The sequence below is a fragment of the Mycetohabitans sp. B8 genome, assembly GCF_021991875.1.
Classification (GTDB): domain Bacteria; phylum Pseudomonadota; class Gammaproteobacteria; order Burkholderiales; family Burkholderiaceae; genus Mycetohabitans.
In genome coordinates, this window is record NZ_JAHLKR010000024.1 from 1 (window position 1) to 56,674 (window position 56,674).

A 56,674-nucleotide genomic window follows, 5' to 3' on the forward strand; every position below is an offset into this window, starting at 1 on the left:
CTGGATGTGGACTTACAATCACGATCGCCCGAACATGGCCTTGGGCGGATTGACGCCAAAACAGCGGCTGGCCATGGCCGCATAGTTTCTACTTCTGAACCCCATGGAAAACGGGGAGATTACCCATTGGTCTCAGTGCTTGAGCTTCGGCTTAGGCAACACAGCCCCGAGAGCGCCGAAGGCGTAGAGCGAGGGGTTCCCTGCAAGGGAGCCGTTGAGCGCTGCGAAATGCTGGGTGGCGCGGATGAGGTGCTGGCGCCTACATTAATGGAAGAAAGAGGTATCCGGTGATCCATGATGAATCCTAGGGTGGTGGTTCACCACTTGAAGGTAGACGGTGAACTGGCATCGCCCTGTCAGATCCGCGAAGGATCTCCCGGATAAACGAAGTATGTTGGTTCAGCCGCAGGTTAACGTGGCACACTTCTGAACCAAGGCACACTGTCCTGAATTCGCACCCGGGCCGGTTCGGAGAACTGGTTGGCCTCCATAAAGTGGGTGATTTCACCCCTCGCTATATTCCATTGACGATCGTCTAAGTTACGTATCGAACCCTGCGCTCGAAGTCTGCTAAGCACATCGCATAAGGCAGCTTCGCCCGCGCCATTCAATAGACTCAAACCCTGCTGCCACACCCACTTTATCAATGCATCGTCCAGTTTGTAGGTACACGTTAGTAGGCCCACTGCGACCTGCGCGCGCTGCGCTGGCAGTACGCGCAGCAATGCTGGCACCAGTAACTGGAATTCGTGTGCGTGATGCTCGCGCGGTAAATCCGTCAACCCCTCTGGAAGATAGCGTAGCGCAACGCCCAACTGCTCGTCAGGCAGCGACAGCGCCACATCACGCAGCTGCGTGTACTGTGCGAGCTGCTCCGCTTGCGGCAAAACCCATATGAAACTTGCTAACATGCCAACTGATGCGCCTTGAACAGAAAGCGGTAACTGCAGCGCTTGTCCGAGTAACACCGCATACAGCTCAGGGCGACGGTCGTCGTTTCCACCAAAGTGAATCATTCGCAGACACAATACCGGGATCAGCTCCGCTTGCTCGGACACCCTCAAGGATGCAAGCCGAGCCACGAGCGCCTGATAACGCTCGACAAACTCAGCTGAGCCAAACAACAAGAATCCCAAACTGTCAGCGAGTTCCGTCCAGACATTCTCCTCCTCGGGCGCACGCCGCTGCGCCATCGCGTAAGCGAAGTCGAATAATTCATCGCGATGGCTCCAATGAAAATCGGGCAATGTGTGCAACAACATCGCTTTTTGTATCTGCACGCCATCCTTCGGAATACGCTGCGCCGCCGCGTACATGCGCTTGAAGGCTTCGCCTTGCTCGCGATACGGCAACGCTTCCAACCGCTGGCGCAGCGCCTCAATCGGCTCAACGTGCTGCGCCGGATCGGCGAGCGTGCCCTCCATCTCATTGAGCAGCTGGTTGACTGACGCGAGACTTACGACTTGGTTGGCTTGTTGCCAGTAGCGGTAGACTAAACGCCGACTGTGCATCGCATGATACGTACGACGATCGACTGCTGAAAAACTTCCCACGTCTTGAACAGGCACGTAGTCACCGATCTGCTGAATCAGTTCGGGCGGCAGGTCATGATATGTCGTGGGCCGGCTGGCCAACGGGTTCGCCAGCCCACCGCTTGCTGGTTTCAATGTCGGCGGGGGGGCCGACGCAGCAGCTTGCGGGCACGACTCCAACGCACGCATGTAGGCTTGGTAGTCGTTCAAAGCGGCATTCAGATCAAAGTCCATCGGTAAGCTCGGCAATCGATAACAAGAAACGGCGCGATACGAAGCGAAGCCGCACGGCAGGTTAGCTAAAAGCGGGAAGCTGAGCACAGCGATGGGCTGTAAACGCCATGTTCTTGGCGGATAGCGCGATGCCCATATGCGGCAGCTATTACATCGTCTGTTGGTAACGCACACTGCTGAAGAAGCTCGTGTGAAGCTGGCAATGGTAAGCAGCACGCAGCCGAAACAACGTGCGGATCGAATAAGTGATGGTGCAGGTTTAGTTACATTCCACCATCCCGGGCCGCACCGTACACACGTAGCTTGGAGCGCGCGAAGCTTGTCCATTTCGCACGGCTCGTCGGCAAAGATAGAGAAATTTATTACACAATCTTTACATAAAGGCCGAATGAAAGCGGGTGCCCGTGGACACACCTGTGCACGTAGCAAGCCCTTTCCAATAGATCGCGTTGCGATATCGTTAGTAAAATAAAAAAGATAAAGGAAATCGTTCCGCTTTAGATCCCAGATGAAAAGGCTTACAAAGTTATGCTTCTCTGCGATGCCGCGGACCGTGAGTAGAGAAGTCGGCTTGGCAGGGTTGCTTCAAACTCGCATACCTTCGCCTTCTCAAAGATGATTGGCTGTTGTGATGTTATCCACGAGGCAGTTGCCTTTGCGCGACATGCTTTGCATGACGGAATGCTTTTGGAGCGCCTTGCGATACACCGACATCTGGTACTGCCAACCTTGATCCGAGTGAAGTATCGGCTTGTCATGCGGTCCAAGGCGGCTAAACGCTATCTTCAGCATGGTTCCAACCATGTCGAACAGCGCTCGCCGTGCGATCTCGTAAGCGACGATCTCGCTGTTGTAAAGATCAAGAACCGGTGACAGATAGAGCTTCTCACCACCGACATTGAACTGCGTCACGTCCGTCACCCACCTGTCGTTCGGACGCGCTGCATCGAACCGTCGCGCGAGGACATTGGGGGCTACGTGGCCGACCTCGCCCTTGTATGCGCGATACTTTTTCACGCGGACGTACGATTTCAGCCGCAGCTCACCCATCAGGCGTTGAACAGTCTTGTCGTCTAATTCCTGTCAATAAGCTTCCTCTCTGTTGCAATGCTTCATAGAGGCCGTCTCGTTGTCGTCTACGTGGTCGCAGTGGTCGCAGTGCGCCACAACGTGCCGTTTGAAAGTCGCTACAGCGTTCCGATGTGATTGCCGCGGTGGGACCGCAAAGCGGGTGAAGGAATCGCTGCGGCGACGTAATCAGCCTGAATGAAGTATTCGGCTCTGGCAGTGCAAATAGTCAAATCGAATCCACTATCTGATCGCCTTGAAGTCTGTTTGCCCCTTCCACATAGAGAGCAGTACGGTCGCTCATTTGCGCGCGGTGGCGACTATCGCCTTGCGAGCGCCAATGCGAGAAATAAGCGTTAGTGCCCATCGTCTCAGATCGCAGTTCTGCCGGTACCGGCAGATCAGAGATGATGTCAACAGCAACTTAGAAGTGGCTCTTCCCCACTTTGTGTGAACCTGCAGGTGACAATAGTGGTCAAGCGCGATATCGCATCACTCGGATAATTGTCGTGAATTTTTCCTTCCTTCAGCGCCTGTTGCCCGCTTCCGGCATGCGCATTGTCGGGTGGGAGATGATCGGCCATCGGCTCATCATTGCACTGAAACATCAAGGGCTCGTTGCGCACTGCACGGCGTGTGGAGCGGCAAGCTCCCGGATACACGGAGGATACCGACGACGCGTTGAGGATCTACCGTGTAGCGGCCATCGCGTCACACTGAAAATCCATGTGCGGCGCTTTCGTTGCGATAACACAATGTGCCGCCGGCGAACATTCGCCCAATGCCCGGCGCAATTCGGCCCACGTCAGCAGCGTCGCACAGCCCGAGCACAGACGCTGCTGTGGCATGTGGGCTTGGCGCTCAGTGGCGCCGCAGGTGCGCGCTTGGCGCAGCGGCTGGGCATTTCGATCAGCGGCGAAACGATACTTCGTTTGCTCAAACGCAACGGCCAGAAGCATGTCGCGACGACATCGCCCTCTACCATTATTGGCGTCGATGACTGGGCATTCAAGCGCGGTCATCGCTATGGCACCCTACTGGTCGATCTCGAGCAACGGCGCCCATTGGATCTGTTGCCCAATCGTGATGCGACATCGGTGGCGAACTGGCTAACAGGAAACCGTGCAATCCGCATCGTGTCACGCGATCGCGCGGGAGTTTACGCCGAAGGCATCACCCGTGGCGCGCCGCAAGCCATACAAGTGGCCGACCGATGGCATCTATTGAAGAATCTTGGCGATGCTATTGAGCGCGTGCTGAGTCGCTGCCAGCGGCCTATCCGCGAAGTTGCACGCTCGCTCGATCACGCGCACGCTTGTGCCACATTGCCAGCGATCGAATCGAATGCGCCCGGCGTGGCAACCACGTCGCGCGCAAAGGAGCAGCAAGCGCAGCGGCGCGAAGCGCGGCTCGCACGCTATGAATCGGTCATGCACCATCATCGAAGCGGGATGGCAATCCGAGCGATGGCGCGCATCACGGCATTGGACCGGCGTACAGTGCGACATTGGATCAACGCCGGTGGGTTTCCTGAGCGGGCGCAACGGCCACCCGCAGCCAGCAAGTTGGAGCCCTATCGAGCGTATCTTGCCCAGCGCTGGCGTGAAGGCTGCCCAAACTCGGCGAGGTTGTATCGGGAAATCGTGGGCCAAGGGTTCAACGGCGGTTGCGGCATCGTACGCCAAGCCCTTCAGCCTTGGCGACAAGCCTGTGCAATCACGCAGCAGCTGCGTACTGCTGTATTGCGAGCGGTGCCTTCCACTCGTCGCGTAGGCTGCTGGTTAATGGGCCGGGGCACGGCCTCGCTCCCCAACGACAACAAGCGGCACATCGAGCACTTTGTTCAACGACTCGACGAGCGAAATCCACAGATTGTGGCGATCCGGCGGCTGTCGCGCGAGTTCACTGACATAGTCAAGCGCCGCGCCCATCAAGCGTTGGCAAGCTGGCTGCGCCAAGCTCAGGCCAGCGGTGTACCAGAAATGCAGCGGTTTGCAGCCAAGCATTGGCCACGACTACGATGCCGTACATGCTGCACTACTCACACCCTACAGCAACGGCATCGTCGAAGGCCATGTCAATCGGCTCAAGTTGCTCAAGCGCCAAATGTATGGCCGCGCCGGCTTCCAACTGCTTCGTACTCGCGTGTTGAATCGGTGCTGAATGGTGACGTGAAACTTCACACAAAGTGGGGAAAAGCCACTTCTAAGTTGCTGTTAACAGCGATATGCATCCGTGTTGTAAGGTAAGCCATGCAGCTTGCCGTGAGTGGCCGCCAGCGCCGCTCGATCATCACATTTGCGCCGAGGTGGAGGCTTCGTTGCTCGGTTGCTTGCCGGCTTCGCTGATTGGCCGATGGGTAACGACAAAAGCCTTGTAATACACATCTTTTTTATTATTAGGTTCGGCAAGTATAAAGTGACCATTTTGTTCAGTTAACCGGCTCAAATCAATCTCTTTACCCTTTGCCTCCGGGCTAGCGATAAAATAGCCTTTATGCCATTTCAGCTGGCTCAAATCAAGTTCTTCCCAGCCGCTAGGATTGCCAATTTCGAGGCATCCATTTTTATGTCCGGCGGCTTTATTGTCGCCCGTGGTAAGCATCACGTGGAAGGGCTTGGTTGCTATGCGAGGAGGCTCGGTTGATTTGGCCACTTCGGCTTCGAAGAAGCCGAGGGTATGTCCAGGTGGCACGTTTCTCAATTCATTGGCATTGTTTATCCGTCTATCGGACGATGCAACCAAATCTGTCTTAGCATCCACCGATTTATACCGATTTTTAGAGATGGCCCCTGCTTTAAACGCACAGTCCTTGACCGCATCCCAACATACGTTGCCTTTACTCGTCAAGGATTCGTTTTCTTTTTTATTTAATGGCTTACCATTCGAATCGCGTTCTGCGGAACGCCTGGCATAGTCCGCTGCCTGATTGCAGTAATACTCGCTGCGCTGTTCTGGTGTTAAGTTGGAGAGATTTGGCTCCAAATTGGGCAGGCAACTCGTTATACAACTGTGCACTCCAGAAAGCACTGACTGACCGATCGATTGTCCCTGGGTCTCTTCCGCTGAGACAGACCCATTGGTCTCAGTACTTGAGCTTCGGCTTAAGCAACACAGTCCCGAAAGTGCCGAGGAGGTCGATCGAGGGGCCCCCTGCAAGGGAGCCGTTGAGCGCTGCGAAATGCTGGGTGGCGCGGATGAGGTGCTGGCGCCTACATTAATGGAAGAGAGGGGTATCCGGTGGTCCATGGCCAATCCTACTTAGGATGACGGTTCACCACTCGAATGTAAGCGGTGAACTGGCATCGCCCTGTCCGACTCGCGAAAGCTCCCCCGAATAAACGAAGTATGCCGGTTCAGCCGCAGGTTAATGTAGTTAACTTCTGAGCCAAAGCAGACTGTCCTGGAATCGCGCTCGGGCCGGCTCGGAGAACTGGTTGGCTTCCATAAAGCGGGTGATCTCAACCACCGCCATATCCCATTGATGATCGTCTAAGTTACGTATCGCACCCTGCGCTCGAAGTCTGCTAAGCACATCGCATAAGACAGCTTCGCCTGCGCCATTCAATAGACTCAAGCCCTGCTGCCAGACCCACTTTGCCAATGCATCGTCCAATCTGTGGATATACGTTAGTAGGCCAAGTGCGACTTGCGCGCGCTGCGCTGGCAGTACGCGCAGCAATGCCGGCTCCAGTAACTGAAGTTCGTGTGCATGATGCTCGCTCGGTAACCTCGTCAACCCCTCTGGAAGAGAGCGTAGCGCAACGCCCAACTGTTCGTCAGGCAGCGACAGCGCCACATCACGCAGCTGCGTGTACTGTGCGAGCCGCTCCGCGTGCGGCAGAACCCATATGGCACTGGCTAACATGCCAACCGGTGCGCCTTGATGAGAGGGCGGCAGTTGCAACGCTTGTTCGCGTAACACCGCATACAGCCCAGGGAGGCGGTCGTTGCTTCCCCCAAAGTGAATCATTCGCAGACACAATACCGGAATCAGCTCTGCTTGCTCGGATACCCTCAAGGACGCAAGCCGAGCCACGAGCGTCTGATAACGCTCAACAAACTCAGCTGAGCCAAACAACAAGAATCTCAGACTGTCAGCCAGTTCCGTCCAAACATTCTCTTCTTCGGGCGCACGCCGCTGCGCCATCGCGTAAGCGAAGTCGAATAATTCATCGCGATGGCTCCAATGGAAATCGCACAATGAGTGCAACAACAGCGCTTTTTGTATCTGCACGCCATCCTTCGGAATACGCTGCGCCGCCGCGTACATGCGCTTGAAGGCTTCGCCTTGCTCGCGATAAGGCAACGCTTCCAAACGCTGGCGCAGCGCCTCAATCGGCTCAACGTGCTGCGCCGGATCGGCGAGCGTGCTGCCCATCTCACTGAGCAGTTGGTTGACTGACGCGAGACTGACGGCTTGGTTGGCTCGTTGCCAGTAACGGTAGACTAAGCGCCGACTTTGCATCGCATGATACGTGCGACGATCGACTGCTGAAAAATTTCCCACATCTTGAACGGGCACGTAGTCACCGATCCGTTCAATGAGTTCGCGCGGCAGGTCACGATAGGTCGTGGGCTGGCTGGCCGGCGGGTTCGCCAGCCCACCGCTTGCCGGTTTCAGTGTCGGCGGGAGCGCCGACGCAGCAGGCTGCGGGCACGACTCCAACGCACACATGTAGGCTTGGTAGTCGTTCAAAGCGGCATGCAGATCAAAGTCCATCTGTAAGCTCGGCAGTCGATAAAAAACGGCGCAATACGAAGTGAGGCCGCGAATCAGGCTAGCGGAAAATGGGAAACTGAGCACAGCGATGGACTGTGAACGCCATGTTCTTGGCGGATAGTGCAATGCCAATATGCGGAAGTTGTTACCTCGTTTGTTGGCAACTCACACTTTTGAAGAAAAATGAAGGCCACGACGAGTCGGCGCGAAGCGCTGGAAGTGCTGCCTCAGCGGGGGCTATCGCAACGCAAGGCATGTTGCTATTTGGGACTGAGTCGTCGGGTGGCAACCTATGCGCTTAAGCAACCGCAGAAGGATCGGAGCGTGGGCGAGCGACTGATTGCGGCCGCTCAGGAAGTGCCGCATTTGGGTTACCGGCGGATTTCAGCCTGGCTGGCGCTGGGCAAACCGCGCGTGCGGCGAATGTGGCGAGCGTTGCAGCTCAACATTGGGCAGCGTCGTCGTCGTTGTGGCTGTCCTATCATTCAAGGTCGGCCGGACTCAAGGAACGAGGGACAAACCATGTTTCCCCGGACCGTCTACGCCAGCAAGATTTCTTCATTGCCGACATTATCGATGCTGCGCCAAAGGATGACATGGCCAGTATGGAACATCCGCTGTTCGCGCTGAAGGCAGGGGATATGCGGGTGCGCACCTACGAGCGCAACGGCGCGATCGTCAAGGTAATGCCGGGCACCTACGGGTGCGCAACGATTCACGACAAAGATCTTTGGATCTACTGCGTTAGTCAGTGGTGCGAGGCGAAGAACCGTGGTCGCGAGATCACGCGCACCGTGCACTTCACCGCATACGACTTCCTGCGCGTGACAAGCCAGTGCACCAAAGGTCGCGCCAGTTATTTATCGGTTGGACGACGGCCGCGACGCTTTCATCGATCTCGGGCGACGCATTGACGTGCTCGCCAAAGGCAACCGCGACGACGTATCAATCACGACTGCGTTGCAATTGGCAGCGAAAAAGTACGGGGGCGCATTCGAACTCACGGGCAGCGAAAAATTCAAGCGACGCGCGATCGACATCATGGTCGAACATCGAATTGAGGTCCGGCTCCGAGACGCCAAGCAGGAAGCGCTGCGCGTGCCAAGGCAGCGGCCGCAGCGCAGCAGTTGTCCCGGCAAACGCGCTGCCGCCCCGGCAAGCCATGGATTGGCCAATGGGTCATCGCAAATATTGGGGCGACATGGACTCGCGTTGCGCTGAGGTCTATAGTAGTCTCAGGTAACACCTTTTGCTACGGAGGCCGTGTCATGGTTACGGCAACATCCATCAAGCTTGATGATGAACTGAAAGGGCGGGTTCAGCACTTGGCTGAGGCTCGTCGGTGAACTCCGCATTGGATCATGCGTGAAGCCATTGAGCAGTACGTCGAGCGCGAGGAAAAGCGTGAAGCATTGAACCAAGACACGCTCAAGGCATGGAATGAATTTCAGGCGACCGGCCTGCACGCGAGCGCCGAGGAAGTGGATAAGTGGCTCGCGAGCTGGGGAACTGAAAACGAACTGCCCTCGCCGGAATGCCACAAGTAATCTTTGCGCCGGCAGCTATCCGGGACATGCAACGATTGCGCGACTTCCTGCGGCCGAAGAATCCTGACGCCGCAAGGCGGGCTGGCGAAGCGATTAGACAAGGCGTGCAGGCTCTCGGTACTCACCCTTGAATGGGACGTCTCGTAGAAGATCTGCCCCAGCAGTATCGGGAGTGGCCGATCGATTTCAGGGATAGTGGTTACATAGCCCGGTACCGCCTCGACGGCGGTACCGTCACGATCTTGGCCGTCCGACACCACGCTGGCTGGCTTCAGGGGAAGATTGGTCTGTTTCAACCAATCGTCCCTCAGTTTGGCGATGTCCGCGCTTCGCACCGAAGCCATTGGTCTGGACGCAATGACCGTGCTCTTCCAAATTGCGCAGCAGAGACGCTTCCTGCACGTAGCCCTTCTTGGAGGCGGCGATTTCAGGATCGTATCGATCGAGCGCTTCCGCGAACGTGGTCGATTCCGCTTCGGCCCGGCTGACGAAGACGCCGCGATCGATCTCCGACTCGATCAATCGAGCCCAAGCCTCTGCTTCAGCTCGCGTGTTGAATGTCTTGATCTATACTGGGTAGCTTTTGCGCCGAACGCGGGCCTGCCACTGAAGATCGCCTCGACGGGTGATAGATGCCATTCACTGCTCCTCAAGTGTTGCGTCCAAGGCTTCGACAGCCCGAGTGGCGCAAAATTGGCCCAATAAATCGAATCTACCAAAGAAAAAGGGCTTAGCCATCAGCTAAGCCCTTGATTCTATTGGTGGAGCGGAGGAGGATCGAACTCCCGACCTTCGCATTGCGAACGCGACGCTCTCCCAGCTGAGCTACCGCCCCACGTGAAGCGGTAAGTATAGCAGAAATACACACTCCAAAAGCAAGACGTTTACCCGCTACTTCCGCGGCGCCCCCGCCAGCACCCAATCCACCAACACCCTCGCCTCAGCCTCACTCAACCGAGGATGTGACGGCATTGGAATCGGTCCCCATACGCCTGCTCCGCCTTGCACGACCTTCTTGACCAGCCGCGCGGGCGCCGTCCCGTCTGCCTTGTACCGTTGAGCGATTTGAGCAAAGCTAGGTCCGACAAGTTTGCGCTCGATGGCATGACAACCGAAGCACGCATTCTGCTTCGCCAGGGCCTGCGCGCGCTCGGCATCATACGCCTGCGCGCCGGTGGCCGCCCCCGCCAGCACAATGGCCGTGCCCCAACGCAACCGTCCCCACCGGGTCAACCCGAATCCGCCCTGCAACCCAACCCCGTGCCAACGCACCTGACTGACCTCACTCATCAATTCGGTGCCTTCGGGTTACCCGGCTTGATCGCCGAGTTGGACACGGGTGCGGGCGGCTGTTGATCCAGCGGTTGCTCAGTCACCCCTGCGGGCGGCACTTCGCCCACCGTTGCTCCCGTCGACTGCTCCACCGCGGGCTCGGAAGCCACGCTGGCGCCGGATGCCGGCATCGCCACCAGTGACTTCGCATCCTCGGGCTTCACGTACTGAAACAGTTTGACGACCTGCTTCACGCCGGTCACGCGACTGGCGACGTCGGCTCCTCGATTGCCTTCGTCAACCGTCACCAAGCCCATCAAGTAGACAATGCCGCGCTCCGTGGTCCATTTGTAATAGTTCGACGAAATATCCCTGTTGCCGACCAACGCGGCCTGCACCTTGCTACTGATATACGTATCGCTGGTGCGCGAAGAAAATGAACTCGCGGGCTGCACTGCCAGTTCATTGGCGATACTACTCACGTTGATAATGTCACGCACGATCGACTCGGCCTTTTGCTTCGCGGCCTCATCCGGCACCTCACCGGTCAACAGCACGCGACGGTTATAGACCGTCAGGTTGACGTGGGCGGTGTCCGGCAATGCATTGCCGATCCGTTTCAATGCCTTGATTTGGATCTCGCGGTCCTCCGTCTGGGCCCCGAGCGTGCGCCGATCAACGGCTATCAGCGTGCCGCCGGCCGCGCCGCCCAGCAGCAGTAGGCCGCAGCCTTGGAGCGATGAAGCAAGGCCCACGGCCAGCACGGCATGCATAAGCGTCTTACAGACGCGAGTGGCAGTCATCGACAACCTCTCCCTAATTTAGTTAGTCTTCTTCCCCGAGCAGCATTGCATCGATCCCGTCGCACAAGCAGTGAATCGTCAGCAGCTGCAACTCATGAACCCGCGCTTGACGCTGCGCGGGCACGCAAATATGGATGTCGGTATCGAGCAGTGCTTGGGACAGCGGTCCGCCGCCGGCCCCAGTCAACGCGACGACGATCATCTCCCGCTCATGCGCAGCATCGATGGCCGCAACCAACGCCGGCGCATCATCGTACCCGGCGATTGCAAGCAGTATGTCGTCGCCGTGCCCCAGCGAGCGCACCTGACGCGCGAAAACCGCATCGTGCGCCTGTGTGCCACCAGACGCTCTCATCCAATCATCATTGGCCAGGGCAAGCGCCGGCAGCCCCGGCCGGTCGCGCTCGAAACGACCAACGAGCGCTGCCGCGAAACGCTGCGCGTCCAACATGCACGCGCCATCCCCGCATGTCAGGATCTTGCCGCCGTTCGCCAGTGTCGCGAACATGGCATCGATCGCCGCGGCGATCGGCACTCCCAGCGCATCCAATGCAGTCAATGGCCACTGCGCACTCTCGCGGAACTGCCGCTGAATTCTCTCGATCGACATCAATTGTTCATGCTCGTTTCTCGCCCGCGAGTTTACCGCAGTCGCGGATCTTCGCTGAAGGCATCAACGACCCACGTCAGTCGGCCACCATCGAACGCGACGATGTCGAACCGGCAAGGCGGCACCGCCTTCAGGCGCCCACCCGCCAAACGCGTGGCCAGGAAAGCCCGGGCGGCGGCCATCAGGCGGTATTGCTTGCGCCTATCGACACTGGCGAGTGCCCCACCATAATCGGGGCAATTGCGGGCACGGACCTCGACAAATACGATTGTCCCATCGGTGGTCCGCATGACAAGGTCGATCTCCCCGCGCCGATAACGTACGTTGCGCGCTATGAGCACCAACCCGTGGCGGCTCAAATGGCGCAGCGCATGCGACTCGAAAACACGACCGACCTGCTTCGACATCGGCCGGCGCGAAAAGTTGTCCAATGACCCCTCAGCCCGCGTCGGTTGTGTCGGTTGTGTCGGTTGTGTCGGTTGTGTCGGTTGTGTCGGTTGTGTCGGCTGTGTCGGCTGTGTCGGCTGTGTCGGCTGTGTCGGTTGTGTCGGCTGTGTCGGCTGCATAGGCTGCATCGCCAGCCGGGTGGTACTAGTCGCCGTACCACGTCGTGGCACAATGGCGGGCGCTTCGTTGCTCATCGCTTCTCCCGAGGTATTCCTTGATCGATCCCCTCTCGCTCGCCGAGAACCAGCACTATCCGGCACCGGCGCTTTATGTGATGGCAACGCCGATCGGCAACTTCGCCGACATCACGCTCCGCGCGTTGCACGTGCTTGCGCTGGTGGACCGCATTGCGGCGGAAGATACGCGCAACACGGCTCACCTGCTCGCGCGTTACCGAATCACGCGCCCATTGCTGGCGGTTCACGAACACAACGAACGCGAAGCCGCACAACGCGTCGTTGAGCTTCTGCGCGCGGGCGAGCGTATCGCGTACGTGTCGGACGCGGGCACGCCTGGCATCTCGGATCCGGGCGCACGGCTGGTCGACGCGGTACGCAATGCAGGACTGGGCGTGGTGCCGATACCGGGCGCCAGCGCGGTAACCGCTGCGCTGAGTGTGACCGGCGATTGGGCGGGCACGTTTACCTTCGCCGGCTTCCTGCCGACCAAGCCGAAGCAGCGGACCGCCCGGCTCCAGGCACTGGCGTCGCGCGAGGAAGCGCTTGTTTTCTATGAGGCGCCGCACCGCGCGCTCGAGACCGTACGCGCGTTGGCCGAAACGCTTGGCCCGTCGCGTCGAATGTTGATCGCGCGAGAAATCACCAAGCTACACGAGAGCCTGCATCAGTGCATGCTGGCCGAAGGGCCAGCATGGCTCGCCGCCGATCCGAATCGGCTGCGTGGCGAGTTCGTCCTTGTGGTCGAAGGTGCTGGCGCACCCACGCACAGTGACGCGCACCAGCACGACGCGATACTGACGACATTGCTGGACGAAGTGCCGGTCAGCACCGCGGTCAAACTGGCAGTCGCGCTGACGGGCGCATCACGTGGCGTGCTCTATGCGCGTGCGCTGGAATTGAAAAAGGACGGATCGGGAAGATAAAAAAGCCGCGATTGAACCGCGGCCCGAGACAAAGCATACTGCACAAGCTCGCGGTGTCGATCATCTGGCCAACGCGAGTTGCTCGGTCATCGCCACGCGAGCCTCCTCGCGCGACAAGCCTTGCAGCCGAACTCTTGCGGTCCCGGCATGCTGCAGCCCAAGCGCATTCGCCGCCGCCTGCGACAGGTCAATGATCCGTGCGCTGTGATACGGCCCACGATCGTTAATCCGCACCACCACCGATTTCTTGTTCGCGACGTTGGTCACGCGCACAAACGACGACAGCGGCAAGCGCCGATGCGCAGCAGTCAACGCATACTTGTCGAAGCGCTCGCCGTTCGCGGTACGACGGCCATGGAAACGAGGGCCATACCAGGATGCGCGGCCCTCCTGCTTGAAATCCGACACGTCAGGCGCATCCGCGACCAGCGGCTCGGCATCGGCAAGCAACGGGGCATTACGCGCGGCCATGTCGGCCGGCGCATCGCCCCGCTTCCCGCGCGCGAGTGCATCCAGGGCTGACTTTGCACGGCTCGACACCGACTGGACGACCGCCGTACCGCTTGCCCTCGCGCTTCCCATCGTTGGGCTCACCGTCGTTGGCTCCTTACGATCCCCATCCATCGCGCAACCGGCCAGCAGAAGGAGGGCACAAACGATCCCATAACGTCGAGGCCATCGAGCTTTCATAGGTACGTCTTCACTATTATGAGCCGTCACCTATGGCCACGGCTCTGGGCGAACAAACGGATGCGCCATGGCACCGCGCAGGCAAGCTGCGCTCGGTGGGCGGCGCGACCGCGAAACGGCAAGCGCCGTGGTTCGCCAGGTTCAAGGCACGTCTGGCCGCCCTTTAAGGGACGTCATCCAGACCCGAATCACCGCTGACGACGTTACAATGTTGGCATGGCACTTGCTAGTTAAGCGTCATGCTGATCAGCGGTGAAGGCTCCGTACCAGTGCCGGGCTACGCCGGGAATCAGGCGCCCCGTGTCCAACCGGATGGAACGTGTCGCATCAACTTGTGATGCTGGATACCGCCGCGTGTCGTACGCGGCGTTATTACTGGACGGCGCCCTCTTCGACCGTGCGGTGCGAGGGCGTCCGACTTGACTGCACAATTAAGGTGCATGCTGGCCATTATACCCAATTGTGCAGATCATCATTTTTACGCAATACGCCGCTGCGGTCATGCGAACGCGCGGATGCGTGGATGCACAGATCGGGACATGACGACTACAATGTTGCCTTCACTTAGCCAGCCGTTCAGTGCGCTTCCGAACCCGATGCAAGTCAAGCTGATTCCCGTCACGACCTTCATGCAGAACTGCTCGCTGCTCGTATGCGAGCAGACCCAACGCGCCGCCATTGTCGATCCGGGAGGAGATCTGACGTTGATCGAAGCACAGGTGCAAAAGCACGGCGCGAGCGTGGAAAAGGTGTTGTTGACGCACGGACACGTCGACCATTGCGCAGGTGCCCGTGCATTGGCAAGCCACTACGGCGTGCCGATCGAGGGACCGCATCCGGATGAGCAATTTTGGCTGGCATTGCTGCCGCAGCAGAGCACGCGTTTTGGCTTGCCGGCGGCGCAAGCGTTCGAGCCGGACCGCTGGCTGCACGATGGCGATACCGTGCGGTTCGGCAATGAGATATTGGAGGTCCTTCACTGCCCGGGACATACGCCGGGACACGTGGTTTTTTTCAGCCGCGAACATCGACTTGCGCTGGTCGGCGACGTACTATTCGCGGGATCGATCGGACGGACGGATTTTCCGCGCGGCAATCATGCGGATCTCATCGCGTCGATCCGCAAGAAGCTGTGGCCGCTCGGTGACGACGTCCGCTTCGTTCCCGGACACGGTCCGATGTCGACCTTCGGCGAGGAGCGGCGCACGAATCCGTACGTGGCGGACCACGTTACTGCCAGTTGATCGGATACTCAATGGAAGAAATTTACGTCAGCACCGATATCGAGGCGGACGGCCCGATTCCCGGCCCGCATTCAATGCTGAGCTTCGCATCCGCGGCCTATACCGGAGACAAACAGCTGATCGCAACATTCTCCGCTAACTTGGACACGCTGCCCGGCGCATCCCCCCATCCGGTTCAGGACGCGTGGTGGAAAACGCAACCCGACGCTTGGGCGGCATGCCGTACAGATACGCGTGCGCCCGAAGAAGCACTGCCCGCCTATGTCGACTGGGTTGAGGCTTTACCCGGCAAGCCCGTCTTCGTGGCCTATCCGGCCGGCTTCGACTTCACGTTCATGTTCTGGTACATGATGCGCTTTGCTGGCCGCTGCCCGTTCTCCTGGTCGGCGCTGGACATCAAGACGCTGGCGTTTGCGATGACCGGGCTGCCTTACCGGAAGACGATCAAGCCAAGGTTGCCGAAGCACTGGTTCGACACCCATCCGCACACACATGTCGCGCTCGATGATGCGATCGAACAGGGGGCGTTGTTTTGCAACATGCTTTCGGAGTTGCGCGTGCGCCAGGCGGCGCATGCCGAATGGCTGGCGGGGGCAACGCACGACGAACTCGCGCAAGCGACGCCTCTCGACCCGACGGCAGGCCCCGCGGAGTCAGAAACGGAACCCGGACAACAGGGCGGCGGCCGTTGAGCCGCCCTGCCGTCACGCTTTCGGCATGTCGGCGATCCTCAATCCAATCCGCCGCATCGCCGCTAGATAGCGCTCAATGACGATCCGTTCGTCATAGCGCTGCTCAACCATTCGTCGCCCCCGAGCGCCCATGGTCGCGCGCGCGTCCGGCCCCATTTCGATGATGTGCTGAAGCTTGCGCGCCAGGTCGGCAGCATCCCTGGGCGCGCACAACAACCCGGTTTCGCCGTCGACCACGACTTCCCGGCACCCGATCGCTTCCGTCGCCACCAGCGGCTTGGCCATCGCCGCCCCCTCCAACAACGTGCGAGGCACGCCTTCACGATAGGACGGTAGCACGAGGCAGTCAGCGCGCGCGATGATATCGCGCACGTCTTGTGTCGTGCCGAGGTACTCGACCACGCCTTCGGCGACCCACGTACGCATCTGCTCGGCACTGATCGCGCTTGGATTGGCAACGTCGGTCGCGCCGAGCAATTGGAACACCGCCTGCGGATACACGGCGCGGACAAGACGGGCAGCCTCGACGTATTCGCCCACCCCCTTATCCCACAGCATGCGGGCAATCAGCAGAAAGCGCACTTTGCCGTCGGACATGCCCGCTGCACGCGGCGCGAAATGAGCAAGATCAATGCCCTCGCCGGGCAACACCTGCGTCTTGACCGGATCGACCAGTCGCTGCGCGACGAAGTCCTGTTGGTCGTCGCCGTTAAGGAACCACACCTCGCGCGGGAAACGAAAAGCGAAGCGGTACAGCGCCTTGGCCACGCGCGCGACGAAATTGGTATTGACGAACGCGTAACCAAGTCCCGTGGTCACGGCGATACATGGCACACCAGCCAGCTTGGCCGCGATCGAGCCATAGACGTTCGGCTTGATAGTGTAGTGGAACACCAGGTCAGGTTTCAGCGCACGGTAGCGCATCACGAGCGTGCTCACCAACCCGATATCGTGCAGCGGGTTCGTACCTTTCGCGGACAACTCCAGCGGGATGACTCGCACGTTCAACTCGCGTGCGCGCGACAACGTATCGTCAATGGGCGCCATCACGACGACGTCAACCCCCATTCCGACCAGCGTGCGCAGCAGTCCTGGGCGAAAGATAACAATGGACCACAGCGTATTGGCCACCAGCACGATGCGCATGATGAAAAGGTTTTTGGTTGCGAGCGCGCGCAGTCTAATGGAGTGGCCCGACTCGCACAATTGCCAATCGCAAAAATGCCGGCCTGCTTGCCGACGTGGCGGATAGGAACGTTATGAGTGAAAGTATCGCATAAGCATGCTAGATAGAGGTGAAGTCACTCATCTTAAACGATACGAATTGCGTTTTATTCGCGATTTCTCTACCATTCAAAAAATAGAACGCGCTAAAGGGAGGCACTCTTGGCACTCGATGCGTTTTCTCAAAAGATATTGCGCCTATTACAACTCGACGCGCGCCGCTCGGTACAAGAGATTTCCGATCAAGTCGGTTTATCGAGTACGCCGTGCTGGCGAAGAATCAAGGAAATGGAGCAGTCGGGGGTGATCCAGCGCTACACTGCGTTGCTCGACCGGGAAAAGCTCGGATTACATGTGTGCGCGCTCGCCCATATCCATTTGACGCGCCATACCGAAGGCGGCGCCGAGCAATTCGAGCGAGAAATCGCGACCTGTCCGGAAGTCACCGAATGCTATAGCACGACGGGCGAGGCCGATTATATCCTCAAGATCGTTGCAGCCGATATCAAAGCTTACGACACGTTCCTGCACGAGCGCATTTTCAAGTTTCCAGCCGTCGCGCAAGTCCACACCAGCGTCGTACTGCGGGAAATCAAGTTCGACACGCAATTGCCGCTTTGATAGGGTGTGTGCCCCACCGCCGCTTGACATACTCGGGCTGCCCGCGGCAAGCACGGGTGGCAGCGCCTCCATGCTGCCGCACTAGCCTACGCGGTGTGCGTCAGGCCGTCGCGTGCACCGCTGCCAAACCGACCATCCGCCGCAGCCGAATCTGGCACACACCGAGACGCCGGGCGACGGCATCGAGATCGAGCGCTTGAGTTAAGTCACGATCACCGTCGACTTGCACGCCGCTGGCCGGTGCGAGCAGCAAGTCGAGTTCGACGCCGTGCCGCAGATAATGGATGTCGAACGACACGATCTGCACGCCGCGAGAAGAGAGTTCGCGCTCCAGATCCTTGCACAGCCGATCGCGCGGCGGCAACGCTTCCCATGCGGTGCGCTCATCGTCGCTCTCTGGATCGACGTGGATCAACGCATCAAGCACGTGCGGCTCCTTGAGCACACGCAGACGGGCTGTCTCCGCGATATAGTGCCCCTCGGAAACAGTGATTCGAGGTTCTACAAGAATATGGGCATCGACCAACGCCGCATCGCCCATCTTGCGCGTTCTGAGCTCATGCACCCCTTGCACGCCAGGCGTCGATAGCAGCGTTTCGCGGATTCGATGTGTTGTCTGCTCGTCCAACGCCCGGTCTGACAGGTCTTGAAGCGCATCCCAGCCAAAAATCCAACCCATCCGGACAATCATGAAACCGACGACCGCTGCCGCGATCGGATCCAGCCACCGCCAGCCCGCCAGACTGCCGACGATACCGACCGCAACCACAAGCGAGGACGCGGCATCGGATCGGGCATGCCACGCATTGGCCACCAGCATCGCCGAACGCACCCGCTGCGCCTCGCGCAACATGTAGCGGAACAGTAATTCTTTGGAAAATAGCACCGCCACGGCGACGACAAGCGCGGACACATGCACGGACGCGATCTCATCGAGATCGGCGATGCGCTGCGCGCCGCGCCACATCATGCCGATGCCCACGACGATCAGTAAGCTGCCTAGAAAAAGCGAAGCAACGGTTTCGTAACGGCTATGGCCGTAGTTATGATCGGCGTCCGGGTGAGCCCCGCTGTGCCGATTGGCAATCAGCACGACGCAGTCGGACACGAGGTCAGCCAGCGAATGCACGCCGTCGGCAATCAACGCTTGCGAATGGGCAAGTACGCCGACCACGATCTGCGTCATCATCAGCACCGTATTGAGTACGATGCTCACAAATGTGGATTTCTGCGCGACGACTTGGCGCTCGGGCAGCGAGGTGGTCATGAAAAACAGATAAGGGCGGTGAAGGCCATCGATTGGATCGCTATTTTACCAGCCCAACCCGGCTCGCGCCGCTTTCATGGATATTTTCCGAAATAAATCATCGGTTTACGATGATGTGACGCATTCTCATTCCACGTCTACAGCACACTGCGGGGCTATCGCGCGCAATTCCCCAGTATCCACCAAGGTGCGCAGCCGGTAGGAGTTTAGGCTCGACATGAGTTTAGGCTCCATCTGGGTTTCGACCCACCATGGTTTGCGCCGAGCACGGCTTTGGGCACCGCAATAAAAAAAGGCCAGTGGCCCCTGTCGGGCACACGGCCTTCTCTTTGTGGGCGATCCGTGGTGCGGCATGCCCCGTTATAATCGCTTGCGCGACTTCCTGACTTATTGCTGAATCAAATACTGATCCCGATTTTTTCCAGCAATCCACTTCGGCGGTTTGCCACGACCGGACCAAGTGCTGCCACTAGCCGGATCGCGGTATTTCGGCGCCACACCTGCACGAGGCCGTCCCGCCTTTGCCAGTTTACCTCGGCCAAAGCCGAGATCAGCCAGCGTAATACCATAATCGGCCATCTTTTGTTTGATGTCGTTGACAACTTCAGCAAACTCTTTGGCCTTTGCCTCTTCGATTTGCTTTTCCAGCTTTTCACGCTGTGCAAGAAGCTCTTTGTACGATGACATAGGGGTCCTTGGATAGTAGACACGACTCGGTTCTGCGTCCGTTAAGTCGCTCCAATAAAGATCACCTCGGAATAGTACGTAGTTAATTTAACACAGAATGCGCCTGAGACAAATAGCTAGGTATACAGATTCAGCATTGGATTGACGTCGTGTTACAAAAGCACGCTCGCGCGACTGCCTATTACCGCGGCGAACTCAGTGGAGAACCACTGACCAACAATCACCTGGAGACCGTGACAATCGGCATCCAGGTTCAATTTTATTCGACAAACCTCTAAGGCGTGAGTCCTTGCACATTGATTAGTCCGGGTTTTTCCCGACTACTGGGAAGCGAGGCACCATTGTAACTGACGACAAATGGCCAGATTAAATAATACGTCGGGTTTAACCCATTCAGCAGAAGAATACACGCGCGTTCGTATTGCGAATAATTTCGCGTAGCGAACGCGTCACTGCCCGGCAAGTCAGCAGAGTTGACGCAGTTCGGCAGCAAGCGCCGCGTACAACGCATCCAGTTCGTTTCGCGGCTCGTTCAACGCCACGCGTGCACGGCGGCCGTGCCGCACCCAATCCACGCCAAAGCGATCGGCCCCAAGCAGGCGAAAACTGCGTGCTACCGCGTCGCCTGGCGTCAACGCGTCGATCAACGCCTGCTCTTCGTGCTCCACAAGTGCAGGAAAGACATCTAATTGCATGGCATCCAGCCATCCCATTGCGCCAAATGCGTCGATGTAGCGGAGGCGCTGCGAACTGAGCACGTAAAACATAAAGTCGCCCAGCGCCAGATATCGCTCAGCCTCCAGGTGATAGCGCAAATACCGACGCGCCAGCGTCGCCCCTGCCTCAGCGGTCGGCTCGAACCGTCCGACGATCGTGACCCGTTCGGTGTTCGACACATCGACCGCGGGATCGTAGACGAGAAAGCCCGCGTGCGAATCTACGGCAAGATTGTGCGTGTGTTTGGCTCGGCTCGGCTCGGCTCGGCTCGGCTCGGCTCGGCTCGGCTCGGCTCGGCTCGGCTCGGCTCGGCTCGGCTCGGCTCGGCTCGGCTTGCAATAAGCTTAACGGCTCACTGGCGACGCGAGTATGACGCGTTCGCTAAAATAGGGAATCTTGCCGCGTGTTGGACGCGGCCCTCTCACTTTAGCTTGGTGCCGCCCCATCCGGGGGCTCGCCGCGGGGGTTACTTGTGCCCGATCAATACTCTTCGAATATGCGTGACTCGGCCGCCACGTCTTTCTCCTCCACCGCGCGGCGACTGCCGCGCTCGGCGCTATGGCGCGCGCGCATCGCGACGATGGCGGTTTTCTTCGTGAGCGGCATGCTGTACGCGTCGTGGGGTGTGAACATACCGACGGTACGCGACAAATTTGCACTGGACGCCGCACAATTGTCCGTCGCGCTGTTTGCAGTGGCCGGCGGTTCGATTGCGGCGATGCTGCGTGTCGGGCCCTGGCTCGCCAAGGTGGGTACGCACCGCGCGTACATGATTGCCGGCCCTGCGATGGGAGTCAGTGCGTCGCTCCTGCTCACCATGCCTTCCTATATTGCACTGCTGGCCATGCTCGCACTATTCGGGGTCACGATGGCCACCGTCGATGTCGCAATGAATGCCGAAGCCAGTGCGATTGAAAACGCCGCCGCCACGCCGATCATGTCATCGTTGCACGGCATGTGGAGCGTCGGCGGTATGGGCGGGGCGGCTGCCGGTGCGGCGTTGCTTGGCCTAGGTATCGCCCCTCAGCTGCACATGGCTGTGGTGTCGTTAATAGCCGTTGCAGTCCTACTCGCGGCGCGAGGCTCCGTGTTGCCGCATGTCGCCGAGAAAGGGCATCCGCCGCGAACAGGCAAGCCACACAGCGGCTCGCGCGATTTGGCATTGCTCGGTAGTGTTGCGCTGATCGCGCTGATCGCCGAGGGCGCAATGTACGACTGGGCGACTGTTTATATGCGCGACACCGTGCTGGCCAGCCCCGCTTTTGCAAATATCGCGTACGCGTCGTTTTCCGCCGGCATGGCCGTCGCACGATTCGCGGGCGACTGGGTCCGCGCCCGCCTCGGTGCGCCCCCATTCGTCTGCATGAGTGCGTTGCTCGCCTGTGCCGGCATGGTGATCGCATTGCTGCTGCCTTTCCCGTATATCGTGCTGACCGGTTTCACGTTGATGGGACTCGGAATGGCGAACATGATGCCGGTACTGTTTGCCGCGGCGGCCAACGTCAAAGGCGTGCACGCGGCACAGGGCTTGGCGCGCGTTGCGGGAACAGCATATGTGGGATTGCTGGTTGGCCCTGTGCTGATCGGTGGCGTGGCCCAAACCACGACGCTACCGATTGGGCTATCGGTTGTCGCGCTGTGTGCAGCGCTGGTCGCCGTCGTCGGGCCACGGATCTTAAAGCGCGTCGGACTATAAATCAGCCCCCTATCGCGCGGAATTTCCGACTCGCTCCGATAAGAGTACGGCTCGCGGAATGGCTCATATGACAGACGCTCGTGCCACTCGAGCGTCTGTGCACACGGTGGCACCGATATAGGTTACGGTAGACGCCGAGCCTCCAGTTCCGCCTCTTCAACCGGTTGCGCATGCGCTCACTGCCTTGCGCATCAGAACCGACGAGCGTTGCATCGACGTCGCGTCGCACCGCCCCTGCACCGGCTGGCAACCGTTGAGCACCACCGCGTGTGCCTTGAGACAAGCGTTGAACGCGTCGAGCGCGGCACGCTAGGTTACATCTTCACCACATCCAGCACCGACTTCTTGCCGGCTTTGTAGTGATACAGCGAGATCACGCCGTGTTTGAGATCGCCCTTCGCATCGAACGTGGTTTCGCCGATCACGCCCTTGTAGTCGGTGTTCGGCATCGCGGCCAGAATCTTTGCCGGATCGGTTGAGTGAGCGCGCTTCATCGCGTCGGCGATGATATACACCGCATCGTAGGTGAACGGCGCATAGATCTGGATTGACTGGCCAAAGCGCTTTTCATACTTGACTTGGAACGCCTTGCCGCCACCCATCCGCTCGAGTGCCATGCCTGCTTCCGAGCACACAACATTATCGGTGGCGTCGCCCGCCAGATCCGACAGCTTGTCGGTACACACGCCGTCGCCCGCGAGGATCTTGGCGCGCAAGCCGAGTTGCTTGGCCTGCTTGGCGAACGGACCACCGGTGGCGTCCATGCCGCCGTACATGATCGCATCTGGGTGCTCGCCCTTGACCTTGGTCAAGATCGCGCGGAAGTTCACAGCCTTGTCATGGGTCGCATCATGCGACATCACCTTTAGGCCGAGCGACTTGGCCCTCTTCTCGAATTCGTTGGCCAAGCCCTGCCCGTACGCCGTCGAGTCATCGACGATCGCCACGGACTTCATCTTCAAATTCTTGGCCGCGTAATTGGCCAACGCTGGGCCTTGCTGCGCATCGGTCGCCACCACGCGATACGTCGTCTTGAAGCCCTGTTGGGTGTACGCGGGATTGGTCGCCGACGGGGAAATCTGCACGATGCCCGCATCGCTGTAAATCTTGGAGGCCGGAATCGACGTGCCCGAGTTCAGGTGACCGACCACGCCCACGACCTTGTCGTCGACCAGCTTTTGCGCGACCTGCGTAGCGGTGCGAGGGTCGGCCGCGTCATCCTGTGCATCTAACTCGAGCTTCACCTTCTGGCCATTGATCATGAGCCCCTTGGCGTTGATTTCCTCGACAGCCAGCCGGGCACCGTTTTCATTGTCCTTGCCCAGGTGGGCGATACCACCGGTCAACGGCGCGACGTGACCGATCTTGACAATCGTATCCGCCGACGCATCGGTGGCAAAGGCGACGCACAGCATGGCCGCGGCACTGACCGGCAGCAGCTTGTAAAGCTTGATGGTCATGTCAGTCTCCAGTTTCGGTTCCAGCATGTCAGCGCAACTGCCCCGTGCCATGCCCGATGCCGAAACACTGACGTAAGCAGCCACGCCTGAGGCATGGTCATGCACTTGGCAAGCCTGAAACGACGCGCTTTTGACAAGCGACGTCACAAGCTGCGCGCCAGTGTAGGTCATCCAATTAACTTAGGGAATACTTTAAGAGCGTGACAGCAACCTAATGACAGACCATTGCTGAATATCAAAAATACACGCTACAGGAAAACCCACTATTTTTACAAGACGTCAGCCCGCCATTCATGCACGCTTCGCCGTCGATTGCGTGTTCCATTCCAGTCACAGCCGCAACGCGACGCACCGACGATGCGCGCGCAGGCATTGAAATGGTGGCACACTGGTTACCCCTTCCCATTCGGTTCTTTTTAGCGACTCGGAGATCAACGTGACTACGCATTCGACATGGCGCGACATTGCCACCGACGACGGAACGTTCCAAGCGTATCTCGCGCTCCCGCATACCGGCAAAGGCCCCGGGATCGTACTGATTCAGGAAATCTTTGGGGTCAACCAACACATCCGCGAAGTGGCCGACCAGTACGCGGCGGACGGCTACGTGGTGTTGGCGCCGGACATTTTCTGGCGCGGCGAGCCGCGAGTCGAACTCGGGTACGAAGACGCGGACCGCAGCCGGGGCATCGCGCTGATGCAGCAGGTCGACTTCAGCAAGACGTTGAAGGACCTCACCGCGACCGCGCAGGCGCTGCGCGCGCTACCGGAGCAAGATGGCAAGATCGCCGCGATCGGCTATTGCTTCGGCGGGCTGCTCGCCTACAACATGGCTGCGCACGACTCGGTGGATGCCGCGGTCGCCTATTATGGCGGCGGCATCCAGAATCAGTTGGACCGCGCGGCACAGGTGCATGTGCCGATACTGTTTCACTATGCCGAGCAGGACACGAATATCCCGCTATCCGCGGTGGGGCAGGTAAAAGAGCGCTTCACGGGCCGAGACAATGCTCAGTTTCATCTATACCCGGGCGCACACCACGGCTTCAACTGCCCGCATCGCGCGACTTACCAGCAACGCGCAGCCGCGTTGGCTCATGGGCGCACGCTGACTTTCCTGGTCGAATATCTGTAGCTGAACGGGCCAAAACCGCCGAACAGCATCACTGCCGGGTTGTTGGCGAGGGACAACTCGGCAACGCGCACGAACCGTCCGGCGTACCCGGCCAGCGCAATGGACAAAATCGCCTGCACCACGATCAAGCTTGCCACCGACGGCGCGGCGGCAAACCACGAAAACCACGGATCGTTGATTAGCAGCGACACGCCAAGCAGCCATCGCGAGAACTTGCGGCGCGATACGCGGACCAGGCGCCGGTTGTACTACGTTTTTTATTGTATGCGTTACACCACCCTTTGCCGACCACTTGCCTGCCGCCAAATAGTGGGCAGAGGGCGAACGCGTCGGTTGGCTTGCCTTAGTAGAACGTGCAATTCGAGCAATCCTGGCCTGCCGCGTATCTCGCGTACTTGGCCTTGTCCACCTTGGCCGCATCGGACTTGTAGCCGAACGCCTGGGCGGTGGAGTTCGTTTCCTGAAGCTTCGGCGCGTCCGCGAGCGCGTGGCGTGACAGCGCCACTGTACAGACGCCGCCGAGGGTGAAAATCAGGGAAGTACGACGAGTCGATTTCATGGGGCTTGTTCTCCGTTATCAGGTTTCAACGCCGCTCTGCGGCGGCGCTGCACAGCATGGCAAGCTGGGACATGACCGTGACCGGTGAAATCGAATAGCCGCCGGCACGCTACCGTGCGTCCTCGCGTATCGCGCACTCGACGGCCTGCACGCGCGCCGCATGTACGGCCTCCTTGATGCGGGCCGGCTCGCCGGCCGTGCGTCGCGCGATGGCGCCGGCATCGACGTCGCGAGCGGCCATCAGCGCGACGCGCAGTCGTTCGGCCTGCGGATAAGGGCGCGACGCGAAATTCAGGCGCCCGCGCAAGTCCGCCTCGCAGGCCTGCAGCGCCTGCGCAAACCGAGCCGGCTTACGTAATGCGTCGCTGCGCTCAAGCATACGCACCAGCGCGGCCGCCCCCATCTCCATCACGCGATGGACGTTGCCGTGTTCGCGCGCCACCAACACCGCTAAGTCGCGACAATCGTTGGGCACCCTGAGACGCTCGCACAGCGGAACGATGCGCTCGACGCTACGCGCCTCATGTCCAGTATGGCGCGGCAGCACATGAGGCGGCGTGTCGGCCTTGCCCAGGTCGTGCGTGAGCGCGGCAAAGCGCACCGGCAGCGCATAGTGCCGCGCCGCCGCGTAGTCGATCACCATCATCACATGCACGCCGGTATCGATTTCCGGATGATAATCGGCACGCTGCGGCACGCCGAACAGCCTCGCCACTTCGGGCAGCACGCGCTCCAGCGCGCCGCATTGGCGCAGTACATCAAACATCCGCGACGGCTCGGGCTCCATCAAGCCGCGCGCCAGTTCCTGCCATACGCGCTCGGGTACCAGCGCATCGGCTTCACCCGCCTTAACCATCTGCCCCATCAACGCCAGCGTCTGCGGCGCAACGTTGAAATCGGTAAAGCGCGCGGCAAAGCGCGCGACCCGCAGAATGCGCACCGGGTCCTCGGCGAACGCGTCACTGACATGGCGAAACACACGCGCCTGGAGATCCGCTTGGCCGTTGAACGGATCAATCACAGGCCCGTGCAGCGTGCCATCGGGCGACACCGCCCGCGCCATCGCATTCATGGTCAGGTCGCGCCTGGCCAGGTCCTGCTCCAGCGTCACGTCCGGCGCATAGAAAAACTGGAAGCCGTGATAGCCGGCTGCCGTCTTGCGCTCTGTGCGCGCCAACGCATATTCCTCCTGCGTGCGCGGGTGCAGGAATACCGGAAAGTCCTTGCCGACGGGGCGAAAGCCCTGCGCCATCATCTGCTCGGGCGTCGCCCCGACCACCACGTAATCGCGATCCTGCACCGGCTTGCCCAGCAACTCGTCGCGGATGACGCCACCTACTGCGTACACATTCATCAGCCGTTCACCTTCTCGCGCTCATGCGCTTCGCGCTGGAGCGCACCTGGCGCGTCGCTTCAGTCAGATACAGCAGCGCCACGCTCTGCACGCTCGCACGCTCGAGTATGCCCAGTTCCGGCGCGATGCCCACATGTGCGACGCTCTCTACACTCATCGTATCCAGATTGTCCCGCGTGATCAGCGGCTCGCCTGGCAGATGCTCGAACACGGCCGCCTACAACCTAGCCAGCGTGGGCGGCAAGCGCACGATGCGGGCCGAACGGCCAGCGCGTTGCGACAACGACCCGCTTGCCCGCATCAACCAGCGCGTTCACGATATAGCGGCCGATGAACCCAGACACACCCAGCACCACCACGACGCTCGTAGATTGCATGATTCGCTTCCCAGAGTGAGCACGACGCGCGATGCACACGCTCGCTCACCATGATTCGTCACGACGCAGGCAAGATCACGCCCAAGCGTGCCTTCAGCGACTGCGGTCGGCCCTCGAACAGCACGCCATAGTAGGTTGCGTTCGACAGCACGTTCTTCACATAGTCCCGCGTCTCCGAAAATGGGATGGTTTCCGCGAAGATCGCGCCTTCCACTGGCCGGTTGAGACGCTTTTGCCACTGGCGCGGCCGGCCAGGCCCGGCGTTGTAGCCAGCCGTCGCAAGCACGGCCGAGCCGTCGAACTGATTGTAGATCATCGACAGATAGTTTGTGCCGAGCAGGATGTTCGTGTCGATGTCGTTCATCTGCACACGCGACAGCCTGCCCAGGCCGATTTTCTTGGCGACCATCTGCGCAGTGGCCGGCATCAACTGCATCAAGCCGTTCGCGCCAACGCCGGAGCGTGCGTTGATGATGAAGCGCGATTCCTGCCGTATCAACCCATATGCCCATTCGACGTCCAGCCCGGTTTGCCGCGCATCGCGCTCGACCGTCTGGCGAAATGGCGACAAGTAGCGCAGCGTGAAGTCGTGCTGCGATTGCGTGCGATCCGCGGTGTTCACCGCGCGGTCGTACAGTTGGTTGCGGCGCGCATACGCGGCGGCGGCGAGCAATTGCCGGTCGCTCATCGAGCGCAGCGGCCAATTCCATTCGCGATTGCCGTCCAGGCGCAGGTTCAGCGCATAAAAGCGCTGCGCGAGCGCGAAGCCGGGCACCTTGCTCATCGCATCGACTTGCGCATCGGTAACCTCGGTGCGCGCCGGAACCGTCGTCTTGCGGCCGAGTTCCTCCGCGGCCAATTGGCCATAGAAGTGGAACTGCGAGGCGATCGATTCGTATTGCTGCGCGGCAGCCTCCTTGTCGCCGGCCTGCGCCAGCGCACGAGCATGCCAGTAGACCCACGCGGGCTGCGCGCGCAACGTCGGCGGCATCTGCTCGATGCTCCAACGCACCATGGTCCAGTCGCCGGCTATCAATGCACTGCGCACCCGCCATTCGTAAGACGGCGGGCTCAACAGCGCGCCGGCCGTCAGACGGTACCAGTGCGCAGCCGCCGGCATCTGCTTGATGGCGCCCTGGTATGCGATCGTTCCCCAGCCAAGCGCACGCTCCTGAGGCGTGAGCGCATCGCTAACCGACGCGAATGTCGTCGCGGCCAACGCCGGGTCATTGCGCGCCATCGCCGTGATCGCGACCAGCGCCAATTGGTGTGCCGGCGTATTCGGCGCAATCCCGCGCGCCAAATACAGCGGCGCAGAAGACGTGGCCTGCTCGTACAGCCCCGACTCGGGCCGGTCGCTGCCGAGCGCGTCGACAAGCTTGGACGCCAGGCTCGAGTAGCCTTGCTCGAGCGCCAGCCGGATCTGCGTCCATACGTCATCGGCGCTAAACTGGCCGCGCTGCGCCAGATCGGTGATCAGGTCGATGCAGCCGTCGCCATACCATTTGGGCTCGACGAGCAGCGCACGCGCCGCGTCGGCGACATCCTGGCGCCGCGCTGCCTTGGACTCGAGCGCGTAGCATTTGACCTGCGTATCGTCGTCAAGCACGAACCGTGCATATTGTGCGTCGAAATTGCGCCAATCATGGCGCGCGCCGAGCACCGTGAGGTAATCGTTGCGCATCCGGTCCGCAATTGCCTGGCCCTCGTAGCGCGACAGGAAGTCGAGCACCGGTGCGTCATTCGCATCAACACGCGCGTGCCCCTGATCATCAAACAACGTGGGCTTGATTTGGAAGTACGCCAGATACGATGCAGCGGGATAATCGGGAATGAGTGCCGCCAGCCGCGCAGCGCCGGCCGCGTCGTTCCTGCGTGCCGCCTCGCGAAGCTGCACAAATATCTGGTCCGGATCGGACGGCACGGCGCCAGGCAGCAGCCGTACCGCACAAGCGCTGCCACACACGACAAAAAGCGCCGCCTTCAACGCGCCCGCGACCGCGCGATATACTCGGTGAACACGCACGGGTATCTTTTTTTCACATTTAAACAAGGACTCTGCCAGTGGTCGAAAGCATAGCACGCGAGCCGGGGCCGCCAAGCAAAGAAAACGCAACGCAATCATCGCTGAAGACGACATTGCGTGCCAGGCTGCTGGCCGAGCGCGAGCGCTTCGCCGGTACGCCGCAGCGCACGCAGGCCGACGTCGAATTAGCGGCGCGCCTAGCTGATGTACTGCGGCGGTATTCGCCGCGTTGCGTGGGCCTGTTTTGGCCGGTAGCCGCGGAGTTCGACGCGCGGCGCGTGGTGGCGCACTGGCTGAGCGGCGACGCCGCGCGGCGCGCGGCATTACCGGTTATTGTCGCGCCGCACGCGCCGATGGCCTATCACGCGTGGACACCCGGCTCGCCGATGAAGGAAGGGCGCTATCGGATTCCCGTGCCGGCGCACGAAGACAGCGTCGTGCCAGATTTGCTGCTCGCGCCATGTGTCGGCTTCGATGCATCACGGTACCGACTCGGCTACGGCGGCGGCTATTTCGACCGGACACTGGCCACCTGGCCGGCGCACGTGGACCCGCCGGTCACAGTGGGGATCGCATATGAATGCTCGCGGGTGAACTGGCTGCCACACGAGACGCACGATTTGCCGCTGGACATCATCGTCACGGACGCGATCTGCTATTGATCACCGCCCAGCACGCTTAGAGCGACGTCGCGGCGCGCGCGGCCGTATCATAGAGGCCTGACGCGGTGCGCAGCAACTGCGCGGCGTCGCCGATCTGCCCATTGTCCAGGCCAGCCTCGGCCAGCGTCACCATCAAGCAACTCTCGCGTACCTCGCGATACTTCAGGCAAAGCTCGCGACCCGCCTCGGTCGCCGAAAAAAACACCTCCTTACCAAATTTCTCGCTGGTCACGTAGCCGCGCGCGACCAGTTTTCTTAGCGCGTACGTCGCCACGTGCGTGTCCTCGATGTTCAGCACAAAGCAGATATCCGCTAGTTTCTTCTTGCGCTCGCGATGGGTCACATGATGCAGCAGTGACACCTCGATTGCTGTCATGTCCTTGGCACCCGCCGCGGACATACAGCGCACCATCCAGCGATCGAACGCGTGGCTAGCCAAGATCAATCCATACTCGAACTCAGACAGCTCCGCACTGGTTTCAGACATGAGATGTTCTGACGAGACAATCTTCGTTGGCGTTCGGATCATGCCAGCTGACCGTGGTTCGTTGCAGGGCCTTCAGTATAACGGCGGACAAGCACTCGGCGATGTCTCGTGGAAACACTTATTGATAAATCCTCTATATTTTATTGACAATACGATATAAAAGTATGCCTGAGGCACGCGCGGATCCGCGTCCCCTTCACTAGAACGCATGGCTATGGAGGCAAATCGATGATGACTGCACCAAGAATTTTTCCGCTGGGCGATCAGGCACTAGTATGCGAATTGCCGCCGCCGGCCACGCTCGCATACCAGAAACGCGTGTGGCATGTAGCCCGGATGGCACGCGACTGGCCGCATGTACTGGACGTGGTACCTGGCATGAACAACGTCACCCTGGTGTTTGACCCGCTCCATGCCGATCCGGACGGGTTAGCGATACAGCTGCGCGGCGCTTGGGCGCGGGCCCCAGCCGAGGAGACAGCATGCCGCGTCGTCGAAATCCCGGTGCGCTACGGCGGCGAGGCGGGACCGGACCTGGAAAGCGTGGCACAGCACACCGGCTACTCGCCCCGCGAAGTGGTCGAGCGACACGCCGCCGGTGAATACGTTGTGTTCTTTCTCGGTTTCCAGCCCGGGTTCGCCTATATGGGCGGACTCGACGCAAGCCTGGCTACGCCGCGGCGGCACGAGCCGCGATTCGCGGTGCCAGCCGGATCAGTGGGTATCGGCGGCGAGCAGACCGGCATCTACCCGGCGACGTCGCCAGGCGGCTGGCAATTGATCGGGCGCTCGGACATGGTGCTATTCGATCCGGCCAGGACCCCGAGCACGGCACTGCTACCCGGCGATAAAGTCCGCTTCATCATCGCGGAGGTGCTGGCATGAACAACGCACAGGTGTGCGCCGCGGCGCTGCAGGCGCACAATGACTCGACAAGGAGACACGCATGATCGAGGTCATCCGCGCGGGAACGCTGACGACCGTCCAGGATTTGGGCCGCACCGGCCATCGCCAGTATGGCGTTTGCACTGCCGGTGCGCTCGACACCGTGGCGCTGCAGGTGGCCAACCGGCTAGTGGGCAACGTCCCCGGGGCGGCAGGGCTCGAATTGACCCTGGGGCCAGTGGTGCTGCGGTTCCCGCGTGCCACCCGCATCGCGCTGACCGGTGCCGACTTTCACGCCATGCTCGATGACCAGCCTGTCTACGCATGGCGCAGCCTGCCGGTGCAAGCAGGACAAACCTTGACGCTGCGCGCGCCGTCGATCGGCATGCGCGGCTACTTGACGATTGCCGGTGGCATCGATGTGATGCCGATGCTCGGCTCGCGCTCGACGGATCTGGGCTCGCATTTCGGCGGTCTCGCAGGACGGGCATTGAAGGACGGCGATCGCTTGCCGGTCGCGCCACTGCCCGCGAGCGCGCGCAATCCCGCGTTTAGCCCGAAAGCGCCAGCGTTTGGGGTCAAGCCACCCTCGTGGTGCGCATTGGAGCATCTTGAGCAGGGCGCAGGTCACCGGCTCGGCGCCATCGCGGCGCGCGTGCGAGTCATACCCGGCCCCGAATATGCAAGCTTTTCGACGCAGGCCCACGCCGCGTTCTGGAACGAGGACTGGGCGATCACGCCGAACAGCAACCGGATGGGCTTCCGGCTAGCCGGCCCGGTGCTGGAGCGGCAAAGCCCGATCGATCTGCTATCGCACGGCGTGCTACCGGGCACCATCCAGGTGCCACCGAATGGGCAGCCGATCGTGCTCATGAGCGACGCCCAGACTACCGGCGGCTACCCGCGGTTCGGCAGCGTGATCGCCGCGGACCTGTGGCTGCTCGCGCAGGCCCGGTTGAACCAACGGGTTCACTTCATCCAATGTTCGTTGGAACAGGCGCGTAACGCGCTGGTGGAACTCAACAAATATCTGCGCCATATCGAGTTGGCCATTGCACTACAGCAGGAGCGCTGTAAAGCTGCGGCATGAATTGAAGGCAGGAGACATGGAAGTCGATCTGAACGCCGATCTTGGCGAAGGGTGTGGCAACGATAAAGCGCTGCTCGAACTGGTGAGCTCGGCGAATATCGCGTGCGGCTGGCATGCGGGCGGCCCCAGCATCATGCGGCAAAGTGTTCGCTGGGCCATCGACCAAGGCGTGGCGATCGGCGCGCACCCCAGCTTCAACGATCCGGACAATTTCGGACGTGCCGAAATGGAACTACCGCCTTCCGATGTCTATTCCGGTATGTTGTACCAACTCGGCGCCCTTGCCGCGATCGTGCATGCCGAAGGCGGCAGGGTGGCTCACGTCAAGCCTCATGGCGCCCTGTACAACATGGCCGCGCGCGATATCACGCTGGCCAATGCGATCGTTGCTGCGGTGCGCGACTTCGACCCGTCGTTGGCCGTGTTCGGCCTGGCGAATAGCCGCCTGATCGAAGCAACCCGGCGCGCCGGGCTGCTTGCGATCGAAGAAGTGTTTGCTGATCGCGGCTACCTGTCCGATGGCTCGCTAGTGCCACGCAAGCTGCCCGGCGCGCTGCTCGAAGACGAAGACACGGTGTTGGAGCGCACGCTGGCGATGATCCGGGACAAGCGCGTGAGGTCCGTGGACGGGCAGTGGGTGATGCTGAATACCCAGACGATCTGCTTGCACGGAGACGGGCCGCACGCACTCGAATTTGCCCGCCGCATCCGCGCGCGGCTGGCAACTGAAGGCATCCGGGTTCACGCAGCCCGCCACGTCGCGATGGTGGCGGGCTGCGCACCCGATGCTTGACAACACAGCCCGGTCCATGAAGCCGGGTTTTTCATGCTTGTTCACCACCGCTGGACTTGCCATTTGGAGATCTTATGCAAACCACCATCAATCTTTGGCCACTGCTCGGAGTGGCCGTCATCATTGCCGGCTTCGTGCTGCGCTTCAATCCGATGCTCGTGGTCGCGGCCGCCGCGATCGTGACAGCCACCGCCGCTCACTATTCGCCGACCCAGATCCTCGCGCAAATCGGTATCGGCTTTGTTAAAACGCGTAACCTTCCACTGATTATCCTGCTGCCACTCGCGGTCATCGGCTTGCTGGAGCGTCACGGGCTGCGCGAGCGGGCTCACCAGTGGATCGCCGGCATCAAATCCGCCACCGCGGGACGCCTACTGATCGTCTATCTGTTCGTGCGGGAAGTCACCGCCGCGGTGGGACTGACCGGCCTGGGTGGTCATCCGCAGATGGTCCGTCCTTTGATCGCGCCGATGGCCGAAGGCGCCGCGCAAACGCGCTATGGCGCGCTTGCCGATGCGGTGCGATATAAGCTGCGGGCATTTTCCGCGGCCACCGACAACGTCGGATTGTTCTTCGGCGAAGACGTGTTCGTGGCATTCGGCGCGATCGTGCTGATGACCACCTTCCTGCATGAGGCGGGCATCGACGTAGTGCCGTTGCATGTCGCGCTGTGGGGTATCCCGACCGCGATCTGCGCCTTTCTGATCCATGGCACACGGCTGTACCTGCTTGATCGGTCGCTGGATCGAGAGCTGCTGACCCAGCCGCGCGGCGCCGGCGCTCACCCCAACCCAACAAGCGGAGAACAAGCGTAATGCTGTCGATCAACTACCTTTACTGGCTGGTGGGCATCCTGCTGGCAATCGTCGCGGGCATGATCGTCACCGACACCACGCATCCGAAGCGCTGGCTGGCCGGCACATTTTGGGCCTTGGCAGCCATCATCTTCCTAATCGGCGAGCGCCTGCCGGCTGAACTGGTCGGTGCCTTTGTCATCGCGATGGCACTCATCGCCGGATTCGGCGGCGTGGCCGGCGGCAAGGCAAAAATGCTCTCGGCGGAGTTGCGCACGGCGAGCGCGAAACGACTCGGCAACAAGCTGTTCCTTCCGGCGCTGACGATCCCGGCCATCACCGTCGTGCTCACGCTGGCCGCGCCGCACCTGAATGTCGGCGGCACGCCGTTGCTGGACCCGAAGAACGTCACGCTCGTGGCATTCGGCATCGGCTGCCTCGTCGCCGTGACGTTTGCGTGCCTGCTCACGCGCGACACGCTTGCGCAGTCGACCCGGGAAACACGGCGTCTGGTCGATGCGCTGTCGTGGGCGGTGCTGCTGCCGCAGATGTTGGGCATGCTGGGGCTGGTGTTTTCGGATGCGGGCGTGGGCAAGGCAGTGGCTCACTTGACCACGGGCTACATCAACATGGACCTGCGAGTAATCGCGGTCGCGGTGTACTGCATCGGCATGGCGCTCTTTACGGTCATCATGGGCAACGGCTTTGCCGCGTTCCCGGTCATGACCGGCGGCGTCGGCGTGCCGGTGCTGGTCGGGGTGTTCCACGCCGACCCGGCCGTGATGGCCGCGATCGGCATGTTCTCCGGCTATTGCGGCACGCTGCTTACGCCGATGGCCGCGAACTTTAACATCGTGCCGGCAGCGCTGCTGGAGTTGCCCGACAAGAATGCGGTGATCAAGGCGCAAGTGCCGACCGCACTGGCGATCCTCGTGGCCAATATCGTGCTGATGAACATGCTGGCGTTTCGCGCGTAGCATTGAGTTGAGGGGTGCCGGCTTGCGGCGCGAGGCGGGCTCTCGTGTCAGCGCCGGCGCTGACAGCGGCGGGCGTGGCAGTGGTGACTGTGGCACTGGTAGCGGCGGCGGTGGCACCGACAGCGGTAACCTTGGCACTGGCAGCGGCGGCGGTGACACCGACAGCGGCGACCTTGACGCTGCCAGCTTCGCTTAGTGCCGCGCGTTGCATGGCGGTGCGCTTTGCTGGGTCCAGCTCGCCTTGGCTGGCCATCCGCTGTTCCCATGCGTGCCCAATGCGCGTGGATTGGAGCTCCGTCTCGACCAGCTTGCCGCGCAGGTCCTTGTAGCGCACCGGCGCTTCCTTCATCAGGTACGTCGCCAAGCGATCGTGGCTGGCTTCCAGGTTCGGCAGCGGCCTATCCGCATCTGGCAGCGTGCCCTGTTGCGTGCTGATGAACTGTTCGATTGCGCAAGCGAGCAACTGCCGGCTGCCCGGGGTCCCCGCGGGTCGGCTCGCCAGCACGCTCAGTGCATCGCGCACGAGCACAGCCTGGCGGTAGAGGCATTCGTCATTTTCGATGTCGCGGCTTAATCCCAGCACAAGCCGTTGTACCTCGGAGACGGCCACGTCCGGCATCGGAGCGGTGACAGGGGTTGGCACGTCCGCCACGCCGCGACGATGCGCTGGCATCGCGCGTATATCGGCATTGAGCCCGCGCTCGATATGACTATACGCGCGGTGCTTGGTTTCAAGCTTACGCTCCAGATAAATCAGTTGCGTCTCGATCATTTGCTTGAGCACGTGCGCCTGTTCGGCATGATTCGCTGGGTCGGCAAGCCACGCTTTTAGGCTCGTTCGTGTCAAATGGCGCCGCGACGCATTCCATGCATTGCGCGCCGCACCGGACGCATTGCTCCACGCGCTGCGCGCGGCCTGCGAGGCCTGCGTCCGCGCATCTGGACGGACCGTACGAGCCAACGCCGATGCGGCCTTGGCCCGGCCCACTACTGCCTCCCCAGCACGCCGCGCGAGCTGCGTCAGTTGCTGCTTACCGTTCGGTTTGGGACCCCGTCGGCGAATCACCTCGTCGTCGTCGGCTGTATAGGTATATTGATCGTCAAACCGCTTCGCGCATTGCGCGGCCACGTCGGCAAGAAAGGCCTGGCGCTGGTCCTCGCGTGCCGCCGCTTGGTAATAGAAGACCTTACGCAGATCAAAACCTGCCCCCGGTCGATCGTCCGCGCATAACAAATCGACACTCGCCAAAAAATGACGATCGAGCTCGGGGTCATCGTCGTGATAATAGCGCTGATAACGCTGAAGTTTGCCGTGCCCCTTCAGGTACTGCATTGAGAAAAAGATCATCGCGGCGCTGGCTAGGCCTGTCCCGGCCATCAGCACAACCGGCGCGGCCGGCGTCGCGAGCGCGGTGCTGCCCGCCGCGACGATGCCAGCCAGCGCAAGCTTGGAGACAGTGCAAGCGGTATAAAGGCCGCTACCGGCGACAAACCCTTTATTCCAGTCTGTATAGCGTGTGAAGAACGCATCGTGCTGCTGGGTCTTTTCGCGAAGAAAACGTGCATAGCGTTCGCTGAGCGTGTGCTCGTCATACGGCGGATTCATTGACGCGTCGAGCTGGCGCTGCGCTTCGGTTCGTTTCAGCCAACAAGCTATTCTCGACTCCGTACTTTGCTTTTCTGCACGGAACGCGTCGCGCTTTTTACGTGACTTGTGCAGCATGTAACCGCCGAGCGCCAGCGAACCGGCCGCAGCCATCGGACCTAGTACTGCCGAGCCGACCATGCCTGCAGCGCCGGCAGCGGTTGTTGCAGCAGCGCTACCTTGCTGTCCAACGTAGACGCCCTTTAACGTGGTATCAACGATGCATTTGGTCGCAATGGCGCTACCGGACGCGAATGAACTGGCGCCAATCACCTTGTCCGCATCGTTCTGCTTGCGCAGAAAGCGCAATGCGGCACGCCGCTCCTGCTGGATGGCGGTGAGCTTGGGCAGCGGCTGACCGCTTACAAGCGTCGCATGAGCGACCGTACCATCATTGCACTGTTCTGCCGTGCCACCCACGTTGTGACGTCGCGCATCAAGCAAGGCAGAAAGCGCCTGCAGCGTGACTATTTCTTCGTCCACTTGATCGAGTGCCTGCGCCAACGCCTTGTCAGTCTTGCGCGCGCGGCGCCATTCAGCAAGGCCCTCCTTGATCGCCAGCCCCGCCAGCGCCAGCAGCGGTCCAGTCATGCCGGCGGTCACCGCCATATCCGCGATGCCATGCGGAATGCCCGCATCCTTGAGCCATCCCACCGGGTCATGTGCAAGCAATTCCGATGCTTGCCTGAACGCTGCGTCAACGCCGGCGCCATCACCCTTTGACACTTGAACCAGCGTAACGACCATCACGTACAGGCAATGCACGAACTCGTCGGCATCGATCGCCAGCGCGCCACAGCGCTCCGAACGCTCGCCGAGCCGCTGCTCCACCAGTCGCTTCACTTGGGCGTACAGCTCGCTAGGGCACTCCAGTCCCCACATCGGGGCCGAGACCGTACCGCGACGCCATGCTTTCAATCCGTCGAGGGTTGCAGCATGCTTATTGATGAGCGAACAGGGCGCTATACCCCATTGAATATTTTGGGGCGGCACCTTCCGGCATGAACGCGTGCCATCGCTGATAGCATTTAGCTCCTCAAGCAATCCTGAACAGTCGGCAACGGATGCGATCTCCACCTCGATCCTCGGCGGACCGGAATGGACATCGGCCTTATCTTGGTGAACGTGTTTTTTCGCCCGAGAGGCGCCGGCCAGGGGCAAGCCATTTGAAAAGGTAGGAAAGCTCAGCATGAGTTGCGATCGAACAATAGACGCAACCCATATTAACGATAATAATTATCATTTGCATTTTTGACACGAAGCGAGACGCTTTCGCGCGTACAACGCTGTGATGCAAATTGAATGGCTTTTGCCCATGCCGCCGGGCATCATATCGTTTTGGCCATGCGCCGCCTGGCTACGTCGCCATCGACAATCACTTCATTTAGGAAAACCGTACGATGCATACCGTGCTGCTAACCGGTTTTGAGCCATTTGAAAATGAACCGATCAATCCATCGTGGGAGGCCGTGCGCGCACTCGACGGCGCGCGGATCGCGACTCCATCTGGCGACGCCATCGTACACGCGCGGATGATGCCAGTGCGCTTTCGCACGCTCGACCAGGCGCTGCTGGACGCGATCGATGCAACGCGTCCGTCACTGGCAATCTGTGTCGGCCAAGCTGGCGGGCGGGCAGACTTATCCGTCGAGCGCGTCGCCATCAACGTGGACGATGCACGCATTCCGGACAACGATGGTTACCAGCCGATCGATGCTCCGATTGTCGCCCACGGGCCGGCGGCTTACTTTTCCACGCTGCCGATCAAGGCGCTCGTCCACACGCTGCGCGAGGCGGGCATCCCTGCGTCGGTGTCGCAAACGGCCGGCACCTTCACGTGCAACCGCCTCTTCTACATTCTGTCGCACTACATCGCGACACGTGCACCGCAATTGCGCGGTGGCTTCGTGCACATACCCTATACGCCGCGACAAGCCGCGCGCCACCCGAGCCAGCCCAGCCTGCCGACCGCATCCGTCATTGAAGGGCTGAAGGTCATTGTGCGCACCGCCTTGTCAGTGCGCATGGATTTGCAGGAAACGGGCGGCGCGTTGCACTGAGCGGTCCACGCTGGCCGGCCGCCTCCGCACGATCCTGCCGCCTCGGCACAGCCCAACCGTCTCCGCACGATCCTGCCGCCTCGGCACGGCCCAACCGCCTCCACGCGATCCTGCCGCCTCGTGGCCAGCGCCGTGATAGCGACGCGAGTAGCTCGGCACCGGTCAGCGCGGCACGACATCAAAGCCGCGATCCCGCAACAGCGCGAGCACGCCGTTCGGCCCACCGAGATGCAGTGCGCCGATCGCGACGAAGATCGGCCTGTTGGGCTCGGCAAGCAGCAGCATGCGTGCAACGAAGCGCTCGCTGCGCTGGTACACAATCCGATCGTCAATGCGCCGCGACAACGTCGGCGAGCGCGCTAGCTTCGCCGATTGCCGCGCCTGCCAATTCGCCATCGCATCGGCATCGCCGGCCCGCCATAGCGCATGCAGGATGCGCACGTCGGATACATTGTCGGCTGGCGCCTGCCGCAAGTCCTGCGCGAGCATTTCGCGCTGCTCGGCGAGCGTCAGTCCGGCGAAGGCGGCGATTTGCTCATCGCGCGTCTCGAGACCGATGATACGCCCCACGTACAGATTTTCGAGCTGTGGCTCGGAGCCGTACTCGGCCTGCAACCCAGCCGACAACGAATCGTAGGTTTCGATCAGCATCGCCGCCAACCATGGGCGAGTCTTGCGGATCACCGCGAGCCCGGCTGGATTGCCACGCATGCGACGCACGATCTTCGCCCACATATCGGCCGGCAGCAACCGTGGTAGACACGCATACGAGCACATGCCATAGCGCGCTACATCGTCCTGCGACACCACCAGGTCGTCGGGTGAGAGCTCGAACGCCACGCATGAGGCGGCGCGCAACGCATCGATGATCGGTTGCCGGAACGGCTGCTCGGCGGGATAGTCAGCCGGGTCGCCAACGTGCAGCGTGCCGAACAGGTACAGTGTCAGCGCACCTTTGGTCGCAACATAGAACGGCATGTGTGCAGGCCGCGATACACGCACCTTGGCGGCGCCGGGCTCGCTAGGCGCCATTGCGTCGTCGGCTTGCGGCGCCGGCTGACCGTGCTGGCGCGGCGTGGCCGCGTTGGCCTGGTTAGCGAGTATCGGCACGGTTGGCGGCCCCAGCGGGGCCTGCACCATGGACGCGCCAGACAACGCGTGCGCGGATGATGCGATACCGGCCAACAATCCGAAGGCGAGCCGCCACGCGAGCAGCTTGGCCAGGCCGGTATTGCGTCGCGCGCGGCGACCTCGCCGCCACTCAAGCATCCATCTCCTCCGCACGATGGCAGGCCACTTGGCGGCCGTCGACGTCGCGCAACCTCGGCTCCTCGGTCACGCACCGCTCGATCCGGTACGGACAGCGCTGATGGAATGGGCAGCCGCGAGGGGGATTCAACGGCGACGGCAACTCCCCCTCCAACTTGGTCTTGATGCGACGTTCAGATTCGAAAATAGCCGGTGTAGCCGACATCAACGCGCGCGTGTACGGATGCCGTGGCCGCGCGAAGAGGGTCGACTTGTCCCCCCGTTCCGCGATGCCGCCAAAGTACATCACCATCACGTCGTCGGCGACGTGCTCGACCACCGCGAGGTTATGCGAAATGAATACGTAGCTGGTGCAGAACTTGTCCTGCAGATCCATGAACAAGTTCAAGATCTGCGCCTGGATCGACACATCCAGCGCTGACACTGGCTCGTCGGCCACGACGATGCGCGGCGTCAAGATCATCGCGCGCGCAATCGCCACGCGCTGCCGCTGCCCGCCGGAGAACATGTGTGGATACCGCTTCGCGTGCTCGGGCCGCAGGCCGACCGTGCGCATTATCTCGGCGATGCGCGATGCCCGCTCGCCGGCGCTCATTCCGGTATTGATTGCAAGCGGCTCGGCCAGCGTCTGCTCGACCGTCTTGCGCGGGTTCAACGAGGCAAACGGGTTCTGAAACACCATCTGGACACGTTTGCGCAACTCGACTAGCTGTTCATGCGTGGCGGTCGCGACATTGGCGCCATCGATCAACAGACGGCCGGACGTTGGGCTCTCGACCATCGTCAATTGCCGCGCGAGCGTTGACTTACCGCATCCCGACTCGCCGACGACCGCCAGCGTGCGACCACGGGCGAGCGAAAACGACACGCCGTTGAGCGCCGTCACGGTGGCCGTGCCAAACATGCCGCGGCGCACCTCATAGTGCTTGGTCAATCGGTCCGCAACCAGCACGGCATCCTCGGCCGTCGCTGTGTCGCGGGCATGCGCCACCGCGCTCATCGTTCACCTCCGTTCTCGTGCGCGCCGCGCAGGTGCGGGTCATGCCGGCCGTCGGCAACGCCGCCGGCGGGCGGTGCAGCCGGCGCCGCGACGCACTCGCTGGCGTCGTCTCCCGGCGTCGCGCCGGCCAGCGCGATGTGTCCCGCATCGAGTATCGGCGCCGCAACCTTTTCCACATTCAGCACACGGATGCAGCGGGCGCGCATCGCGTCGTCCTGTGCATCGAGCTGCGCGAGCGCGGGCCGCCCCTTCCAACAATCGTTGATCACATACTTGCAACGCGGCGCGAACAGGCAGCCACTGGGGCGGTCGCCGCGGCCAGGCACCATGCCGGAGAGCGCCGCGAGCCGCCGTGCGCCACGGTTGTGCTCGGGAATGGCCGCCAGCAGCGCCTCCGTGTACGGATGATGGGGCGCCGAGAAAATATCCGGCACGCGGTTCATTTCGATGATCTCACCCGCATACATCACCGCGACCCGCTGCGCGACCTCAGATACCACGGCCAGGTCGTGCGAGATCAGCACGAGCGCCATACCACGCTCCTTTTGCAACCGCACCAGCAGGTCCATGATCTGCGCCTGGATCGTCACGTCCAGTGCGGTGGTCGGCTCGTCGGCGATCAGTAGCTTCGGGTTGCACGCCACGGCCATGGCAATCATCACGCGCTGGTTCATCCCGCCCGACATCTGGTGGGGAAACGCGTTGATGCGGTTCCTCGCGTCCGGGATGCCCACCTGCTCGAGCAGGTCCAGCGCGCGGCGCTCCAGGGCCGCGCCACGCAACCCTTCGTGCAAGCGGAGCACTTCCTTGATCTGGTAGCCGACCGTATAGCTTGGATTCAGGCTCGTGAGCGCGTCTTGAAACACCATCGCGATGTCCTTGCCGACAATGCGCCGGCGCTTAGCCGGCGACGCACGCAACAGGTCAACGCCATTAAAGCGCAGTTCGTCGGCGCTGACGCGCCCCGGCGGGTCGATCAGCCCCATCAGGGCCATCGACGTGACGCTCTTGCCCGAACCGGATTCGCCGACAATGCCGAGCACCTCGCCGGCGGACACCGACAGATTCACGCGGTCAACCGCGGCCAGTCCGTCGAAGTCGACATGCAGGTTGCGGATCGTCAGCAACGGCGCGCCTACATCACACGGTGCATTCGAATTCGGGCTCATGACGACCTCTTCAATTTCGGATCAAGTGCATCGCGCAACCCGTCACCGAGCAGGTTGATGGCCAGCACGGTGACCAGAATCGACAAGCCTGGCATCGTGACGATCCACCACGCGTTGTCGATGTAGTCGCGCGCGGAGGCCAGCATCGCGCCCCATTCGGCTGAGGGCGGCTGTACGCCCAGGCCGAGAAAGCCGAGCGCGGCGGCATCAAGGATCGCGGTCGAGAAGCCGAGCGTGGCCTGCACAATTAATGGCGCGGTACAGTTAGGCAGCACCTGAGAGAACATCAGGCGCAACGTGCCAGCGCCCGCCACGCGCGAGGCGGTCACATACTCCTTTTGCAGTTCGCCGAGCGCAGAGGCGCGCGTGAGCCGCACGTAGGCGGGCAGCGCGACGATTGCAATGGCCAACATGGTGTTAGCCAGTCCGGGACCGACCACGGCCACGACTGCCACCGCGAGCAACAACGACGGCAGCGCGAGCAGCACGTCCATCAGCCGCATAATCGGCGCGTCACCCCAGCGCGGAAAGAACGCGGCGGCCAGGCCCAGTACGATGCCCGGCACCAGCGCCAACGCGACCGACACCAGGCCAATGAAGAACGACAGCCGCGCGCCGTACATCAGCCGCGACAGGATGTCGCGTCCCGCTTCGTCAGTGCCCAGCACGAACTGCCAGTTGCCGCCAGCGAGCCACGCCGGTGGCAACTTGACGAACTCCCGGTACTGCTCGATCGGGCTATGCGGCGCCAGCAGCGGCGCGAACAACGCGACCACGATCAATATCGTGACCACCACGAGCGCGCCGACGGCGCCGTGGTTGCGCGAAAACTGGGCCCAAAATTCGCGCGCCGCCAGCCAGCGTCCGGACGGCGGCGGCGTCACCGCCTGCTGCGATGACAGGGGTTGGGTGGGCAAGTTTGCCATCGTTACCTCGTGTGGCGAATGCGCGGATTAAGCACGCCGTACAGCAAATCGACGAGCAGGTTGACCACGATGACCAGCGTCGCGATCATCAAGATGCCGCCTTGCACGACCGGGTAATCGCGGCGCGAGATTGCGTCGATCAACCACTTGCCGATTCCAGGCCACGAAAACAGGGTCTCGGTCAACACCGCGCCCGCAAGCAAAGTACCGACCTGCAGCCCGATCACCGTGACAACGGGAATCAGCGCGTTGCGCAGCGCGTGCACGAGGACAACCCGCGCCGGCGACAAGCCCTTGGCGCGTGCAGTGCGAATATAGTCCTCGCGCAGCACCTCGAGCATCGACGAGCGCGTCATCCGCGCGACCACCGCCAGCGGAATCGTGCCCAGCACCACCGCCGGCAGGATCAGATGCGACACGGCGGACTTGAACGCGCCCTCATCGGTGGACAGCAGCGAATCGATCAGCATGAAGCCGGTCTTATAGGGGATGTCGTATTCCACCGCGATGCGCCCGGACACCGGCGTCCAGCCGAGCGTGACCGAGAACAGCATGATCAGCAGCAGTCCCCACCAGAAGATCGGCATCGAATAGCCGGTCAACGCGGTCCCCATCACCGTATGATCGAGCCACGAGCCGCGCCTGAGCGCCGCGGCGACGCCCGCCGGCAAGCCGAGCAACAGCGCAAACGCCATGGCGCAGACCGACAGCTCCAGCGTCGCCGGAAAGCGCGCGAGGAACTCGTCCATCACACTGGTATTGGTGATCAACGACGTGCCGAGGTTGCCATGCAGCGCACGGCCAACATAGTGCAGATACTGCAACGGCAGCGGCTCGTCGAGCCCCAGGCGATGCAGCGCCTCGGCATGCATCTGCGGATCGACGCCGCGCTCGCCCATCATCACTTCGATGGGATCGCCGGGTATCAGATGAATCAGCGCGAACGCGAGAAGGGTGATGCCGATAAACGTCGGTATGACCATTCCCAGGCGGCGCAAGACAAAACGGATCATGAAAACTTTCGTTTGTGGGTGCCAGTGCGTGAGCGGCGGCGCGGGCTCACGCCCGGGCCGCCGCAGTCCGTGCTCGACGCTTACGCGGCGTGTAGTCGCCAGCGTCACGCAGGACGATGTCGAAACGCTTACTTCAAGCTCACGCCGTCAAAGCGGGTGTAACCCAGCGGGTCGATCTTGAAGTCGACGACGTTCTTCGCAATCGGCTGGTACGTCGTCGAATGCGCGATCGGCGAAAACGGCAATTCCTTGGCAAAGATCTTCTGCGCCTCGATGTACAGCTTCGTGCGCTGCGCCTGATCGGTGATCTCGCGGCCCTTGACGATCCGATCGTCGAAGGGCTTGTAGCACCACCTGTCAAAGTTGTTGCCATGAACCGCATCACAGCTAAGCAGCGTGCCGAGCCAGTTGTCGGGATCGCCATTGTCGCCGGTCCAGCCAATCAGCATCGCGTCGTGTTCGCCCGCATGGGCGCGCTTGATGTACTCGCCCCACTCATACGTGACGATTTTCGCTTTTACGCCAACCTTCGCCCAGTCGGCCTGGATCATCTCGGCCATCAGTTTGCCATTCGGGTTGTACGAGCGTTGCACCGGCATGGCCCACAATGTGACCTCGGTGCCTTCCTTGACGCCCGCCTTCTGCAACAACGCCTTGGCTAGCTGCGGATCATACGGCAACGCCTTGATCGATGCGTCGTACGACCATTGGGTCGGCGGCATCGGGTTGGTCGCGAGTTGGCCCGCGCCCTGGTACACCGACTCGATGATGGCCTTCTTGTTGATCGCCATGTCCAGCGCGCGGCGCACCTGCGCGTTGTCAAACGGCTTGTGCTCGACGTTGTACGCCAGATAGCCAAGGTTGAAGCCCGGCTTGGATGACATTTGCACGTTCGAATCACTCTTGAGCGACTCGATGTCGGCCGGCCGCGGATAAACCGTGATCTGACATTCACCGCGCTTAAGCTTCTGGACCCGTACGCCCGGATCGACGGTGATTGAAAAGATCAGCTTGCCGACCTTAACCGCGCCCGGCTTCCAGTAATCGGGATTGCCGTCGAAACGAATCGTTGCATCCTTCGTGTAGCGCTTAAAAATAAACGGTCCGGTGCCAATCGGCTTCTGGTTCAAGTCCGGCGCGCGATTGGCCTTGAGCAGCACGTCCGCGTATTCGGCCGACTGAATCGATGCGAACTCCATCGCCAGGTTCTGCAGGAACGGCGCGTTGACCTCTTTCAGTGTAAAGCGCACCGTATACGGATCGATCTTTTCGACCTTTGCGATCAGCTTGTCCAGCCCCAAGTCAGTGAAGTACGGGAACTGGACCTTGTACGCCTTGTTAAACGGCAGATTCGGGTCGAGCATCCGATCGAACGTGAACAGCACGTCGTCGGCATTGAAATCACGCGTCGGCTTGAAGATGTCATTCGAGTGAAACTTGACGCCATGACGCAAATGGAAGGTGTATTGCAGGCCGTCCGGCGACACCGCCCACTTTTCGGCCAGGCCAGGCTCGATCTTCGTGCCACCACGCTCGAACTCAACCAGCCGATTGAAGACGGTGAACGTGTTGGCGGTGAAATCGGTGCCAGTGGTGTACTGCGCCGGATCGAAGCCCGCGGGGCTGCCCTCAGAGCAATAGACCAGTGTCTTGTTGGGCAGCGACGCGGCTTGCGCAAGCCCGGCGCCACCCAGTGCCAACGCGGTCGCCACGGCGAGCACGGCATTGTAGGTCGCGCGGTAGGTTTCGGATAACGGACGGTTATGTGGCATGCTTGCTCCGAATTGTCGTCCCGGGATCTCCGGTGTAGGCGCGAGTGTACTGGATTTCGCCAAACCGGCAAGGCGGAAAAAAACGCACGTTCGACGAATTCGCAACGGCCGACGCGCGCCGGGCCTACTCGGCGCGCTCAGACGCGCAAACGCTCGCAAATCGCCTTGCTGGCCACCGCGCCGTTCAGCGTGTAGAAATGCAATCCCGGCGCGCCGTTCACGACCAGCCGCTCGCACATCGCGGTCACGACATCCAGCCCAAATGCCCGAATGGCGTCACGGTCGTCACCAAAGCTCTCCAGTCGCCGCGCAATCCACTTCGGGACTTCTGCGCCGCACATTTCGGAAAACCGCATCAGTTGCGCATAGTTCGTGATCGGCATGACGCCGGGCACGATCGGTACCTCGACACCGAGCTTGCGCACGTCGTCGACGAAGCGGAAATAGGCATCCGCGTTATAGAAATACTGTGTAATGGCTGAATTGGCACCCGCCTTCACTTTGCTTGCGAAATTCTCCAGATCCGCACGCGGCGACCTCGCCTGCGGGTGGTATTCGGGATACGCGGCCACTTCGATATGAAACCAGTCGCCGTGCTCAGCGCGCACGAACGCAACCAGATCGCACGCATAGGGCAGCTCGCCGACCTCTCCCATGCCGGAGGGCAAGTCGCCGCGCAGCGCGACGATGTGCCGAATGCCGTGCGCGCGGTACTGCGCCAGAATGCCGCGCAAGCTCTCCTTCGACGCGCCGATGCACGACAGATGCGGCGCGGCCTTGAAGCCCTCACCCGCCATTTCGAGCACGGTATCCAGTGTGCCCTGCTGCGTCGAGCCACCGGCGCCAAATGTCACTGACATGAACTTTGGCTTGAGCGGCGCCAGCTGCGCACGCGTTGCACGCAATTTGTCGATCCCCTCCGCCGTCTTCGGCGGAAAGAACTCAAACGAGATTTCGGGCAAGGACATAGGGATATTGGAAAAAGATGCGTGCCGCCGGCGTGCTTCAGTACCAGCGCTCGACGGTAAAGCGATGCCCAAGGATCAGCGCGCTCAGCAGATACGACACGATGCTGTACAGGATCGAGCCAAAGAATGCCGACCAAAAGCCGGAGACCTCGAACCCCTTAAGCAGCGTCGCACACAACCAGAAACACAACGCATTGATCACCAGGATGAACAATCCTAGCGTGAGCACCGTCAGCGGCAGCGTGAATAGGATTAGGACCGGCCGGATAATCGCGTTGATCAAACCCAGCACGAGTGCAACGATCAACGCGGTGCCGAAGCTCTTGATTTGGATCGACGGCACGATATACGTGATGATCAGCAGCGCAAGCGCATTGATCAACCAGGTCAGCAATACAGTCATCGCGGGCTCCCTGTGATGCGGCCGGTGCGCGCCGGGGCACGTTATCGATCGTGCCCCGGCGCGCATGCTGCCGTGGTTAGTAACGGTAGTGGTCTGGCTTAAACGGACCGTGCTTGTCCACATCAATATACCGCGCCTGCGCGTCGCTGAGTTCGGTCAGCGTCGCGCCGATGCGCTCCAGATGCAGCCGCGCGACCTTTTCGTCCAGGTGCTTGGGCAACACGTAGACCTTGTTCTGATACTGGTCGCCGCGCGTGAACAACTCGATTTGCGCAAGCGTTTGATTCGTGAACGAATTGGACATCACAAACGATGGGTGGCCGGTCGCGCATCCCAGGTTCACGAGCCGCCCCTCGGCCAGCAGAATCACCCGCTTACCATCCGGGAAGATGATGTGGTCCACTTGCGGCTTGATGTTCTCCCACTGATACTGGCGCGTGGACGCCACGTCGATTTCGGAATCAAAGTGGCCGATATTGCAGACGATCGCGTTGTTGCGCATCGCCTTCATGTGGTCGTGGTTGATCACATGATAGTTGCCAGTGGCCGTCACGAAAATGTCGGCTTTGTCCGCCGCGTACTCCATCGTAACGACGCGATAGCCTTCCATGGCCGCCTGCAACGCGCAGATCGGATCGATCTCGGTCACCCACACGGTCGCGCCGAGCCCGCGCAGCGATTGCGCACAGCCCTTGCCAACGTCACCATAGCCGGCCACCACAGCGATCTTGCCGGCAATCATCACGTCCGTGGCGCGCTTGATGCCGTCCACCAGCGATTCGCGGCAACCGTACAGGTTGTCGAACTTGGACTTGGTCACCGAATCGTTCACGTTGATGGCCGGGAATGGCAGCCGGCCCTCGCGCTCCATCTGGTACAACCGATGCACGCCGGTCGTGGTTTCCTCGGTCACGCCGCGAATGTGCGCGAGGCGCGTCGAGTACCAGCGCGGGTCCGCATCGAGATGGCGGGCAATCGCGTTGTACAACGCGACCTCTTCCTCGTTGAGTGGCTTGGCGATGACCGAGCGGTCCTGCTCGGCCTGCGCGCCGAGGATCAGTAGCAACGTGGCGTCGCCGCCGTCATCGAGGATCATGTTGGCGAACTGCCCGTTCGGCCATTCGAAGATCCGGTGCGCGAACTCCCAGTATTCATCGAGCGATTCGCCCTTGTACGCAAACACCGGCGTGCCGGTTTCGGCGATCGCTGCCGCTGCGTGGTCCTGCGTCGAGAAGACGTTGCACGAGGCCCAGCGCACATCGGCGCCGAGCGCCTTCAGCGTCTCGATCAGCACACCGGTCTGGATCGTCATGTGCAGCGAGCCGGCGATGCGAGCGCCCTTCAACGGCTGTTCGGCCCGGTATTCGTCGCGCACCTGCACCAGGCCCGGCATTTCGGTCTCGGCGATGTTCAACTCTTTGCGGCCCCACGCGGCGAGCGACGGGTCAGCAACGACACAATCCTGGGATAGGTTTTTTTCGTAGACTACGGCGTTCATCACGCCTCCTTTTTCTGTCAAAAGAAATTAAAGACGTGAGCGCCGTTGTAGCGACGACCGTGCGCGTTGAACGCGCACACGGAACCGCCGATCAAGGCGTTTCGAGCCTGGCGGCCGTTAGCCGTCGCAACGCTCCTCGAAACGAACCGTGATTGTAGCAAAACCACGGATATCGCTCAATTGAGCCAGACGGCCAGCAGCGGGGCCAGTAGCACCATGACCACACCACAGATCATCATCGTCAGGCTGGCGACCACGCCCTCCTGGCTGCCCAACTCCCGCGCCTTGGCGGTTCCAGCCCCGTGCGCCGCCGCACCGAGCAGCGCGCCGCGCGCCAACCGGCTCCTGAGCGGCAAGACCGCCAGCACCAGTTCGCCGACCAGCATGCCGACCACACCCGTCGCGATCACAAACAACGCGGTCAGATCGCGCGGCGCATGCAGCCGGTCGGACACTGCCAACGCGAACGGCGTGGACACCGAGCGCGTGAGCAGACTGTGCTGCAGGTCAGTGGACAAATGTAACAACCGCGCCAGCGTGAGCGAGCCGGCAACGCCAGACAGCACGCCCACGGCAACACCGACCGACAACGACAGCCAATGGCGCCGAATTAACTGTCGGTACTCATAGATGGGGACCGCGAACGCAACCGTGGCCGGGCCCAGCAGCCACATCAGCCAGCGAGTATCGCGGAAATAGACCGGGTACGGGATGCGCGCGAGCAGCACGATCGCGCCGAGAGCAACCGGCACGACGAGTAACGGCGTCAGCCAAGGCCAGCGAAAACGGGCATAGAGCGCCTTCGAGACGAAGTACAGCACGATGGTCAGCGCGAAGCACGCCGCCGCGGTCCACGACGCGACACGTTCCGATGCAACCAGCGCGAGCAGCGATGACATGATGTTCCCGACTACACGGCATGCCCGCGGACGCGCCGTAGCGCGAGACGCCGCTCGAGCTTTGCAGTCTGCTCGACCGCGACCGCGACCGCCACCATCGCCAGCAACGTGCCGCCCACAACCACTAGCGCAAGACGCCAACCTTGCGCCTTGAGCACGTCGCCGTACTGGACGGCGGCAACCGCGGCCGGAATGAAGAACAGCAGCATTTCGGACAGCAGCCAGTCCGCGCCAGCCTTGACCCAGCGTGGCGCGATGCAGCCAGAAAATAGCAGCACCAGCAGCAGCCCAAGGCCGAGTACACCGCCGTTCATCGGCAGATGCATCACGCGGGCCAGCGCATCGGCCGCTAACCAGAGCAGCGCCAGCAGCGTGCTTTGTACCGCTACGATCGCGCCCCTTTCGAGCGCCCTCGCTACCCGACCCGCTGACGGTACGGCGGGATTGGCGTACGAAGAATTGGCGATCATCATGCACTCCGTGGATCCGATAGGTCACCGTCGCGCGACGGCAACGGCCCCACTATTTATGCGAATCGAGTATAGGTTGCGTCATAGCATAAATATAATGAATTACAATTATAATTTTTATTCCAAAATGGAATAAATCGCCATGGAACTGCGCGCGCTGAAGTACTTTGTCGAGGTCGTCCGGCAGCAGAGCTTTACGGCGGCGGCCGAGCGGATGTTCGTCACGCAGCCCACGATCAGCAAAATGGTCAAGGCGCTCGAGGACGAGATCGGTTCACCGCTGCTGCTACGCGACGGCCGTCAAATGGTGCTCACCGACGCCGGCCGGATCGTGTACCAGCGCGGTCAGGATGTGCTGGCCGCGCACGCGCAATTGCAGGCCGAGTTGGACGATTTGGGCACGCTGGGTCGTGGCCAACTCACGCTGGGCATCCCGCCAATGGGCGGCGCGTTGTTTACCCGTGTCATTGCCGTGTTCCGGCAACGCTACCCGGGCATCGACCTAAAATTATTTGAGCAGGGCTCGCGCGCGATCGAGACCGCGCTGTTGGCTGGGGAGCTAGAATTGGGTGCATTGTTGCAGCCGGTGGACACCGACGTGTTCGACGTGCTGCCGGTCAGCCGCCACCCACTATGGTTGATCGCCCCACAATCGTCGCGCTGGCGCGACGCCGCACAGATCGAACTGACCGAGTTGTCCGATGAGCCCTTCGTGTTCTACGGCGAAAGCCTGGCGCTGAACAATATCGTGCTGGAAGCATGCCGCAGGGCCGGGTTCTCGCCCACCATCGCGGGGCGCAGCGGACACTGGGACTTCATCACCGCGCTGGTGGCCGCTGGCGTGGGTGTGGCGCTGCTGCCCCGCCCGTACTGCGAGCGGCTGGATCCGGCGCGCTTCGCGCGGGTGCCCGTTGAACCGGAGATCCCTTGGGACATGGCGCTGGGTTGGCGTCGCAACGGTTACCTGTCCCATGCGGCACGCGCGTGGCTCGCCGTTGCGCGAGAGCTATTGCCCAACCAGGACGGTGCCGATTTCACCGGGCCGCCAGCCGGCATCTGACAGTTTGCCGCACAAGCCAGCATCGAAATGGCCAACCTGACACGGCTCGATTGCGTGTTTGGCAGCGCGACACGGATGCGCGCCTTGCACGAGCACACGATTCACCCTACGCGGCACCGGCAGGCATGCGGCCGATACCTGGCATGTCCTGTTTAATTCATTTTTTAAAAGGCAATGACAGCCGGTACCTGACCCAGCCGTGACGGAATGTGCGACACCTACTCGCTTCGTCCCACTGGCAGGCCGATCACGACGATGATGCTCAGGGCGGATGCGGCGAACGGGCGCACATCACACGATACCGCATACAACCATCGCGACGAGCGACACGGCGAAGATTGCGGCGCCGATCGTCTTGCGCCGGTTCAGTTCAGTCCACAGCAATACACCGGTCAACGACAGCAGCACCAGACTGCCGGCAATCGTATCGACAAGCAAGGTCCAACCCCTACCCATGCCGCCGCCACGGTGCATATTGTTCAACATGGCGAGCAACGTCCCTTCGGTGCGCTTGACCGATACGGTCGGATTGCCTTGCCAGTATTCGATCAGGATCGACGTCTTTGGACCGGCCAGCATCGCGCTCCAGTGCTCCGGTTGCATCACGCTGCGATCGCCCCACGCGACCTTGTGCGCCGGCTCGCGCTGCGTGCGTCCAATACGGCCATCAAAGCGCAGTTCACGGCCAACCCACTCGGCAAGTGCTTGCGGGGAATCCGGAGCGGGATTGGGCAGCGGCAGCCGCATTTGCGACACTTGCGGCTCACCCGGCGAGATTTTCATCGGCCCGCCGCGGTGATTCAGCAGGAAGCCCGTCACGCCGAACATCAATCCCAGCACCGCTCCCCACAGGCCGATCCAGCCGTGCACGTTGCGTAGCCATTTGAGAAACGTCGAGCGGCGCGAGCGGGACTGGGTCGACGCCGTGCGCGACGCGGACTTGCCGATCGCCGTCGTCGGCAAGTCCACGCGCACGCGCACCGCCGGCTGCGCGACAGCGTCGGCAGACTCGGACACGTCGTTCAGCGAGCGATGCGTCAAGTCTCACCCCATATGCGCAGAAGGTTGTGATAACACCCGATTAGCTGCCGCCGCGCGAGGTCATCGGCGTGATCGCAGTTCAGGCGCTGGATCGCCGTATCCAGGTCGAACAACAGCGCGCGCCTGGCGTCGTCGCGCACCAAGCTCTCGATCCAGAAAAAGCTGGCGAGCCGCACGCCGCGGGTGACCGGCGCGACCCGGTGAACGCTGGTCGCCGGATAAACAACCATGTCGCCGGCGGCCAGCTTGACCTCGTGCGCGCCATAAGTGTCCTCGATCATCAGTTCGCCACCGTCATATTCGTCGGGTCCAGCCAAAAACAGCGTCGCCGACACGTCGGTGCGCAGCTTCGCGCCATGCCCAGGCACAATCCGGATCGAACCGTCGACGTGGTCGCCGAACGCCATCCCGGCGCCATAGCGATTAAACAGTGGCGGATACACGCGGTTGGGCAAGACCGCGCTGATGAACAGTGGGTGCCGCTCCAGCTCAGCTAGGATCATGTCACCCAACTCGCGCGCGATCGGCGCGCGCTCGTCGATTTGCTGGTTGTGCTTGACCGGCGCGCCCTGGTAGCCGGCAGTGGCGCGACCATCGACCCACGCGTGGCCGGCCGCGTCCAGTGTGGCGCGTATCGCCTGCAACTGCTGCGGCGACAATACATTCGGTATGGACACGATCATCTCGCGGCGCCTGCTGTCAGTTGCATGGTTAGATCCAGTAATTGAATGTCGCCAGCAACGTGCGACTCAGCCCCGGCACCGCACGCCCGCCGTCGGACGGAATCAGGGCATCGTAGTAGCGCTTGTCTGTTACGTTCAACAGGTTCAACTGCACGTCGTACTGCTTGGCGTGATACGCGAGCATGGCGTCCCAGCGCGTATAGCCGCCAACAGACACTCGGTTGTTGTTCGCCGCATAGCGCGTGCTCATGTAATTCAGGCCACCGCCCGCCTGCCAGTGCGGCATGAATTCATATGTCGTCCACAACGTGAACATGTTGCGCGGCGTATTCGCCGGTGTGTTGCCCTGCGTGCCGTCCTTCGCGCCCGTGATTCGGCTGTTCAAGTACGTATAGCCGCCATATAGCTGCCACTTGTCCGTGATCCGCCCCGACGCACCGAACTGGTAACCCCGCACCCGCACATCACCGTCGATCGAATACGCGCCGGTCGCATCCTGCGTGCGTGCGTTGGACTTATCGATGTTAAACAGCGATTGCGAAATCGACAACGTGCCGCCCAGCAAGTCCCATTTGTTGCCCACCTCGTATGAGCGGTTCGTTTCGGGCTTCAAATTCTGCGTGCCGTTGGTCAGCGTCAGCGCCTCGAGCGACGGATTGAACGACGTGCCGTATGATAGGTAGTATGACTGCACATTATCCGGCTGGTAAATCACGCCGCCGCGCACGTTCGTGTAGCTGTTCGTCTGCGCGGCATAGGACGGCGCATTCATCGAGTTCGCGATATGGGCCTGATAGCGGTCCCAGCGCACGCCGCCGACCACCTTCCACTGCCGCGTCAGCGACACCGTGTCATTCACATACACGCCGATTGAGTTCGCGCTGGACCTAGCCAGGTTGCCGATGCCCCGCACCACATCGGCTGGCCGCGGTACGTAAGCTGCACCGGTCAGCGGTACCACGCCGATCACGTTACTCGGCATGCCAGCCCCGGTTACGGTATAGGACTGGTTGTTGTATGTCTCGTGCCCCAGCTCGAGACCGGCGATCAAGTCATGCTTCAGTGCCCCGGTCGCAACCTTCCATTCGACGTCCGTCGCGTTATAGAGCGAGTGATCGTTGATCACTCGGTCCTTGCCCATCAGCTTCACGTACAAGCTCGATAGCGGCAGCGACGTGTAGCTGCCGCTGGACAGCGCACGCGAGCCGGCGAGCGGCCCAGTCAGCACACTGGCAACATTGGTTGCGCGCGCATCGGTCGCGTAGTGGCTAAACTGCGTCTGGTTGCGCAGCTTCAGTTCATCACTGAACCGGTGCTCGATGCGCGCCGACAACGTCTGCACGTCCTGCACCGTGCGATCGCCCGTGTAGCCATAAAAGCGCTCGCGGCCCACCGGCGCCGGGTGCCCATTGACCGCTGGCACGCCATAGTCCGGCATGTCGCGGTTGTGCTGGAGCAGCGCCGAGAGCGTGATTTCGGTGGGCGTTCCAATACCCAAGCGCACCTGCGGCGCAATACCGAAATCCTTGTTGCGCATCGCGTCGCGCGTGGTGCCCACGCTCTGGCCAAATGCGTTGACCCGCACCGCCGCGGTATCGGAGATCGGCTGGTTCACGTCGACCGTGGTCCGGTAGTCGTCGCCCGTGCCGACAGTACCGCTTACCTCGGCCGAACGCGTCAGATTCGCCTTCTTGCTAGTCTGGTTGATCACGCCGCCGGTGGAGCCGCGTCCGAACAACATCGACGACGGCCCATACAGCACGTCAATCGATTCGAGGTTGAAGGTGTCGCGATAGTATTGCCCGCGATCGCGAAAGCCATCCAGATAGATATCGGTGCGGGCCGTGAAGCCGCGCAGATTGATGTTATTGCCGATCTGCCCGCCCTCGGCCCCGCCGATCGTGATGCCCGGAACGTTGCGCAACGCGTCGGCAAACGACGCAACGCCCTGCGATTGCATCAAGGCCTTGTTGACCACCACGACCTCCTGCGGGATGTCCGTCAGCGCGGTGGGGCGCTTTGCACCGATAAAGGCGCGCGTTGCCTGGAAATCGGTCCGATCCGCATCGCCGGTGACCCGTACGGCGGGCAGCGCGGCACTCGCCACGGCGCCATGTCGCGTGTCTTGTGAATTGGAATCGGGCTGAGCGGACTGCGCAAGCGCCGGCATTGGCACGGTAAAAGCGGCCACCAGCGCCGTGGCAAACGGCGTCATCTTCGTCATTGTCGGTATGTCCTGCGAAAAGGCGACGCTCACGCCCTCGCGCTCGCATGACGTCGCCCGCACGGCAAAGCGCCCTGCGGCCTATCTTGATTGTCGGCTGGCTCACGCCACCCCTTACCGTTGTCACGGCACGGGCGAGCGTGGTTGGCTGGCGGCGCATGTTCGCATATCCTGCACCACCCCGGAATGCGAATCGTTATCATTACATGTATAACGTCTTTTTTCAACTGACGGATGGCGGACAATCGATATCGGCAGCCCACCTCACACAGGCCACAGCGGCGGCTCCTGTAACGCACCGACCTGCTCACGCAATTCCAAGATACGATCCTCCCAGTACCGGTGCGTGTTGAACCACGGAAATGCGGCAGGAAACGCCGGATCGTTCCACCGACGCGCAAGCCATGCCGCATAATGGATCAAGCGCAACGTGCGGAACGCTTCGATTAAGTGAAGCTCGCGCGAATCGAACTCGCAAAAATCCTCATAGCCCGCCAATACGTGACCCAGCGCACGGCTCGCCTGCGCGCGCTCGCCTGGCAGCAGCAGCCATAGGTCTTGAATCGCCGGTGCCATCCGGCTGTCGTCGAAATCGACGAAATGGGGGCCGGCATCGGTCCACAGCACGTTACCTTGATGGCAGTCGCCGTGCACGCGCAACGCTCGTACATCGCCGGCGCGCTCGAACGAGGCTTGCACCGCGTCTAGCGCCAGTTGGCTGATAGTCTCGTAGGCCTGACGCAACTCGACCGGCACGAAGCCGCTGGCGAGCAGGTACGCAAGCGGCTCACGGCCGAACGTGTCGATGTCCAGCGGCCCGCGGGCGACGTAGTCGCGCTGCCGACCGATCGCGTGGATGCGGCCGATGAAGCGTCCCAGCCACTGCAGTGTGGCGTTGTCGTCCAACTCCGGTGCCCGGCCGCCACGCCGCTCGAACAACGCGAAGCGGAAACCGTCGATCTCATGCAGCGTATGGTCGTCGAGCATGATCGCCGGCACGGCCGGGATCTCATGCTCGGCCAGCTGCGCAACGAATGCGTGCTCCTCCAAGATGGCCTCATCGCGCCAACGCCCGGGCCGGTAGAACTTCGCCACCAGCGGCGCGGCGTCTTCGATGCCGACCTGATAGACGCGGTTTTCGTAACTGCTCAGCGCAAGCAACCGCCCGTCGGTGCGGCGGCCGCCGCGCGCCAGCACAGCATCGAGCGCGTCGAGCACGCGCTCGGGCGTCAGATCCGCGTAGGGAGCCTGGGCGCCGGCATCGGCACGCGGCGGATTGTTGAGACTGCGATCATTGGGTTCCATCCCGCCATTGTGCCTGAGCGGCACGCGGCCTGAGCATCGCCACACGCGGACGGGGACAAGACGCAGTGCCGTGGCAGTATCCGCAGCAGTCCTGCGCCAGCGCCCGTGCCAGCATGCGAGGCAGACCCTGCGCCAGCATCCGTGCCAGCGCGCGAGGCAGACCACCCTGCGTCAGCACCCGCGCCAGCGCACGAGGCAGAAACTCGTCAGCGCCCGTGCCAACGCTCGCGGCAGCCCCCGCCAGCCGCATCCGGGCTATATCAGTGCAACGGCGCGCCCGCCGGGCGCACCACCTCGCCGGTCTCGATCAGATCCACCAAGAAGAACGGCTCGGTGTTGAGCGGCTTGGATTGCCCCGGCTCACCCTCGAACCACGTCACCATCGCCATGTCGCCCAGGATGCGCAATACGATGCCGCGCGCGTCGCGCGGCACTGCGATATGGCTGGAACGCACGATTGAACCCACCTTCATGATTTCCCCCTTTTGATGTTC

Annotated in this window: 53 protein-coding genes, 1 tRNA gene, 7 pseudogenes and 1 riboswitch; of the genes and pseudogenes, 21 read left to right on the top strand and 40 right to left on the bottom strand. The window is 61.4% G+C overall.

Features of this window, described 5'->3' with window-relative positions:
- Positions 1-410 precede the first annotated feature (410 nt).
- Complete coding sequence (locus KQH60_RS13965; protein WP_237577026.1) at positions 411-1,766, bottom strand: hypothetical protein; 1,356 nt, start codon at positions 1,764-1,766, stop codon at positions 411-413.
- Positions 1,767-2,399: 633 nt separating this feature from the next.
- A pseudogene (locus KQH60_RS13970) lies at positions 2,400-2,849 on the bottom strand (IS3 family transposase); the annotation flags it as partial.
- A gap of 557 nt (positions 2,850-3,406) precedes the next feature.
- On the opposite strand from KQH60_RS13970, the pseudogene KQH60_RS13975 reads away from it, so the two are divergent.
- Together KQH60_RS13975 and KQH60_RS15105 are read left to right on the top strand one after the other, a co-directional pair.
- Positions 3,407-4,774: pseudogene (locus tag KQH60_RS13975) on the top strand (ISL3 family transposase); the annotation flags it as partial.
- A gap of 31 nt (positions 4,775-4,805) precedes the next feature.
- A complete protein-coding gene (locus tag KQH60_RS15105) occupies positions 4,806-4,997 on the top strand; it encodes a transposase (protein WP_368669357.1) in 192 nt (63 codons plus the stop codon).
- A 129-nt stretch (positions 4,998-5,126) separates the two neighbouring features.
- Here the strand turns inward: KQH60_RS15105 and KQH60_RS13980 are convergent, their stop codons facing one another.
- Together KQH60_RS13980 and KQH60_RS13985 are read right to left on the bottom strand one after the other, a co-directional pair.
- Positions 5,127-5,819 (bottom strand): hypothetical protein, encoded by a 693-nt coding sequence (locus KQH60_RS13980; protein WP_237577027.1) that lies wholly within the window; start codon positions 5,817-5,819, stop codon positions 5,127-5,129.
- Positions 5,820-6,210: 391 nt separating this feature from the next.
- Positions 6,211-7,557, bottom strand: coding sequence for a hypothetical protein (locus KQH60_RS13985; protein ID WP_237577028.1), 1,347 nt, complete (start codon positions 7,555-7,557; stop codon positions 6,211-6,213).
- 171 nt (positions 7,558-7,728) lie between these two features.
- On the opposite strand from KQH60_RS13985, the pseudogene KQH60_RS13990 reads away from it, so the two are divergent.
- The 5 genes and pseudogenes from KQH60_RS13990 to KQH60_RS14010 all read left to right on the top strand — a co-directional run.
- Positions 7,729-8,031: pseudogene (locus tag KQH60_RS13990) on the top strand (IS3 family transposase); the annotation flags it as partial.
- Positions 8,032-8,153: 122 nt separating this feature from the next.
- Complete coding sequence (locus tag KQH60_RS13995) at positions 8,154-8,471, top strand: replication initiator protein A (protein WP_237577029.1); 318 nt, start codon at positions 8,154-8,156, stop codon at positions 8,469-8,471.
- A 1-nt stretch (position 8,472) separates the two neighbouring features.
- Complete coding sequence (locus KQH60_RS14000; RefSeq protein WP_237577030.1) at positions 8,473-8,778, top strand: LPD7 domain-containing protein; 306 nt, start codon at positions 8,473-8,475, stop codon at positions 8,776-8,778.
- A gap of 47 nt (positions 8,779-8,825) precedes the next feature.
- A pseudogene (locus KQH60_RS14005) lies at positions 8,826-9,104 on the top strand (CopG family ribbon-helix-helix protein).
- 26 nt (positions 9,105-9,130) lie between these two features.
- Positions 9,131-9,235 carry a hypothetical protein gene (locus KQH60_RS14010; protein WP_237577090.1) on the top strand — a complete coding sequence of 35 codons (105 nt, stop codon included), beginning with the start codon at positions 9,131-9,133 and terminating at the stop codon, positions 9,233-9,235.
- A gap of 103 nt (positions 9,236-9,338) precedes the next feature.
- Here the strand turns inward: KQH60_RS14010 and KQH60_RS14015 are convergent, their stop codons facing one another.
- The 6 genes from KQH60_RS14015 to KQH60_RS14040 form a co-directional block, all read right to left on the bottom strand.
- Complete coding sequence (locus KQH60_RS14015; RefSeq protein WP_237577031.1) at positions 9,339-9,626, bottom strand: hypothetical protein; 288 nt, start codon at positions 9,624-9,626, stop codon at positions 9,339-9,341.
- Between the two features lie 237 nt (positions 9,627-9,863).
- A tRNA-Ala gene (locus KQH60_RS14020) sits at positions 9,864-9,939 on the bottom strand.
- 56 nt (positions 9,940-9,995) lie between these two features.
- Complete coding sequence (locus KQH60_RS14025) at positions 9,996-10,394, bottom strand: c-type cytochrome (RefSeq protein WP_237577032.1); 399 nt, start codon at positions 10,392-10,394, stop codon at positions 9,996-9,998.
- Positions 10,394-11,179 (bottom strand): BON domain-containing protein, encoded by a 786-nt coding sequence (locus KQH60_RS14030; RefSeq protein ID WP_237577033.1) that lies wholly within the window; start codon positions 11,177-11,179, stop codon positions 10,394-10,396. Before KQH60_RS14030 ends, KQH60_RS14025 begins: the two co-directional genes overlap by 1 nt.
- Before the next feature lie 22 nt (positions 11,180-11,201).
- Positions 11,202-11,789 carry an SIS domain-containing protein gene (locus tag KQH60_RS14035; RefSeq protein ID WP_237577034.1) on the bottom strand — a complete coding sequence of 196 codons (588 nt, stop codon included), beginning with the start codon at positions 11,787-11,789 and terminating at the stop codon, positions 11,202-11,204.
- A 32-nt stretch (positions 11,790-11,821) separates the two neighbouring features.
- Positions 11,822-12,196, bottom strand: coding sequence for a YraN family protein (locus KQH60_RS14040; RefSeq protein ID WP_237577035.1), 375 nt, complete (start codon positions 12,194-12,196; stop codon positions 11,822-11,824).
- 254 nt (positions 12,197-12,450) lie between these two features.
- Between KQH60_RS14040 and rsmI the strand changes: the two genes are divergently transcribed.
- A complete protein-coding gene (rsmI, locus tag KQH60_RS14045; protein WP_237577036.1) occupies positions 12,451-13,338 on the top strand; it encodes a 16S rRNA (cytidine(1402)-2'-O)-methyltransferase in 888 nt (295 codons plus the stop codon).
- Positions 13,339-13,398: 60 nt separating this feature from the next.
- Here the strand turns inward: rsmI and KQH60_RS14050 are convergent, their stop codons facing one another.
- Entirely contained in the window at positions 13,399-13,920 is a 522-nt protein-coding gene (locus KQH60_RS14050) for a septal ring lytic transglycosylase RlpA family protein (protein ID WP_368669355.1), read from the bottom strand.
- A 704-nt stretch (positions 13,921-14,624) separates the two neighbouring features.
- Here KQH60_RS14050 and KQH60_RS14055 point away from each other — a divergent pair.
- A complete protein-coding gene (locus KQH60_RS14055; protein ID WP_237577091.1) occupies positions 14,625-15,272 on the top strand; it encodes an MBL fold metallo-hydrolase in 648 nt (215 codons plus the stop codon).
- A complete protein-coding gene (locus KQH60_RS14060) occupies positions 15,269-15,964 on the top strand; it encodes an exonuclease (RefSeq protein WP_237577038.1) in 696 nt (231 codons plus the stop codon). Before KQH60_RS14055 ends, KQH60_RS14060 begins: the two co-directional genes overlap by 4 nt.
- Before the next feature lie 12 nt (positions 15,965-15,976).
- On the opposite strand, the gene KQH60_RS14065 is transcribed toward KQH60_RS14060, so the two are convergent.
- Complete coding sequence (locus KQH60_RS14065) at positions 15,977-17,110, bottom strand: glycosyltransferase family 4 protein (protein ID WP_237577039.1); 1,134 nt, start codon at positions 17,108-17,110, stop codon at positions 15,977-15,979.
- Positions 17,111-17,350: 240 nt separating this feature from the next.
- Between KQH60_RS14065 and KQH60_RS14070 the strand changes: the two genes are divergently transcribed.
- Positions 17,351-17,809, top strand: coding sequence for an Lrp/AsnC family transcriptional regulator (locus KQH60_RS14070; protein WP_237577040.1), 459 nt, complete (start codon positions 17,351-17,353; stop codon positions 17,807-17,809).
- A 100-nt stretch (positions 17,810-17,909) separates the two neighbouring features.
- On the opposite strand, the gene KQH60_RS14075 is transcribed toward KQH60_RS14070, so the two are convergent.
- The 3 genes from KQH60_RS14075 to KQH60_RS14085 form a co-directional block, all read right to left on the bottom strand.
- Positions 17,910-19,076 carry a cation diffusion facilitator family transporter gene (locus tag KQH60_RS14075; protein WP_237577041.1) on the bottom strand — a complete coding sequence of 389 codons (1,167 nt, stop codon included), beginning with the start codon at positions 19,074-19,076 and terminating at the stop codon, positions 17,910-17,912.
- Positions 19,077-19,463: 387 nt separating this feature from the next.
- A complete protein-coding gene (locus KQH60_RS14080) occupies positions 19,464-19,763 on the bottom strand; it encodes an H-NS family nucleoid-associated regulatory protein (protein ID WP_041753907.1) in 300 nt (99 codons plus the stop codon).
- 464 nt (positions 19,764-20,227) lie between these two features.
- Positions 20,228-20,659, bottom strand: coding sequence for a CREG family protein (locus KQH60_RS14085; protein WP_237577042.1), 432 nt, complete (start codon positions 20,657-20,659; stop codon positions 20,228-20,230).
- A gap of 317 nt (positions 20,660-20,976) precedes the next feature.
- Between KQH60_RS14085 and KQH60_RS14090 the strand changes: the two genes are divergently transcribed.
- Positions 20,977-22,176, top strand: a complete 1,200-nt coding sequence (locus tag KQH60_RS14090) for an MFS transporter (RefSeq protein ID WP_237577043.1) — start codon at positions 20,977-20,979, stop codon at positions 22,174-22,176.
- Between the two features lie 314 nt (positions 22,177-22,490).
- On the opposite strand, the gene KQH60_RS14095 is transcribed toward KQH60_RS14090, so the two are convergent.
- A complete protein-coding gene (locus tag KQH60_RS14095) occupies positions 22,491-23,636 on the bottom strand; it encodes a branched-chain amino acid ABC transporter substrate-binding protein (RefSeq protein ID WP_237577044.1) in 1,146 nt (381 codons plus the stop codon).
- A 436-nt stretch (positions 23,637-24,072) separates the two neighbouring features.
- Here KQH60_RS14095 and KQH60_RS14100 point away from each other — a divergent pair, with 436 nt between their 5' ends.
- Entirely contained in the window at positions 24,073-24,771 is a 699-nt protein-coding gene (locus KQH60_RS14100) for a dienelactone hydrolase family protein (RefSeq protein ID WP_237577045.1), read from the top strand.
- Here KQH60_RS14100 and KQH60_RS14105 read toward each other — a convergent pair.
- The 6 genes and pseudogenes from KQH60_RS14105 to KQH60_RS14130 form a co-directional block, all read right to left on the bottom strand.
- Positions 24,732-24,962 (bottom strand): hypothetical protein, encoded by a 231-nt coding sequence (locus KQH60_RS14105; protein ID WP_237577046.1) that lies wholly within the window; start codon positions 24,960-24,962, stop codon positions 24,732-24,734. The genes KQH60_RS14100 and KQH60_RS14105 overlap by 40 nt on opposite strands.
- A gap of 62 nt (positions 24,963-25,024) precedes the next feature.
- Positions 25,025-25,330: pseudogene (locus KQH60_RS14110) on the bottom strand (high-potential iron-sulfur protein); the annotation flags it as partial.
- Positions 25,331-25,439: 109 nt separating this feature from the next.
- Entirely contained in the window at positions 25,440-26,684 is a 1,245-nt protein-coding gene (locus tag KQH60_RS14115; RefSeq protein ID WP_237577047.1) for a multifunctional CCA addition/repair protein, read from the bottom strand.
- Positions 26,685-26,691: 7 nt separating this feature from the next.
- Positions 26,692-26,988: pseudogene (locus KQH60_RS14120) on the bottom strand (complex I NDUFA9 subunit family protein); the annotation flags it as partial.
- A pseudogene (locus KQH60_RS15110) lies at positions 26,978-27,061 on the bottom strand (hypothetical protein); the annotation flags it as partial. The pseudogenes KQH60_RS15110 and KQH60_RS14120, both read right to left, overlap by 11 nt.
- 58 nt (positions 27,062-27,119) lie before the next feature.
- A complete protein-coding gene (locus tag KQH60_RS14130) occupies positions 27,120-29,093 on the bottom strand; it encodes a lytic transglycosylase domain-containing protein (protein WP_237577092.1) in 1,974 nt (657 codons plus the stop codon).
- Positions 29,094-29,125: 32 nt separating this feature from the next.
- On the opposite strand from KQH60_RS14130, the gene KQH60_RS14135 reads away from it, so the two are divergent.
- Positions 29,126-29,749, top strand: a complete 624-nt coding sequence (locus tag KQH60_RS14135; protein ID WP_237577050.1) for a 5-formyltetrahydrofolate cyclo-ligase — start codon at positions 29,126-29,128, stop codon at positions 29,747-29,749.
- 16 nt (positions 29,750-29,765) lie between these two features.
- Here the strand turns inward: KQH60_RS14135 and KQH60_RS14140 are convergent, their stop codons facing one another.
- The gene (locus KQH60_RS14140) at positions 29,766-30,278 is read right to left on the bottom strand and encodes a winged helix DNA-binding protein (RefSeq protein ID WP_237577051.1); all 513 of its coding nucleotides are present in this window, start codon (positions 30,276-30,278) and stop codon (positions 29,766-29,768) included.
- A 189-nt stretch (positions 30,279-30,467) separates the two neighbouring features.
- Between KQH60_RS14140 and pxpB the strand changes: the two genes are divergently transcribed.
- The 5 genes from pxpB (at position 30,468) to KQH60_RS14165 (ending at position 34,775) form a co-directional block, all read left to right on the top strand.
- Complete coding sequence (gene pxpB, locus KQH60_RS14145) at positions 30,468-31,121, top strand: 5-oxoprolinase subunit PxpB (RefSeq protein ID WP_237577052.1); 654 nt, start codon at positions 30,468-30,470, stop codon at positions 31,119-31,121.
- Positions 31,122-31,182: 61 nt separating this feature from the next.
- The gene (locus tag KQH60_RS14150) at positions 31,183-32,211 is read left to right on the top strand and encodes a biotin-dependent carboxyltransferase family protein (RefSeq protein ID WP_237577053.1); all 1,029 of its coding nucleotides are present in this window, start codon (positions 31,183-31,185) and stop codon (positions 32,209-32,211) included.
- Positions 32,212-32,227: 16 nt separating this feature from the next.
- Positions 32,228-33,004 (top strand): 5-oxoprolinase subunit PxpA, encoded by a 777-nt coding sequence (pxpA, locus tag KQH60_RS14155; protein ID WP_237577054.1) that lies wholly within the window; start codon positions 32,228-32,230, stop codon positions 33,002-33,004.
- 74 nt (positions 33,005-33,078) lie between these two features.
- A complete protein-coding gene (locus tag KQH60_RS14160) occupies positions 33,079-33,819 on the top strand; it encodes a DUF969 domain-containing protein (protein ID WP_237577055.1) in 741 nt (246 codons plus the stop codon).
- A complete protein-coding gene (locus KQH60_RS14165; protein WP_237577056.1) occupies positions 33,819-34,775 on the top strand; it encodes a DUF979 domain-containing protein in 957 nt (318 codons plus the stop codon). Before KQH60_RS14160 ends, KQH60_RS14165 begins: the two co-directional genes overlap by 1 nt.
- On the opposite strand, the gene KQH60_RS14170 is transcribed toward KQH60_RS14165, so the two are convergent.
- Positions 34,696-37,263 carry a hypothetical protein gene (locus tag KQH60_RS14170; protein WP_237577057.1) on the bottom strand — a complete coding sequence of 856 codons (2,568 nt, stop codon included), beginning with the start codon at positions 37,261-37,263 and terminating at the stop codon, positions 34,696-34,698. The genes KQH60_RS14165 and KQH60_RS14170 overlap by 80 nt on opposite strands.
- Before the next feature lie 557 nt (positions 37,264-37,820).
- On the opposite strand from KQH60_RS14170, the gene pcp reads away from it, so the two are divergent.
- Positions 37,821-38,480, top strand: a complete 660-nt coding sequence (pcp, locus tag KQH60_RS14175; protein WP_237577058.1) for a pyroglutamyl-peptidase I — start codon at positions 37,821-37,823, stop codon at positions 38,478-38,480.
- A 162-nt stretch (positions 38,481-38,642) separates the two neighbouring features.
- Here pcp and KQH60_RS14180 read toward each other — a convergent pair whose 3' ends face one another.
- From KQH60_RS14180 to KQH60_RS14230, 11 genes are all read right to left on the bottom strand, one after another.
- On the bottom strand, positions 38,643-39,749 hold the full coding sequence (locus KQH60_RS14180) for a TraB/GumN family protein (RefSeq protein ID WP_237577059.1): 1,107 nt from the start codon (positions 39,747-39,749) through the stop codon (positions 38,643-38,645).
- Positions 39,742-40,749, bottom strand: a complete 1,008-nt coding sequence (locus tag KQH60_RS14185) for a peptide ABC transporter ATP-binding protein (RefSeq protein ID WP_237577060.1) — start codon at positions 40,747-40,749, stop codon at positions 39,742-39,744. The genes KQH60_RS14180 and KQH60_RS14185 overlap by 8 nt, the downstream gene beginning before the upstream one ends.
- Positions 40,746-41,918 carry an ABC transporter ATP-binding protein gene (locus tag KQH60_RS14190; protein ID WP_237577061.1) on the bottom strand — a complete coding sequence of 391 codons (1,173 nt, stop codon included), beginning with the start codon at positions 41,916-41,918 and terminating at the stop codon, positions 40,746-40,748. The genes KQH60_RS14185 and KQH60_RS14190 overlap by 4 nt, the downstream gene beginning before the upstream one ends.
- Positions 41,915-42,844 carry an ABC transporter permease subunit gene (locus KQH60_RS14195; RefSeq protein ID WP_237577062.1) on the bottom strand — a complete coding sequence of 310 codons (930 nt, stop codon included), beginning with the start codon at positions 42,842-42,844 and terminating at the stop codon, positions 41,915-41,917. The genes KQH60_RS14190 and KQH60_RS14195 overlap by 4 nt, the downstream gene beginning before the upstream one ends.
- Positions 42,845-42,846: 2 nt before the next feature.
- Positions 42,847-43,857, bottom strand: coding sequence for an ABC transporter permease subunit (locus KQH60_RS14200; RefSeq protein WP_237577063.1), 1,011 nt, complete (start codon positions 43,855-43,857; stop codon positions 42,847-42,849).
- Positions 43,858-43,985: 128 nt separating this feature from the next.
- Positions 43,986-45,629 (bottom strand): ABC transporter substrate-binding protein, encoded by a 1,644-nt coding sequence (locus tag KQH60_RS14205; protein WP_237577064.1) that lies wholly within the window; start codon positions 45,627-45,629, stop codon positions 43,986-43,988.
- 137 nt (positions 45,630-45,766) lie between these two features.
- The gene (gene metF, locus KQH60_RS14210; RefSeq protein WP_237577065.1) at positions 45,767-46,597 is read right to left on the bottom strand and encodes a methylenetetrahydrofolate reductase [NAD(P)H]; all 831 of its coding nucleotides are present in this window, start codon (positions 46,595-46,597) and stop codon (positions 45,767-45,769) included.
- Between the two features lie 37 nt (positions 46,598-46,634).
- The gene (locus KQH60_RS14215; protein WP_237577066.1) at positions 46,635-47,000 is read right to left on the bottom strand and encodes a phage holin family protein; all 366 of its coding nucleotides are present in this window, start codon (positions 46,998-47,000) and stop codon (positions 46,635-46,637) included.
- 76 nt (positions 47,001-47,076) lie between these two features.
- Positions 47,077-48,498, bottom strand: coding sequence for an adenosylhomocysteinase (ahcY, locus tag KQH60_RS14220; protein WP_237577067.1), 1,422 nt, complete (start codon positions 48,496-48,498; stop codon positions 47,077-47,079).
- A gap of 30 nt (positions 48,499-48,528) precedes the next feature.
- Positions 48,529-48,642: riboswitch (S-adenosyl-L-homocysteine riboswitch) on the bottom strand.
- A gap of 32 nt (positions 48,643-48,674) precedes the next feature.
- The gene (locus KQH60_RS14225) at positions 48,675-49,397 is read right to left on the bottom strand and encodes an LrgB family protein (protein WP_237577068.1); all 723 of its coding nucleotides are present in this window, start codon (positions 49,395-49,397) and stop codon (positions 48,675-48,677) included.
- An 11-nt stretch (positions 49,398-49,408) separates the two neighbouring features.
- Positions 49,409-49,870, bottom strand: a complete 462-nt coding sequence (locus tag KQH60_RS14230) for a CidA/LrgA family protein (RefSeq protein WP_237577069.1) — start codon at positions 49,868-49,870, stop codon at positions 49,409-49,411.
- Between the two features lie 139 nt (positions 49,871-50,009).
- Between KQH60_RS14230 and KQH60_RS14235 the strand changes: the two genes are divergently transcribed.
- Positions 50,010-50,927 carry a LysR family transcriptional regulator gene (locus KQH60_RS14235; RefSeq protein ID WP_237577070.1) on the top strand — a complete coding sequence of 306 codons (918 nt, stop codon included), beginning with the start codon at positions 50,010-50,012 and terminating at the stop codon, positions 50,925-50,927.
- Positions 50,928-51,218: 291 nt separating this feature from the next.
- Here KQH60_RS14235 and KQH60_RS14240 read toward each other — a convergent pair whose 3' ends face one another.
- The 5 genes from KQH60_RS14240 to KQH60_RS14260 form a co-directional block, all read right to left on the bottom strand.
- Positions 51,219-51,896, bottom strand: coding sequence for a PepSY-associated TM helix domain-containing protein (locus KQH60_RS14240; RefSeq protein WP_237577093.1), 678 nt, complete (start codon positions 51,894-51,896; stop codon positions 51,219-51,221).
- 68 nt (positions 51,897-51,964) lie between these two features.
- Positions 51,965-52,651 (bottom strand): Fe2+-dependent dioxygenase, encoded by a 687-nt coding sequence (locus KQH60_RS14245; protein ID WP_237577071.1) that lies wholly within the window; start codon positions 52,649-52,651, stop codon positions 51,965-51,967.
- 28 nt (positions 52,652-52,679) lie between these two features.
- Positions 52,680-54,875, bottom strand: coding sequence for a TonB-dependent siderophore receptor (locus KQH60_RS14250; protein ID WP_237577072.1), 2,196 nt, complete (start codon positions 54,873-54,875; stop codon positions 52,680-52,682).
- A 264-nt stretch (positions 54,876-55,139) separates the two neighbouring features.
- Complete coding sequence (locus KQH60_RS14255) at positions 55,140-56,180, bottom strand: serine/threonine protein kinase (RefSeq protein ID WP_237577073.1); 1,041 nt, start codon at positions 56,178-56,180, stop codon at positions 55,140-55,142.
- A 260-nt stretch (positions 56,181-56,440) separates the two neighbouring features.
- Positions 56,441-56,653, bottom strand: coding sequence for a hypothetical protein (locus tag KQH60_RS14260; RefSeq protein WP_237577074.1), 213 nt, complete (start codon positions 56,651-56,653; stop codon positions 56,441-56,443).
- Positions 56,654-56,674 lie beyond the last annotated feature (21 nt).

Excerpts from the sequence above, each read along its gene's own strand:
- KQH60_RS13965 (WP_237577026.1), bottom strand. The coding sequence starts at position 1,766 with ATGGACTTTGATCTGAATGCCGCTTTGAACGACTACCAAGCCTACATG.
- KQH60_RS13985 (WP_237577028.1), bottom strand. The coding sequence starts at position 7,557 with ATGGACTTTGATCTGCATGCCGCTTTGAACGACTACCAAGCCTACATG.
- KQH60_RS13995 (WP_237577029.1), top strand. The coding sequence starts at position 8,154 with ATGGCCAGTATGGAACATCCGCTGTTCGCGCTGAAGGCAGGGGATATG.
- KQH60_RS14010 (WP_237577090.1), top strand. The coding sequence starts at position 9,131 with ATGCAACGATTGCGCGACTTCCTGCGGCCGAAGAATCCTGACGCCGCA.
- KQH60_RS14025 (WP_237577032.1), bottom strand. The coding sequence starts at position 10,394 with ATGAGTGAGGTCAGTCAGGTGCGTTGGCACGGGGTTGGGTTGCAGGGC.
- KQH60_RS14030 (WP_237577033.1), bottom strand. The coding sequence starts at position 11,179 with ATGACTGCCACTCGCGTCTGTAAGACGCTTATGCATGCCGTGCTGGCC.
- KQH60_RS14035 (WP_237577034.1), bottom strand. The coding sequence starts at position 11,789 with ATGTCGATCGAGAGAATTCAGCGGCAGTTCCGCGAGAGTGCGCAGTGG.
- KQH60_RS14040 (WP_237577035.1), bottom strand. The coding sequence starts at position 12,196 with ATGTCGAAGCAGGTCGGTCGTGTTTTCGAGTCGCATGCGCTGCGCCAT.
- KQH60_RS14050 (WP_368669355.1), bottom strand. The coding sequence starts at position 13,920 with ATGGGAAGCGCGAGGGCAAGCGGTACGGCGGTCGTCCAGTCGGTGTCG.
- KQH60_RS14055 (WP_237577091.1), top strand. The coding sequence starts at position 14,625 with ATGCAAGTCAAGCTGATTCCCGTCACGACCTTCATGCAGAACTGCTCG.
- KQH60_RS14065 (WP_237577039.1), bottom strand. The coding sequence starts at position 17,110 with ATGCGCATCGTGCTGGTGGCCAATACGCTGTGGTCCATTGTTATCTTT.
- KQH60_RS14075 (WP_237577041.1), bottom strand. The coding sequence starts at position 19,076 with ATGACCACCTCGCTGCCCGAGCGCCAAGTCGTCGCGCAGAAATCCACA.
- KQH60_RS14080 (WP_041753907.1), bottom strand. The coding sequence starts at position 19,763 with ATGTCATCGTACAAAGAGCTTCTTGCACAGCGTGAAAAGCTGGAAAAG.
- KQH60_RS14090 (WP_237577043.1), top strand. The coding sequence starts at position 20,977 with ATGCGTGACTCGGCCGCCACGTCTTTCTCCTCCACCGCGCGGCGACTG.
- KQH60_RS14095 (WP_237577044.1), bottom strand. The coding sequence starts at position 23,636 with ATGACCATCAAGCTTTACAAGCTGCTGCCGGTCAGTGCCGCGGCCATG.
- KQH60_RS14115 (WP_237577047.1), bottom strand. The coding sequence starts at position 26,684 with ATGAATGTGTACGCAGTAGGTGGCGTCATCCGCGACGAGTTGCTGGGC.
- KQH60_RS14140 (WP_237577051.1), bottom strand. The coding sequence starts at position 30,278 with ATGATCCGAACGCCAACGAAGATTGTCTCGTCAGAACATCTCATGTCT.
- pxpB (WP_237577052.1), top strand. The coding sequence starts at position 30,468 with ATGACTGCACCAAGAATTTTTCCGCTGGGCGATCAGGCACTAGTATGC.
- KQH60_RS14150 (WP_237577053.1), top strand. The coding sequence starts at position 31,183 with ATGATCGAGGTCATCCGCGCGGGAACGCTGACGACCGTCCAGGATTTG.
- pxpA (WP_237577054.1), top strand. The coding sequence starts at position 32,228 with ATGGAAGTCGATCTGAACGCCGATCTTGGCGAAGGGTGTGGCAACGAT.
- KQH60_RS14160 (WP_237577055.1), top strand. The coding sequence starts at position 33,079 with ATGCAAACCACCATCAATCTTTGGCCACTGCTCGGAGTGGCCGTCATC.
- KQH60_RS14165 (WP_237577056.1), top strand. The coding sequence starts at position 33,819 with ATGCTGTCGATCAACTACCTTTACTGGCTGGTGGGCATCCTGCTGGCA.
- pcp (WP_237577058.1), top strand. The coding sequence starts at position 37,821 with ATGCATACCGTGCTGCTAACCGGTTTTGAGCCATTTGAAAATGAACCG.
- KQH60_RS14180 (WP_237577059.1), bottom strand. The coding sequence starts at position 39,749 with ATGCTTGAGTGGCGGCGAGGTCGCCGCGCGCGACGCAATACCGGCCTG.
- KQH60_RS14185 (WP_237577060.1), bottom strand. The coding sequence starts at position 40,749 with ATGAGCGCGGTGGCGCATGCCCGCGACACAGCGACGGCCGAGGATGCC.
- KQH60_RS14190 (WP_237577061.1), bottom strand. The coding sequence starts at position 41,918 with ATGAGCCCGAATTCGAATGCACCGTGTGATGTAGGCGCGCCGTTGCTG.
- KQH60_RS14195 (WP_237577062.1), bottom strand. The coding sequence starts at position 42,844 with ATGGCAAACTTGCCCACCCAACCCCTGTCATCGCAGCAGGCGGTGACG.
- KQH60_RS14200 (WP_237577063.1), bottom strand. The coding sequence starts at position 43,857 with ATGATCCGTTTTGTCTTGCGCCGCCTGGGAATGGTCATACCGACGTTT.
- KQH60_RS14205 (WP_237577064.1), bottom strand. The coding sequence starts at position 45,629 with ATGCCACATAACCGTCCGTTATCCGAAACCTACCGCGCGACCTACAAT.
- metF (WP_237577065.1), bottom strand. The coding sequence starts at position 46,597 with ATGTCCTTGCCCGAAATCTCGTTTGAGTTCTTTCCGCCGAAGACGGCG.
- KQH60_RS14215 (WP_237577066.1), bottom strand. The coding sequence starts at position 47,000 with ATGACTGTATTGCTGACCTGGTTGATCAATGCGCTTGCGCTGCTGATC.
- ahcY (WP_237577067.1), bottom strand. The coding sequence starts at position 48,498 with ATGAACGCCGTAGTCTACGAAAAAAACCTATCCCAGGATTGTGTCGTT.
- KQH60_RS14225 (WP_237577068.1), bottom strand. The coding sequence starts at position 49,397 with ATGTCATCGCTGCTCGCGCTGGTTGCATCGGAACGTGTCGCGTCGTGG.
- KQH60_RS14230 (WP_237577069.1), bottom strand. The coding sequence starts at position 49,870 with ATGATGATCGCCAATTCTTCGTACGCCAATCCCGCCGTACCGTCAGCG.
- KQH60_RS14235 (WP_237577070.1), top strand. The coding sequence starts at position 50,010 with ATGGAACTGCGCGCGCTGAAGTACTTTGTCGAGGTCGTCCGGCAGCAG.
- KQH60_RS14245 (WP_237577071.1), bottom strand. The coding sequence starts at position 52,651 with ATGATCGTGTCCATACCGAATGTATTGTCGCCGCAGCAGTTGCAGGCG.
- KQH60_RS14250 (WP_237577072.1), bottom strand. The coding sequence starts at position 54,875 with ATGACGAAGATGACGCCGTTTGCCACGGCGCTGGTGGCCGCTTTTACC.
- KQH60_RS14255 (WP_237577073.1), bottom strand. The coding sequence starts at position 56,180 with ATGGAACCCAATGATCGCAGTCTCAACAATCCGCCGCGTGCCGATGCC.
- KQH60_RS14260 (WP_237577074.1), bottom strand. The coding sequence starts at position 56,653 with ATGAAGGTGGGTTCAATCGTGCGTTCCAGCCATATCGCAGTGCCGCGC.